This is a genomic window from Methylobacterium sp. J-026, assembly GCF_022829585.1.
GTDB lineage: Bacteria > Pseudomonadota > Alphaproteobacteria > Rhizobiales > Beijerinckiaceae > Methylobacterium.
The window spans coordinates 1-55,169 of record NZ_JAKSYC010000065.1 but is presented as its reverse complement, the minus strand read 5'-3'; the positions used below and the strand labels follow the sequence as shown (position 1 = coordinate 55,169).

The 55,169-nt window shown below is 69.3% G+C and carries 56 protein-coding genes (1 of these 56 running past the window's edge); 35 read left to right on the top strand and 21 right to left on the bottom strand.

Annotated features, from left to right (window positions below; genetic code table 11):
• On the bottom strand, positions 1-165 hold the 5' portion of the coding sequence (locus MKK69_RS05570) for a hypothetical protein (RefSeq protein WP_243966716.1). 78 nt of this gene lie to the left of the window's left edge; only the first 165 of its 243 coding nucleotides appear in the window; it begins with the start codon at positions 163-165; its stop codon lies off the left edge, out of view.
• 185 nt (positions 166-350) lie between these two features.
• Here MKK69_RS05570 and MKK69_RS05565 point away from each other — a divergent pair, with 185 nt between their 5' ends.
• Both MKK69_RS05565 and gph read left to right on the top strand, forming a co-directional pair.
• A complete protein-coding gene (locus MKK69_RS05565; RefSeq protein WP_243966715.1) occupies positions 351-545 on the top strand; it encodes a hypothetical protein in 195 nt (64 codons plus the stop codon).
• A 230-nt stretch (positions 546-775) separates the two neighbouring features.
• The gene (gene gph / locus MKK69_RS05560; RefSeq protein WP_243966714.1) at positions 776-1,474 is read left to right on the top strand and encodes a phosphoglycolate phosphatase; all 699 of its coding nucleotides are present in this window, start codon (positions 776-778) and stop codon (positions 1,472-1,474) included.
• A 4-nt stretch (positions 1,475-1,478) separates the two neighbouring features.
• On the opposite strand, the gene MKK69_RS05555 is transcribed toward gph, so the two are convergent.
• A complete protein-coding gene (locus tag MKK69_RS05555; protein WP_243966713.1) occupies positions 1,479-2,633 on the bottom strand; it encodes a pyridoxal phosphate-dependent aminotransferase in 1,155 nt (384 codons plus the stop codon).
• A 210-nt stretch (positions 2,634-2,843) separates the two neighbouring features.
• On the opposite strand from MKK69_RS05555, the gene MKK69_RS05550 reads away from it, so the two are divergent.
• The 4 genes from MKK69_RS05550 (at position 2,844) to aat (ending at position 6,439) form a co-directional block, all read left to right on the top strand.
• On the top strand, positions 2,844-3,617 hold the full coding sequence (locus MKK69_RS05550) for a DsbA family protein (RefSeq protein WP_243966712.1): 774 nt from the start codon (positions 2,844-2,846) through the stop codon (positions 3,615-3,617).
• 139 nt (positions 3,618-3,756) lie between these two features.
• On the top strand, positions 3,757-4,221 hold the full coding sequence (gene accB / locus MKK69_RS05545) for an acetyl-CoA carboxylase biotin carboxyl carrier protein (RefSeq protein WP_243966711.1): 465 nt from the start codon (positions 3,757-3,759) through the stop codon (positions 4,219-4,221).
• Positions 4,222-4,323: 102 nt separating this feature from the next.
• Positions 4,324-5,676, top strand: a complete 1,353-nt coding sequence (gene accC, locus MKK69_RS05540; RefSeq protein ID WP_243966710.1) for an acetyl-CoA carboxylase biotin carboxylase subunit — start codon at positions 4,324-4,326, stop codon at positions 5,674-5,676.
• A 79-nt stretch (positions 5,677-5,755) separates the two neighbouring features.
• Positions 5,756-6,439, top strand: coding sequence for a leucyl/phenylalanyl-tRNA--protein transferase (aat, locus tag MKK69_RS05535; RefSeq protein WP_243966708.1), 684 nt, complete (start codon positions 5,756-5,758; stop codon positions 6,437-6,439).
• A gap of 4 nt (positions 6,440-6,443) precedes the next feature.
• Here aat and MKK69_RS05530 read toward each other — a convergent pair whose 3' ends face one another.
• Together MKK69_RS05530 and MKK69_RS05525 are read right to left on the bottom strand one after the other, a co-directional pair.
• Positions 6,444-7,100: a DUF2155 domain-containing protein gene (locus tag MKK69_RS05530; protein WP_243966707.1), complete on the bottom strand. Its 657-nt coding sequence runs from the start codon at positions 7,098-7,100 to the stop codon at positions 6,444-6,446.
• 128 nt (positions 7,101-7,228) lie between these two features.
• Positions 7,229-7,645 carry an NADH:ubiquinone oxidoreductase subunit NDUFA12 gene (locus MKK69_RS05525; protein WP_243966706.1) on the bottom strand — a complete coding sequence of 139 codons (417 nt, stop codon included), beginning with the start codon at positions 7,643-7,645 and terminating at the stop codon, positions 7,229-7,231.
• 515 nt (positions 7,646-8,160) lie between these two features.
• Between MKK69_RS05525 and MKK69_RS05520 the strand changes: the two genes are divergently transcribed.
• Both MKK69_RS05520 and MKK69_RS05515 read left to right on the top strand, forming a co-directional pair.
• A complete protein-coding gene (locus tag MKK69_RS05520; protein ID WP_243966705.1) occupies positions 8,161-11,892 on the top strand; it encodes a vitamin B12-dependent ribonucleotide reductase in 3,732 nt (1,243 codons plus the stop codon).
• 252 nt (positions 11,893-12,144) lie between these two features.
• Entirely contained in the window at positions 12,145-13,368 is a 1,224-nt protein-coding gene (locus MKK69_RS05515) for a major royal jelly family protein (protein ID WP_243966704.1), read from the top strand.
• A gap of 15 nt (positions 13,369-13,383) precedes the next feature.
• Here MKK69_RS05515 and MKK69_RS05510 read toward each other — a convergent pair whose 3' ends face one another.
• Positions 13,384-14,079: a VIT family protein gene (locus MKK69_RS05510; protein WP_243966703.1), complete on the bottom strand. Its 696-nt coding sequence runs from the start codon at positions 14,077-14,079 to the stop codon at positions 13,384-13,386.
• Between the two features lie 82 nt (positions 14,080-14,161).
• On the opposite strand from MKK69_RS05510, the gene MKK69_RS05505 reads away from it, so the two are divergent.
• From MKK69_RS05505 to MKK69_RS05475, 7 genes are read left to right on the top strand one after another with little or no spacing between them, the layout of a single operon-like run.
• Entirely contained in the window at positions 14,162-14,362 is a 201-nt protein-coding gene (locus MKK69_RS05505; RefSeq protein WP_243966702.1) for a hypothetical protein, read from the top strand.
• A 10-nt stretch (positions 14,363-14,372) separates the two neighbouring features.
• Positions 14,373-14,462 carry a K(+)-transporting ATPase subunit F gene (locus MKK69_RS05500; RefSeq protein WP_238229089.1) on the top strand — a complete coding sequence of 30 codons (90 nt, stop codon included), beginning with the start codon at positions 14,373-14,375 and terminating at the stop codon, positions 14,460-14,462.
• A 23-nt stretch (positions 14,463-14,485) separates the two neighbouring features.
• On the top strand, positions 14,486-16,201 hold the full coding sequence (kdpA, locus tag MKK69_RS05495; protein ID WP_243966701.1) for a potassium-transporting ATPase subunit KdpA: 1,716 nt from the start codon (positions 14,486-14,488) through the stop codon (positions 16,199-16,201).
• Position 16,202: 1 nt separating this feature from the next.
• Positions 16,203-16,394, top strand: a complete 192-nt coding sequence (locus tag MKK69_RS05490; RefSeq protein WP_243966700.1) for a hypothetical protein — start codon at positions 16,203-16,205, stop codon at positions 16,392-16,394.
• A 56-nt stretch (positions 16,395-16,450) separates the two neighbouring features.
• Positions 16,451-18,541 (top strand): potassium-transporting ATPase subunit KdpB, encoded by a 2,091-nt coding sequence (kdpB, locus tag MKK69_RS05485; RefSeq protein ID WP_243966699.1) that lies wholly within the window; start codon positions 16,451-16,453, stop codon positions 18,539-18,541.
• A gap of 22 nt (positions 18,542-18,563) precedes the next feature.
• Positions 18,564-19,169, top strand: a complete 606-nt coding sequence (locus MKK69_RS05480; RefSeq protein WP_243966698.1) for a K(+)-transporting ATPase subunit C — start codon at positions 18,564-18,566, stop codon at positions 19,167-19,169.
• Between the two features lie 18 nt (positions 19,170-19,187).
• The gene (locus MKK69_RS05475) at positions 19,188-21,905 is read left to right on the top strand and encodes a sensor histidine kinase (protein ID WP_243966697.1); all 2,718 of its coding nucleotides are present in this window, start codon (positions 19,188-19,190) and stop codon (positions 21,903-21,905) included.
• A gap of 84 nt (positions 21,906-21,989) precedes the next feature.
• On the opposite strand, the gene MKK69_RS05470 is transcribed toward MKK69_RS05475, so the two are convergent.
• A complete protein-coding gene (locus tag MKK69_RS05470; RefSeq protein WP_243966696.1) occupies positions 21,990-24,728 on the bottom strand; it encodes a molybdopterin-dependent oxidoreductase in 2,739 nt (912 codons plus the stop codon).
• The gene (locus MKK69_RS05465) at positions 24,719-25,552 is read right to left on the bottom strand and encodes an FAD binding domain-containing protein (protein ID WP_243966694.1); all 834 of its coding nucleotides are present in this window, start codon (positions 25,550-25,552) and stop codon (positions 24,719-24,721) included. The genes MKK69_RS05470 and MKK69_RS05465 overlap by 10 nt, the downstream gene beginning before the upstream one ends.
• Positions 25,553-26,150: 598 nt before the next feature.
• Between MKK69_RS05465 and MKK69_RS05460 the strand changes: the two genes are divergently transcribed.
• A complete protein-coding gene (locus MKK69_RS05460; protein WP_243966693.1) occupies positions 26,151-27,635 on the top strand; it encodes a PAS domain S-box protein in 1,485 nt (494 codons plus the stop codon).
• Between the two features lie 770 nt (positions 27,636-28,405).
• Positions 28,406-29,566 (top strand): glycosyltransferase family 2 protein, encoded by a 1,161-nt coding sequence (locus tag MKK69_RS05455; protein WP_243966692.1) that lies wholly within the window; start codon positions 28,406-28,408, stop codon positions 29,564-29,566.
• A gap of 165 nt (positions 29,567-29,731) precedes the next feature.
• Here the strand turns inward: MKK69_RS05455 and MKK69_RS05450 are convergent, their stop codons facing one another.
• From MKK69_RS05450 to madL, 3 genes are all read right to left on the bottom strand, one after another.
• A complete protein-coding gene (locus MKK69_RS05450; RefSeq protein WP_243966691.1) occupies positions 29,732-30,400 on the bottom strand; it encodes a GntR family transcriptional regulator in 669 nt (222 codons plus the stop codon).
• Positions 30,401-30,513: 113 nt separating this feature from the next.
• A complete protein-coding gene (gene madM / locus MKK69_RS05445; RefSeq protein ID WP_243966831.1) occupies positions 30,514-31,278 on the bottom strand; it encodes a malonate transporter subunit MadM in 765 nt (254 codons plus the stop codon).
• A 29-nt stretch (positions 31,279-31,307) separates the two neighbouring features.
• The gene (gene madL / locus MKK69_RS05440) at positions 31,308-31,760 is read right to left on the bottom strand and encodes a malonate transporter subunit MadL (RefSeq protein ID WP_243966690.1); all 453 of its coding nucleotides are present in this window, start codon (positions 31,758-31,760) and stop codon (positions 31,308-31,310) included.
• 226 nt (positions 31,761-31,986) lie between these two features.
• On the opposite strand from madL, the gene mdcA reads away from it, so the two are divergent.
• The 6 genes from mdcA to MKK69_RS05410 all read left to right on the top strand — a co-directional run bounded on the left by mdcA (position 31,987) and on the right by MKK69_RS05410 (position 37,308).
• On the top strand, positions 31,987-33,633 hold the full coding sequence (gene mdcA / locus MKK69_RS05435) for a malonate decarboxylase subunit alpha (RefSeq protein ID WP_243966689.1): 1,647 nt from the start codon (positions 31,987-31,989) through the stop codon (positions 33,631-33,633).
• Between the two features lie 141 nt (positions 33,634-33,774).
• Positions 33,775-34,083, top strand: a complete 309-nt coding sequence (mdcC, locus tag MKK69_RS05430; RefSeq protein ID WP_243966688.1) for a malonate decarboxylase acyl carrier protein — start codon at positions 33,775-33,777, stop codon at positions 34,081-34,083.
• Between the two features lie 2 nt (positions 34,084-34,085).
• On the top strand, positions 34,086-35,015 hold the full coding sequence (locus MKK69_RS05425; protein ID WP_243966687.1) for a biotin-independent malonate decarboxylase subunit beta: 930 nt from the start codon (positions 34,086-34,088) through the stop codon (positions 35,013-35,015).
• On the top strand, positions 35,002-35,718 hold the full coding sequence (mdcE, locus tag MKK69_RS05420) for a biotin-independent malonate decarboxylase subunit gamma (protein WP_243966686.1): 717 nt from the start codon (positions 35,002-35,004) through the stop codon (positions 35,716-35,718). The genes MKK69_RS05425 and mdcE overlap by 14 nt, the downstream gene beginning before the upstream one ends.
• Positions 35,711-36,385: a malonate decarboxylase holo-[acyl-carrier-protein] synthase gene (gene mdcG, locus MKK69_RS05415; RefSeq protein WP_243966685.1), complete on the top strand. Its 675-nt coding sequence runs from the start codon at positions 35,711-35,713 to the stop codon at positions 36,383-36,385. Before mdcE ends, mdcG begins: the two co-directional genes overlap by 8 nt.
• Positions 36,382-37,308: an acyltransferase domain-containing protein gene (locus MKK69_RS05410; protein WP_243966684.1), complete on the top strand. Its 927-nt coding sequence runs from the start codon at positions 36,382-36,384 to the stop codon at positions 37,306-37,308. The genes mdcG and MKK69_RS05410 overlap by 4 nt, the downstream gene beginning before the upstream one ends.
• Positions 37,309-37,337: 29 nt before the next feature.
• Here the strand turns inward: MKK69_RS05410 and mutY are convergent, their stop codons facing one another.
• On the bottom strand, positions 37,338-38,666 hold the full coding sequence (gene mutY / locus MKK69_RS05405; RefSeq protein WP_243966683.1) for an A/G-specific adenine glycosylase: 1,329 nt from the start codon (positions 38,664-38,666) through the stop codon (positions 37,338-37,340).
• Positions 38,667-38,805: 139 nt separating this feature from the next.
• On the opposite strand from mutY, the gene MKK69_RS05400 reads away from it, so the two are divergent.
• The 8 genes from MKK69_RS05400 to MKK69_RS05365 all read left to right on the top strand — a co-directional run bounded on the left by MKK69_RS05400 (position 38,806) and on the right by MKK69_RS05365 (position 44,443).
• Entirely contained in the window at positions 38,806-39,288 is a 483-nt protein-coding gene (locus tag MKK69_RS05400) for a DUF721 domain-containing protein (protein WP_243966682.1), read from the top strand.
• Positions 39,289-39,378: 90 nt separating this feature from the next.
• A complete protein-coding gene (locus tag MKK69_RS05395) occupies positions 39,379-40,023 on the top strand; it encodes a DsbA family protein (RefSeq protein WP_243966681.1) in 645 nt (214 codons plus the stop codon).
• 189 nt (positions 40,024-40,212) lie between these two features.
• Positions 40,213-40,587: an AtpZ/AtpI family protein gene (locus MKK69_RS05390; protein ID WP_243966680.1), complete on the top strand. Its 375-nt coding sequence runs from the start codon at positions 40,213-40,215 to the stop codon at positions 40,585-40,587.
• 72 nt (positions 40,588-40,659) lie between these two features.
• Positions 40,660-41,415, top strand: a complete 756-nt coding sequence (locus MKK69_RS05385) for a F0F1 ATP synthase subunit A (RefSeq protein ID WP_243966679.1) — start codon at positions 40,660-40,662, stop codon at positions 41,413-41,415.
• 74 nt (positions 41,416-41,489) lie between these two features.
• Positions 41,490-41,717 (top strand): F0F1 ATP synthase subunit C, encoded by a 228-nt coding sequence (locus tag MKK69_RS05380; RefSeq protein WP_007566773.1) that lies wholly within the window; start codon positions 41,490-41,492, stop codon positions 41,715-41,717.
• Positions 41,718-41,849: 132 nt separating this feature from the next.
• Positions 41,850-42,428, top strand: coding sequence for a F0F1 ATP synthase subunit B' (locus MKK69_RS05375; RefSeq protein ID WP_243966677.1), 579 nt, complete (start codon positions 41,850-41,852; stop codon positions 42,426-42,428).
• Positions 42,429-42,444: 16 nt separating this feature from the next.
• A complete protein-coding gene (locus tag MKK69_RS05370; RefSeq protein ID WP_243966830.1) occupies positions 42,445-42,930 on the top strand; it encodes an ATP F0F1 synthase subunit B in 486 nt (161 codons plus the stop codon).
• A 232-nt stretch (positions 42,931-43,162) separates the two neighbouring features.
• On the top strand, positions 43,163-44,443 hold the full coding sequence (locus MKK69_RS05365) for an NAD(P)/FAD-dependent oxidoreductase (RefSeq protein WP_243966676.1): 1,281 nt from the start codon (positions 43,163-43,165) through the stop codon (positions 44,441-44,443).
• Between the two features lie 22 nt (positions 44,444-44,465).
• Here the strand turns inward: MKK69_RS05365 and MKK69_RS05360 are convergent, their stop codons facing one another.
• Together MKK69_RS05360 and MKK69_RS05355 are read right to left on the bottom strand one after the other, a co-directional pair.
• A complete protein-coding gene (locus MKK69_RS05360; RefSeq protein ID WP_243966675.1) occupies positions 44,466-45,335 on the bottom strand; it encodes a formate/nitrite transporter family protein in 870 nt (289 codons plus the stop codon).
• Positions 45,336-45,385: 50 nt separating this feature from the next.
• Entirely contained in the window at positions 45,386-46,126 is a 741-nt protein-coding gene (locus tag MKK69_RS05355) for a competence/damage-inducible protein A (protein ID WP_243966674.1), read from the bottom strand.
• Between the two features lie 77 nt (positions 46,127-46,203).
• On the opposite strand from MKK69_RS05355, the gene sfsA reads away from it, so the two are divergent.
• Both sfsA and MKK69_RS05345 read left to right on the top strand, forming a co-directional pair.
• The gene (gene sfsA / locus MKK69_RS05350) at positions 46,204-46,917 is read left to right on the top strand and encodes a DNA/RNA nuclease SfsA (protein WP_243966673.1); all 714 of its coding nucleotides are present in this window, start codon (positions 46,204-46,206) and stop codon (positions 46,915-46,917) included.
• 72 nt (positions 46,918-46,989) lie between these two features.
• Positions 46,990-47,589, top strand: a complete 600-nt coding sequence (locus MKK69_RS05345) for a Uma2 family endonuclease (protein ID WP_243966672.1) — start codon at positions 46,990-46,992, stop codon at positions 47,587-47,589.
• Between the two features lie 39 nt (positions 47,590-47,628).
• On the opposite strand, the gene MKK69_RS05340 is transcribed toward MKK69_RS05345, so the two are convergent.
• Positions 47,629-48,471 (bottom strand): FkbM family methyltransferase, encoded by an 843-nt coding sequence (locus tag MKK69_RS05340; protein ID WP_243966671.1) that lies wholly within the window; start codon positions 48,469-48,471, stop codon positions 47,629-47,631.
• A gap of 116 nt (positions 48,472-48,587) precedes the next feature.
• Here MKK69_RS05340 and MKK69_RS05335 point away from each other — a divergent pair, with 116 nt between their 5' ends.
• Positions 48,588-49,352, top strand: coding sequence for an alpha/beta fold hydrolase (locus MKK69_RS05335; protein ID WP_243966829.1), 765 nt, complete (start codon positions 48,588-48,590; stop codon positions 49,350-49,352).
• Between the two features lie 4 nt (positions 49,353-49,356).
• Here the strand turns inward: MKK69_RS05335 and MKK69_RS05330 are convergent, their stop codons facing one another.
• The 5 genes from MKK69_RS05330 to MKK69_RS05310 all read right to left on the bottom strand — a co-directional run bounded on the left by MKK69_RS05330 (position 49,357) and on the right by MKK69_RS05310 (position 52,660).
• Complete coding sequence (locus MKK69_RS05330) at positions 49,357-50,118, bottom strand: ABC transporter permease (protein ID WP_243966827.1); 762 nt, start codon at positions 50,116-50,118, stop codon at positions 49,357-49,359.
• 14 nt (positions 50,119-50,132) lie between these two features.
• Complete coding sequence (locus tag MKK69_RS05325) at positions 50,133-51,068, bottom strand: ABC transporter ATP-binding protein (protein ID WP_243966826.1); 936 nt, start codon at positions 51,066-51,068, stop codon at positions 50,133-50,135.
• Between the two features lie 145 nt (positions 51,069-51,213).
• Positions 51,214-51,525 (bottom strand): hypothetical protein, encoded by a 312-nt coding sequence (locus MKK69_RS05320; RefSeq protein ID WP_243966670.1) that lies wholly within the window; start codon positions 51,523-51,525, stop codon positions 51,214-51,216.
• A gap of 184 nt (positions 51,526-51,709) precedes the next feature.
• On the bottom strand, positions 51,710-52,021 hold the full coding sequence (locus MKK69_RS05315; RefSeq protein ID WP_243966668.1) for a hypothetical protein: 312 nt from the start codon (positions 52,019-52,021) through the stop codon (positions 51,710-51,712).
• A 312-nt stretch (positions 52,022-52,333) separates the two neighbouring features.
• A complete protein-coding gene (locus MKK69_RS05310) occupies positions 52,334-52,660 on the bottom strand; it encodes a hypothetical protein (protein ID WP_243966667.1) in 327 nt (108 codons plus the stop codon).
• A 271-nt stretch (positions 52,661-52,931) separates the two neighbouring features.
• Between MKK69_RS05310 and MKK69_RS05305 the strand changes: the two genes are divergently transcribed.
• The gene (locus MKK69_RS05305) at positions 52,932-53,153 is read left to right on the top strand and encodes a hypothetical protein (protein ID WP_243966666.1); all 222 of its coding nucleotides are present in this window, start codon (positions 52,932-52,934) and stop codon (positions 53,151-53,153) included.
• A gap of 59 nt (positions 53,154-53,212) precedes the next feature.
• Here MKK69_RS05305 and MKK69_RS05300 read toward each other — a convergent pair whose 3' ends face one another.
• Complete coding sequence (locus tag MKK69_RS05300) at positions 53,213-53,596, bottom strand: SUF system Fe-S cluster assembly protein (RefSeq protein ID WP_243966665.1); 384 nt, start codon at positions 53,594-53,596, stop codon at positions 53,213-53,215.
• A gap of 52 nt (positions 53,597-53,648) precedes the next feature.
• Positions 53,649-54,893, bottom strand: coding sequence for a cysteine desulfurase (locus tag MKK69_RS05295; RefSeq protein WP_243966664.1), 1,245 nt, complete (start codon positions 54,891-54,893; stop codon positions 53,649-53,651).
• Between the last annotated feature and the right edge of the window lie 276 nt (positions 54,894-55,169).

Genomic DNA, 55,169 nt, shown 5'->3' with positions numbered 1-55,169 from the left:
GTCCGTGTGCATCATCGCGACGGGATGCGCGAGATAGGCGCGGGCCAGATCCAAGGGGATTTTCCCGGATTGAAGGGCGTTCAGCACCTCGTCGATGAAGGCGTCGTTGGCTTCGTTGAAGTCGTTCGACAGCTTCTTCCGGTCGTTCAGGGCCTTGATCGCCATACTGCGTCCTTGCTCTCCATCTCGGCGCCGGCCGATAGTCCCACCGCCCGAACGGATTACGGCATCGCGCGTTCCGGCGACAGGGCGTTGGGCCGCGCACAGGCGGCGGGACGCGGGTCTCGGTAACCGTGCGCGCAGGGACGTTGAGGCGGAAGCGCTCGCCCGCGCGTTAACGGGCCATGTCGATGCCTTCCGTACGTACCCATCTGGTCGAGATCGTCCCCTGCGCGGACGAGTCCCGCTGCTACCGTTGGATCATCCGCGCCCGCGGCGGAGCCGTGCTGGAAGCCTCACCCTACGCCTTCGCGACGTCCAACGGCGCGCGCATCTCGGGCGAGTGCTGGAAACGCGAGCATTTCAGCGCCGCCGCGGGTGTTTAGGGCCACGCCTGTTCCCGCACGCTTGCGTGACCGTCCAAGGCGCCCTCCCCGCGACCCGGGACCAGGGCCTAGCCGGGGCCGTTCGGGCGATCGTATGGTCGCGGCACCACGCCAGGACGGCGTAGCCTCGAAGCTGCCCCCGGACCGACACCGGCGTCGTGCCCCGCGGGTTCCGGTTTTCACACCGATCCGCTAGCGAGGCCGGAAGCCAGCAGGAGCCTTCTGAAACAATGTCCGCCGCCCCGACGACCCGACCGCCCATCGCCGTGTTCGACCTCGACGGAACCCTCGCGGAGACCGCTGGAGACCTCATCGCCACGCTCAATGTGCTGATGGCGCGCGAGGGCCTGCCGGAACTGCCCCTGTCGCAGGCCCGCGGGTTGATCGGCGCCGGTGCCAAGGCGCTGATCCGGCGGGGCTTCGAGGCGGAGGGACGCGCGCTCGCGCCGGAGGACCACGACCGGCTGTTCGACGCCTTCATCGCCCATTACGGCGCGCATCTCGCCGACACGTCGCACCTGTTCCCGGGGGTGTCCGAAGCGCTCGACACGCTTGAGGCGGAAGGGTTCCGCCTCGCGGTCTGTACGAACAAGTACGAGGACCAGTCCGTCGAGTTGCTGCGGCTGCTCGGGATCGGCCACCGCTTCGCGGCGATCTGCGGCCGCGACACCTTCCCGCAATCCAAGCCGGATCCGCGCCACCTCACCGGTACGATCGAACGGGCCGGCGGCGATCCGGCGCGCGCGGTGATGGTCGGCGATTCCCGGACCGACATCGACACCGCCAAGGCCGCCGGCATCCCGGTGGTCGCCGTGACCTTCGGCTACACCGACCGGCCGGTGACCGAGCTGGGGCCCGACCGGGTGATCGGGCATTTCGCGGAGCTGCCCGCGGCCGTCCGCGCCCTGGTCCCGGCGGGCACCGCCTGAGCGCTCAGCCGAGCCAGCGGCGCAGCCGGGATACCGCCGCATGGCACTCCGCCTCGGCGCCCGCGAAGGAGAACCGGACGTGGTGGCCGCCCTGGTCGGGGTCGAAATCCAGGCCCGGGGTCGCCGCCACATGCGCCTCGTCGAGCATCCGCCGGCAGAAATCCGCGGCGTTGTCGGTGAGGTTGCCGACATCGGCGTAGAGGTAGAAGGCCCCGTCGGCCGGATGGATGTGCCCGAGGCCGAGGCCGGGGAACGCATCGAGCAGGATAGCGCGGTTGCGGGCGTAGCCGTCGCGCACGGCGTCGAGTTCTTCCGCCGCGTCGAGGGCGGCCAGCGCCCCGACCTGCGACAGGTACGGGGCCGAGATGTAGAGGTTCTGCGCCAGACGCTCGATCGGGCGGACCAGCGCCTCCGGCACCACCATCCAGCCCACGCGCCAGCCGGTCATGCAATGGTATTTGGAGAACGAGTTGATCACCACTGCGTCGGGGTCGAAGCGCAGGGCCGTGACGGTGGCCGGCCCGTAGCTGAGCCCGTGATAGATCTCGTCCGAGATCAGCGGCAGACCGAGGCTCCGCGCCGCGGCGCAGACATCCTGCAGGGCGGCCTCCGTGATCACGGTGCCCGAAGGGTTGGCCGGGCTCATCACCAGGGCGCCGGCCACGGGGTCCCGGGCGTGGGTCTCGCGCAAGAGCGCCGCGGTCGGAGCAAAGCGGTCCTCGGCGCGCAGGACCATCGGAGCGGGCACGAGGTCGAGGGCGGCGAGGATGCTGCGATAGGCCGGGTAGCCGGGCTGCGGCACCGCGACCCGGGCTCCGGCATCGAACAGGCTCATGAACGCCAGGACGAAGCCCGCCGAGGATCCGGTGGTGATCACCACCCGCTCCGGGCCGACCGGGACACCGTGTCGCTCCCGGTAGTCCCGGGCGATGCGCGCGCGCAGCGCGGGCAGGCCCAGGGCCTCCGTATAGGGCACGCGCCCGGTCGCGAGCGCCTCCTGCGCGGCCGCGATCGCCGCGCGGGGGGCCGGCGCCGAGGGCTGGCCGACCTCCATCCGGACCACGTCGGCGCCGTCGCGGGCCTTGGCGGCGGCGGCGGCCATCACATCCATGGCGAGGAACGGCCGCACGGCGGCGGCCCGTCGGGAGATCGGGGTCATGCGGTCCTTCTCGGAACCGGAAGCGGCCGGCCGGGACCGGCAGGGTAGAGCGCCGCCGCCACCGCCTCAACCGCCCGAGCCCGATCGCTTATCGGCCTGGGGCCGATTCGCCGGACGGCGGCGCGATTGACCCGGTGCCGCGAAAACGCCAAACCCGTCCCCTACCGCTCGCGCCCAGCGCGGGCCGGCTTGCCCCGCAAGCGAGGATCCATGCCGTTCATCCGCCCCCTGCCCGCGCTGATCCTGGCGCTTGGCCTCGTCGCCGCTCCGGCGCTCGCCCAGACACCCGCCGCGCCCTTCACGGATGCGCAGCGCGCCGGCATCGAGGTCATCGTCAAGGATTACCTGATCAAGCACCCCGAGGTGCTCCAGGAGGCCCTGGCGGAGGCCGAGAAGCAGCAGGCGGAGACGCAACGTCTCGCCCAGGCCTCCGCCCTGAAGGATGCCCGCGAAGCGCTGAACAACGGCCCGCACGACGTGGTCGCCGGCAACCCCTCGGGCGACGTCACGATGGTCGAGTTCTTCGATTACAATTGCGGCTACTGCCGCAAGGCGCTGGGCGACGTCCAGGCGCTGATCAAGTCCGATCCGAAGCTCCGGGTGGTGATCAAGGACTTCCCGGTCCTCGGCCCGGAATCCCTGGAGGCCAGCCAGGTCGCCATCGCGGTGCGCCAGCAGCTCAAGGGCGACAAGCTGTTCGAGTTCCACCAGAAGCTCTTGGAGACCAAGGGCCGGGTGAACGGCGCCCGGGCGATCCAGGTCGCCAAGGATCTCGGCGTTGATACGACCAAGCTTCAAAAGGACATGGCCTCCCCCGAGGTGAAGGCGGCGCTCAGCGAGAACCGCGGCCTCGGCGACCGGCTCGGCCTGTCGGGCACGCCGGCCTTCATCATCGGCGACGAGGTCATCCCCGGCGCGGTCGGCGTCGATCCGATGCGCAAGACCATTGCCGACGTGCGTCAATGCGGTCACGCCGCCTGCTGAGCCGCCGGGCGGAGGAGGCGTGACCCGCGCGGCCTTGTCGCGCCGGGGCGCCTTCGTCTAAGAGCCGCCAGCCGCAGGGCCGTGGTCCGGCGCCGACTCGCACGGCCGGACCGACGCGCCGCGATACGAAGTAGGCCGGATGTCAAAGAACGATGCCATCGATCCCGAGCTCGTCCGCGAGCTCGCCAACCTCGTAACCGAGACCGGCCTGTCCGAGATCGAGGTCGAGAAGGGCGACCTGCGCATCCGCGTGGTACGCCGGCTCGAACCCGCGAGCGTCCAGGTCGCGGCACCGGCGCCCGTGGCGGCCCTCGCGCCGCCGGCCGCGGCGGCTCCGGCCGCCGCCCCGGCCGAGCCGCCGCGGACGCAGCCGGGCACCGTCCCCTCCCCCATGGTCGGGACCGCGTATCTCCGGCCCTCGCCGGACGCCAAGTCCTTCGTGGATGTCGGCGCGCGGGTCGAGGTCGGCGACAAGCTGCTGCTCATCGAGGCGATGAAGACCTTCAACGAGATCGTGGCGCCCCGCGCCGGTACGGTGAGTGCCATATTCGTGGAGGACGGGCAGCCGGTGGAGTTCGGCGAGGCCCTGCTCGTCATCAGCTAGGATGTCCGCCCGGGCGGTCGCGCCGCGCCTGGACGCCGCCGCATAACAAGAGGATAGAGCCTCCTGCGCGCTCCTGACCGCGCGGACGCCCTAACGGATCCGATGTTCGACAAGATCCTGATCGCGAACCGCGGCGAGATCGCCCTGCGCATCCTGCGGGCGGCGAAGGAGCTCGGGATCGCCACCGTGGCGGTCCACTCCACCGCCGACGCCGATGCGATGCACGTGCGGCTCGCCGACGAGAGCGTCTGCATCGGACCGCCGGCGGCGCGCGACAGCTACCTGAACATCCCCTCCATCATCGCGGCCTGCGAGATCACCGGGGCGGATGCGGTCCATCCGGGCTACGGCTTCCTGTCGGAGAATGCCCGCTTCGCCGAGGTGCTGGCCCACCACCAGATCGGTTTCATCGGCCCCAAGGCGCAGCACATCCGCACCATGGGCGACAAGATCGAGGCGAAGCGCACGGCGCTCAAGCTCGGGATCCCCTGCGTGCCGGGCTCGGACGGCGGCGTCGACGACCCGACTGACGCCAAGCGCGTGGCCGCCGAGATCGGCTACCCGGTCCTGGTCAAGGCTGCGGCGGGCGGCGGCGGCCGCGGCATGAAGGTCGCGCGCACCGAGGCCGAGCTGGAGCAGGCAATCGGCATGGCCAAGTCCGAGGCCAAGGCCGCCTTCGGCGACGACGCGGTCTATCTCGAGAAGTATCTGGAGAAGCCCCGCCACATCGAGGTGCAGGTTCTGGGCGACGGGCGCGGCGGCGCGGTGCACCTGGCCGAGCGCGATTGCTCGCTCCAGCGCCGCCACCAGAAGGTCTGGGAGGAAGGCGGCTCGCCCGCGCTCAACGAATCGATGCGCGCCGAGATCGGCGGCATCTGCGCCAACGCCATGAAGGAACTCGGCTATCTCGGCGCCGGCACCGTCGAGTTCCTGTACGAGGACGGGCGGTTCTACTTCATCGAGATGAACACCCGGATCCAGGTCGAGCACCCGGTCACCGAGATGATCACCGGCATCGACCTCGTGATCGAGCAGATCCAGGTGGCCTCGGGCGGTGCCCTCTCGGTGTCGCAGTCGGACATCAAGGTCGAGGGCCATGCCATCGAGTGCCGGATCAACGCCGAGCACCCGGAGACCTTCCGCCCCTCCCCGGGCGAGATCACCCACTACCACACGCCCGGCGGCCTCGGTGTCCGCGTCGATTCGGCTGCCTTCCAGGGCTACCGGATCCCGCCGCACTACGATTCCCTGATCGGCAAGCTGATCGTCCACGGCCGCACCCGCAACGAGTGCTTGATGCGATTGCGCCGGGCACTGGACGAGTTCGTGATCGACGGCATCGACACGACGCTGCCGCTGTTCCGCACCCTCGTCCGCAATGCGGACGTGCAGAACGGCCTCTACGACATCCATTGGCTGGAGCATTTCCTCGCCGATGGCGGCATGAAGGCCTGACCCCGAGCGGCCTCCCCCGCGGCGTGAAGGCCGCGTGAGCCCTCTGGTCTTCGGGCCGGCTCCGCGCGACACTCACCCCATGCACGACCCCACCCGCGTGGACATCACCCCCGAGATCCTGCTGAAGGCCTACGCGGCGGGCATCTTCCCGATGGCCGAGGACGCGCAGGACCCGACCCTCTACTGGGTCGAGCCCAAGGCGCGCGGCGTCCTGCCCCTCGACGCGTTCCGCGTGCCCCGGCGCCTCGCCCGGACGGTGCGGTCCGACCAGTTCGAGGTCCGGTGCGATACGGATTTCGACGGCGTGATCGACGGCTGCGCCGCGCCCCGCCGGGACAGCGAGCGCACCTGGATCAACGGCCGCATCCGCGAACTCTACGGCGCGCTCTACGACCTCGGGCACGTCCACACGGTGGAGGTCTATGCGGGCGACGACCGGCGGCTCGTGGGCGGCCTCTACGGCGTCTCCCTCGGGGCGGCGTTCTTCGGCGAGAGCATGTTCCACGAGGTCCGCGACGCCTCGAAGGTCGCCCTGGTCCACCTGATGGGACGCCTGCGCGCCGGGCGGTACCGGTTGGCCGACACGCAGTTCGTGACGGAGCACCTCACGCAGTTCGGCGCGGAGGAACTGCCGCGCCACGTCTACAAGCGGCGCCTTGCCGATGCCCTCGACCACGTGGCCGACTGGCATGTCTGGCCCGGCGACGGCTCGGTGCCGGGCGCCCGGGTGCTGGAAGCCTTAGGCGCCGACGACGGGGCTTAGCGCCTCAGCGGAACAGCGCGTCGAACAGGTTCTGCGGCTGCGGCGGGGGCGCAGGGGCCGGTGCCGGGCCCTCGTTCGACGGGAAGAACTTGCGCGAGGGCTTCTGGCGCGGCTGGACCGGCACGCCGCGCGGCGCCTCGACATCCACCTGGCCGGCGGCGTTGATCTGCTGCGCGGTCTTGGTCGCGTCCTTGTTGGCACGCCTGGTCTTCTCGGGCTTGGCCGCGACGGCGGGGATGTCCTCCTGCTCCTTCGCTTCGGCGATCACGTCGCTGCCGCCTTTGCAGTCGACCAACCAGACGTCGTAGATCGGATGCTCGATCGCGTGCAGGCCGGGGCTCGACGCGAACATCCACCCGGTGAAGATCCGGCGATACTTGTTGTCGAGGGTGACTTCGTCGACTTCCAGGAAGGCCGTTGTCTTGGCGCTCTCGGTCGGGGGCCGCGTGTAGCAGACCCGCGGGGTGAGCTGCAGCGCGCCGAACTGGACGGTCTCATCCACCGCGACCTCGAAGGACACGATCCGGCCGGTAATCTTGTCGAGGCCGGAGAAGACGGCGGTCGGGTTCTTGATCTTGTCGGCTGCGGCCGGACCGGCCCAGAGGGCGAGCGCCAAGCTCGGGATGAGCGCGCGGCGTACGAGGGCTGTGATGCGGCTCAAGGCTCGAACCCCGGAACGAGGGTGGCCGTCCGCGCCGTCGGACTGCGCGGCGGGCGGTCGGGATGGGTTCGCCTTGAACACCGGAACGGTGGCGGCAAAAGGGCGCCCCGAAGCCGGGGTCGGCCGCGCTACTCGCCCGGCGTCCAGGACACGTAATCGCCGGTCGCGGCGGGCCGCTGCCCCCAGGACAGCTGCGAGCCCTGCGGCCGGTAGGCGTTCGGCGTCCCGGTCTGGTTCTCCAGATGCGGCTTCTGCCAGGCGTGGGGCGTGTAGTTTTCCTCGCTCGGCGCGAGGTCGACGTTGTGGCACAGCCAGCCGCGCCAGCCGGGCGGCACCTTCGAAGCGTCGGCGTAGCCGTTGTAGACCACCCAGCGCCGCTCGGAGCCGACCGATCGGTCGATCAGCGCCCCTTCCGCCTTGTAGTACTTGTTCCCGAAATCGTCCTCGCCGACGAAGATGCCGGTCCGTGCGGTCTGGAGCGCCAGGGAGACGGTCTGGCCGTTCCACCACGTGAAGACGCGCAGCAAAGTGTCCTTCAGCGCCATCGTCGGTCCCGGAATCGTGCCGCGCCGCCAGGACGCTTTCCGGGGTCGTTATGGTGGTCGTGCGCGCACGAGTCCAGCCACGTGGTCCAACTGTCGCCCCGCGGCCACGCCCGTCCCCGGCGATACCCGGGTGCTTCGCCAACTGCGATAAACTGTCTCCACTTCTGGGTGTGGAGCAAAAATTTTCCCGACCCGATTCTGGAATACCGGAAGGACACTTATCGAGTCCCGCCCGGATATCCACAGGTTTTTGGGAGCCGGCACAACATCTAGCGGGGAACCGAGGCCTCACACACCACTTGTTGACGTGAGAACGCGGACGGCGGTAAGGTTCCTCCATCGGTCGCGCCGCCCCTGTGGTGTTATTCGGCAGGTTCGACCAACCTTAATTCACGTTTGCGAATCCGACTGCCGCCCCTTCCAGGGATACGGCCGGATTCACCCCCATCATCGGGCCAACATCCCCGCCTCCAGCGGGGCCGGGACCGTCGTGTCCCGTCGGAGAGGTGTGTTTCATGCGGTTCGAGCGTCGCTACACCACGGCCGGGCAATCGCCCTATGCCGGTATCCCGTTCCGGAAGGCGCTGAGCGAGATCCGCAATCCGGATGGATCGGTGGTGTTCCGTCTGGACGGCATCGACGTGCCCGAGAGCTGGAGCCAGGTGGCGAGCGACGTGCTCGCGCAGAAATACTTCCGCAAGGCCGGTATCCCAGCCCGGCTCCGCCGCATCGAGGAGAACGCGGTCCCGTCCTTCCTCTGGCGGTCGGTGCCGGACGAGGCGGCGCTCGCCGCGCTCCCCGAGGAGGAGCGTTTCGTCTCCGAATCCTCCGCCACCCAGGTGTTCGACCGGCTCGCCGGCTGCTGGACCTACTGGGGCTGGAAGGGTGGCTACTTCTCGTCCGAACAGGACGCCTCGGCCTTCCTGGACGAGCTGCGCTTCATGCTCGCCCGGCAGATGGTAGCGCCGAACTCGCCGCAATGGTTCAACACCGGCCTGCACTGGGCCTACGGTATCGATGGCCCGAGCCAGGGTCACTATTACTGCGATCCGCACACGGGCGCGCTGACCAAGTCGGCCTCGGCCTACGAGCACCCGCAGCCGCACGCCTGTTTCATCCAGTCGGTCCAGGACGACCTCGTCAACGAGGGCGGCATCATGGACCTGTGGGTGCGGGAGGCGCGCCTGTTTAAGTACGGCTCCGGCACCGGCTCGAACTTCTCGCATCTCCGGGCCGAGAACGAGAAACTCGGCGGCGGCGGCAAGTCGTCGGGCCTGATGAGCTTCCTGAAGATTGGCGACCGGGCGGCCGGCGCGATCAAGTCCGGCGGCACCACCCGGCGCGCCGCCAAGATGGTGATCGTCGACATCGACCACCCGGACATCGAGGCCTTCATCGATTGGAAGGTCAAGGAAGAGCAGAAGGTCGCCGCCCTGGTGACCGGCTCGAAGGTCGTCTCCAAGCACTTGAGCTTGGTGATGAAGGCCTGCACCCAGTGCGAAGCCGAGGGCGATGCCTGTTTCGACGCGGAGCGTAACCCGGCCCTCAAGCGCGAGATCAAGGCTGCGCGCCGCGCCTCCGTTCCGGACGCCTACATCAAGCGCGTGGTGCAGTTCGCCCGGCAGGGCTTCACCAAGATCGACTTCCCCGTCTACGACACCGACTGGGATTCAGAGGCCTATCTCACCGTCGCCGGCCAGAACTCCAACAACTCGGTCTCGCTGACCGACGACTTCCTGCGCGCGGTCGAGGCGGATGCGGACTGGCGGCTGACGGCGCGCACCACCGGCAAGGTCACCAAGACCCTGAAGGCCAGGGAGCTGTGGGAGCGGATCAGCGAGGCCGCCTGGGCCTCGGCGGATCCGGGCCTGCACTTCAACACCACGATGAACGACTGGCACACCTGCCCGGCGGGCGGGCGGATCCGGGCCTCGAACCCGTGCTCCGAGTACATGTTCCTCGACGACACCGCCTGCAATCTCGCCTCGGCGAACCTTCTGACGATGTACGATCGGGAGACCAAGCGCTTCGACGTGGACGCCTTCGAGCACTTGAACCGCCTCTGGACGGTGGTGCTTGAGATCTCCGTGATGATGGCGCAGTTCCCCTCGAAGGAGATCGCGGAGCTGTCCTACCGCTACCGGACCCTCGGCCTCGGCTACGCCAATATCGGCGGCCTGCTGATGACCATGGGCCTGCCCTACGATTCCGACGCGGGCCGGGCGCTGGCCGGCGCGCTCACCGCGATCATGACCGGAATCGCCTATGCCACCTCGGCCGAGATGGCCGCGGAACTCGGCACCTTCCCGGGCTATGACGAGAACGCCGATGCGATGCTGCGGGTCATCCGCAACCACCGCCGGGCCGCCCACGGCGAGACCGCGGGCTACGAGTTCCTCAACGTCGCCCCGGTCGCCCTCGACCATGCCAACATCCCGCAGGCGGATCTCGGCGACCATGCCCGGGCGGCCTGGGACAAGGCGCTGAGGCTCGGCGAGGCGCACGGTTACCGCAACGCCCAAGCCACCGTGATCGCGCCGACCGGCACGATCGGGCTGGTGATGGATTGCGACACGACCGGAATCGAGCCAGACTTCGCCCTGGTGAAGTTCAAGAAGCTCGCCGGCGGCGGCTACTTCAAGATCATCAACCAGGCGGCGCCCGACGCCCTGCGGGCACTCGGCTACCGGGAATCCGAGATCGCGGAGATCGAAGCCTACGCGGTCGGCCACGGCTCGATGGGCCAGGCACCGGCGATCAACCCGACGACCCTGCGCGCCAAAGGGTTCCCCGACGACAAGATCGCCGCGGTGGAGAAGGGGCTGAAGTCGGCTTTCGACATCAAGTTCGTGTTCAACCGCTGGACGCTCGGCGACGACTTCCTCACCCAGACCCTCAACGTGCCGGCGGAGAAGCTCGCGGACCCGACCTTCGAGCTGCTGCCGTTTCTCGGCTTCACGAAAAAGGACATCGAAGTCGCCAACACCCATATCTGCGGGGCGATGACGCTGGAGGGCGCGCCCTTCCTCAAGCTCGAGCATTACGCGGTGTTCGACTGCGCCAACCCGTGCGGCCGGATCGGCAAGCGCTACCTCTCGGTGGAGAGCCACATCCACATGATGGCGGCGGCGCAGCCCTTCATCTCGGGGGCGATCTCCAAGACCATCAACATGCCCAACGACGCCACGGTGGAGGATTGCAAGGCGGCCTACCTGCTGTCCTGGCGCCTCGCCCTCAAGGCGAACGCCCTCTACCGCGACGGCTCGAAGCTGTCGCAGCCGCTGAACTCGGCCCTGATCGTCGACGAGGATGACGAGGCCGACGACGCCCTGGAGGCCGTGCTGCAGGCGCCGGCCGCGGCCCGGGCCGCCCAGGTCGCGGAGAAGATCGTCGAGCGGGTGATCGAGCGGGTGGAACGGATCCGTTCCCGTGAGAAGCTCCCGACCCGGCGCAAGGGCTACACCCAGAAGGCGGTGGTCGGCGGGCACAAGGTCTACCTGCGGACCGGCGAGTACGACGACGGACGCCTCGGCGAGATCTTCATCGACATGCACAAGGAGGGCGCGACCTTCCGGAGCCTGATGAACAACTTCGCCATCGCGATCTCGCTCGGGCTCCAGTACGGCGTGCCGCTGGAGGAGTACGTGGAGGCCTTCACCTTCACGCGGTTCGAGCCGGCGGGCTTCGTGCAGGGCAACGACGCGATCAAGAACGCCACCTCGCTCCTCGACTACGTGTTCCGGGAGCTGGCGGTGTCGTATCTCGGCCGCGCCGATCTCGCCCATGTCAGCCCCTCCGAGATCGGCGGGACGGTGATCGGCGGCGGCGAGAGCGGCGACACGACCCGCGAGGGTCCCAAGCCCGCCCCGGCGTCCTCGGTCGTCTCCCGGGGCCTGCTCCGGGGCTCCGCCGACCGGCTCACCCTGATCCAGGGCGGCCCGGCCGGGGCGAGCCTCGGCATCGGGGCGGCGAGCGCCGGTCAGACGACGCCGGCCGGCGGCACGGTCCACGCGATCCGCGGCAGCACGGCGCTGAAGGCGGAGCCCGTTACCGCGGGCCTGGCCGAGACGATCGCCGACAGCCTGCCCTTCGCCAAGGGGGAACGGAGCGTCGCCGACCGCCGTGCCGAGGCGAAGATGAAAGGCTATGTCGGCGAGGCCTGTCCGGAATGCGCGAACTTCACACTGGTCCGGAACGGCACCTGCCTGAAATGCGACACCTGCGGGTCCACGACCGGTTGCTCGTAGCCCCTTTGGAGGGATGATAGCGGCCCGCAGTGACGGGCCGCTATCTCGACGCGTCACTTGGTTCGATCGGACGGCAAGCGGGCGGCTCGTGAGAGCCGCCCGTTTGATTCAACGTCCCTGGTGGAATGGCGGCAGGTCCGATCGGGAGTGGCGACCCGATGCTCGGGGCGGCCGCGGACGGCACAGCCGATCGCTCCCGGGACCCCCGCGCCCGCTGACGCGTTGCCCCGCCGAATCCCAGGAGTGTGCACAATGACGTCTTCCGCCGGCATCCGTTTCGGACTCGCCCTCTCGCTGATGTCCGGCGTGGCCAGTCTGCCGACGCTCGCTTCCGCCCAGGATCGGACCCCCGGGCAAGGGTCTGCCGCCGGGCAAGCACCGCTCACCAAGATCGCGAGCTTCGAGCATCAGGTCACCGGCATCACCGTGAGCCGCGACGGGCGCATGTTCGTCAACTTTCCCCGCTGGAGCGAGGACGCCCCCGTTTCCGTGGCCGAGTTAAAGGACGGCAAGCCGGTGCCCTTCCCGGATCTCGGGTGGAACAGCTGGCGCAACGCGAAGGCGGACACGGTCGATCCGAAGACTCATTTCGTCTGCGTGCAGAGCGTCGTGGCCGACCAGCAGGACCGCCTCTGGGTGGTCGATGCCGCGGCCCCCGCGATGGCCCACGTGATCAAGGATGGGCCGAAGCTCGTCGGGATCGACCTGAAGACCAACCAGGTCGTGAAAACCATCCCGTTCGACAGCAGCACCGTGCTGCAGGCGTCCTACATCAACGACGTGCGCATCGCGCCGGACGGGAAGACCGCCTACCTCACCGATTCCGGCGCCGAGGGCGCGCTGATCGTGGTTGATCTCGACAGTGGATCGGCCAAGCGCCTGCTCTCGGGCCACGCCTCGACGATGCCGGACACGAGCGTGACCGTGCAGTACGACGGCAAGCCCCTGCGCCGCCCGGACGGGCGCGGCGTCGACTTCGCGGCGGACGGCATTGCCCTCTCGCCGGACGGCAAGACGCTGTACTGGCAGGCGATCAAGGGCAAGACGCTCTACAGCCTGCCGACCGATGCGCTCACCGGCTGGGCGACCGCGTCCTTCGTGCCCGAGTCGCTCAGCGACCGGACGCTGAGCGGCAAGATCGTCACCGTCGGTGAGAACGGCCCCGCCGACGGCCTGATGATCTCCCGCGAGGACGGCCGGATGTACGTGACGTCGCCGCAGGACAACGCCGTGAAGGTCCGCGATCTCTCCCGTACCGGAGCGGGCCTGACGACGCTGGTCCAGGATCCGCAGTTGCGGTGGCCGGACACGTTCAGCGAGGGGCCGGACGGCACGGTCTACGTGACGACGTCGCACATCCAAGATTCCGCGGACTACAAGCCCGGCGCACCGATCAGCCTTCCGACGGAACTCTGGGCGATCAAGCCAAGCCAGGGCGATGTCACCGGATCGACCGGGGCCGGCACCGCACGCTGACGCGGCCTGTGCGCGTCAGACGGCCTTGCCGACGAGGCTGCCGATCCCCGCGGTGACCGCCATGGCGAGCGCCCCCCAGAAGGTCACGCGGGCCGTGGCCCGGACCAGGGGGGCGCCGCCCGCCTTGGCGCCCAGGGCGCCGAGGACAGCCAGGAACACCAGCGAGGCGGCCGACACCCTGTAGGCCGCTGACGCTCCGGGGGCGAGCGCCGCCACCAGCAGCGGCAGGGCCGCGCCGGCTGAGAAAGTCGCCGCCGAGGTCAGCGCCGCCTGAACTGGGCGCGCCGTCGTGACTTCCGAGATGCCGAGCTCGTCACGGGCATGGGCGCCGAGCGCGTCCTTGGCCATGAGCTGATCGGCGACCTGCCGGGCCAGCGTCGGGTCGAGGCCCCGATCGATGTAGATCCGGGCGAGTTCCTCCCGCTCCGCCGCCGGATCGGCCGCCAGCTCGCCGCGCTCCCGGTCGAGGTCGGCCCGTTCGGTATCGGCCTGCGAACTTACCGAGACGTACTCGCCGGCGGCCATGGACATCGCGCCGGCCACGAGCCCGGCGGATCCCGCGACCAGGATCTCGTTGGGATTGGCGGCGGAGGCGGCGACCCCGACGATCAGGCTTGCGGTGGAGACGAGGCCGTCATTGGCCCCGAGGACGGCGGCGCGCAGCCAGCCGATCCGGTCGATGAGATGACGCTCGGTATGGACGGGGCGCATAATCGTCGAGGTCCTTGCAGGAGCGGAATGCGGGCCGGGATCGCGCGGACCGCCACAGGCAGCCGATCCTAACACGGCCCTTATGCGGAGGGCCCTCGCTCGCGCTCGAACCCTAACGCGGTTTCCGGCCACAATCCCGCCTGGCCAAGGCCGGGCGCGGCGCTTCCGCGGCCGGTCCGCCGAACCGGAGCGGATCGCCATGCTCGACATCGTCTTCATCGCCGGGGCGCTCGCCTTCTTCGGCCTCGCCGAGGGCTACGCCGTCCTCTGCGAACGCCTCTGAGGGGCCCGCCATGACCTTCGACCTCGCCCTCGGCGCCCTCGTGACGGCCGGGCTCCTCGTCTACCTCACCTACGCCCTCGTCCGCCCCGAGCGGTTCTGAGCGGCCCTCGTGGACCTCCTCCCATGACCCTCAACGGCTGGATCCAGATCGCGCTCTACTGCGCGGTCGTGCTGGCGCTCGTGAAGCCCCTCGGGTCGTACATGACCCGCGTCTTCACCGGAGAGCGCGCCCTCCTCTCGCCCGTGCTCGGCCCCGTCGAGCGCGGGCTCTACCGTGTGTCGGGCATCGACGCCCGGCAGGAGCAGCACTGGCTCGCCTATACGGGCGCGGTCATCCTGTTCCACGTGCTGGGCTTTGCCGTCCTCTACGCGATCCTGCGCCTGCAGGCGGTCCTGCCGCTCAACCCGGCCGATCAGGCCGCGGTGGCGCCGGACCTCGCGTTCAACACCGCGACCAGCTTCATCACCAACACCAACTGGCAGTCCTACGGCGGCGAGACCACGCTCTCGTACCTGTCCCAGATGCTCGGGCTGACGCACCAGAACTTCCTGTCGGCGGCCACCGGCATCGCGGTGGCGGTGGCGCTGATCCGGGGCTTCGCCCGGGCCTCCACCGGCACGATCGGCTCGTTCTGGGTCGATGTCACCCGGGCGACCCTCTACGTGCTGCTGCCGATCTGCGTGCCCTACACGCTGTTCCTGGTCTGGCAGGGCATGCCGCAGACGTTCAGCGCCTACGTTGATGCGACGACGCTGGAGGGTGCGCACCAGACCATCGCGCTGGGGCCGGTGGCCAGCCAGGTGGCGATCAAGATGCTCGGCACCAACGGCGGCGGGTTCTTCAACGCCAACGCCGCGCACCCGTTCGAGAACCCCACCGCCCTGTCGAACTTCGTCCAGATGGTCTCGATCTTCGTGATCGGCGCCGCGCTCACCAACGTCTTCGGCCGGATGGTCCGCGACGAGCGCCAGGGCTGGGCGATCCTGGGCGCCATGGGCGTGCTGTTCCTGGCTGGCGTATGGGTCACCTACTGGGCCGAAGCCAACGGCAGCTCGGTCCTCAACGGCCTGGGTCTCACCGGCGGCAACATGGAGGGCAAGGAGACGCGCTTCGGCATCGCGGCCTCGGCGCTGTTCGCGGTGATCACAACCGCGGCCTCCTGCGGCGCCGTCAACGCCATGCACGATTCGTTCACGGCGCTGGGCGGCCTGATCCCGCTTATCAACATGCAGCTCGGCGAGATCATCATCGGCGGCGTCGGCGCCGGCCTCTACGGCATGCTGATCTTCGTGATCGTGGCGATCTTCGTGGCCGGGCTCATGGTCGGGCGCACCCCGGAATACCTCGGCAAGAAGATCGAGGCCAAGGAGGTGAAGATGGCCATGCTCGGCATCCTGTGCCTGCCCCTGATGATGCTGGGCTTCACCGCGCTGGCGACCGTGCTGCCGGCCGGGCTCGCCGGCCCGGCCAATGCCGGCCCGCACGGCTTCTCGGAGATCCTCTACGCCTACACGTCGGCGGCGGCCAATAACGGCTCGGCCTTCGGCGGTCTCTCTGCCAACACGCTGTTCTACAACAGCACCTTGGCCATCGGGATGCTGGTGGGTCGGTTCTTCGTGAAGATCCCGGTTCTGGCCATCGCGGGCTCGCTCGCCGCCAAGAAGACGGTCCCGGCCTCGGCGGGCACGTTCCCGACCCATGGCGGCCTGTTCGTCGGTCTCCTCGTCGGCGTGATCCTGATCATCGGCGGCCTGACCTTCTTCCCGTCCCTGGCGCTCGGCCCCGTGGTCGAGCACCTCGCGGGCGCGGCCGGCCAGACCTTCGCGACGGGGGGCTGAGATGCCGCGCGCCCTCCCGTCCCGGCGCATGCCGCGCCACCACCTCGTGCTGCACCGGCAACCGCAGCGGCCCGGGCGCGCACCGCCGGTGCGGACTTCGGACCTGGTGCTGGCGCTCCTCGGCGTCGTGCTGCTCGGCGGCTTCGCCCTCCTGGCCGCGATCGCGCTGACCACCGGCACCCTCGTTCCCTGACCAAGACAGCGCCCGGCGCGCCGCGCCGGGCTCCCTCACCGCTTCGGACATCATCCATGTCTCGTCAGACGTCATCCCTGTTCAGCGCCGCCCTGGTCGGGCCGGCCCTCCTCGGCTCGGTCAGGAAGCTCGATCCCCGCGCCATGATCCGCAACCCGGTCATGTTCGTGGTCGAGGTCGTGGCGGCGCTGACCACCGTGCTGTTCGCCCGCGACCTCGTCACCGGGGGCAACGACCTCGCCTTCTCCGGCCAGATCATCCTCTGGCTGTGGTTTACCCTGATCTTCGCCAACTTTGCCGAGGCGCTCGCCGAGGGCCGCGGCAAGGCCCAGGCCGACAGCCTGCGGCGCACCCGCACCGAGATGACCGCCAAGCGCCTCAAGGGGCCGGGCGGGGGCTACGAGACGGTGCCTGGCACGACCCTCAAGGTCGGCGACGTCGTCCTGGTCGAGGCCGGCGATCTGATCCCCTCCGACGGCGAGGTGATCGAGGGCGTCGCCTCGGTGAACGAGGCCGCCATCACCGGCGAATCGGCCCCGGTGATCCGCGAATCCGGCGGCGACCGCTCGGCTGTCACCGGGGGCACGCAGGTGCTCTCCGACCAGATCAAGGTCCGCATCACCGCGGCCGCGGGCTCGACCTTCGTCGATCGGATGATCGCCCTGGTCGAGGGTGCCTCCCGGCAGAAGACCCCGAACGAGATCGCCCTCAATATCCTGCTCGCCGGGCTGACCCTCGTGTTCGTCTTCGCGGTGGCCTCGATCCCGAGCTTTGCCAGCTATGCGGGCGGCGCGATTCCGGTGATCGTGCTGGTCGCCTTGTTCGTCACCCTGATCCCGACCACCATCGGTGCCCTGCTCTCGGCCATCGGCATCGCCGGCATGGACCGGCTGGTGCGCTTCAACGTGCTCGCCATGTCGGGCCGGGCCGTCGAGGCGGCGGGCGACGTGGACACGCTGCTCCTCGACAAGACCGGCACGATCACCCTGGGCAACCGGCAGGCGACCGAGTTCCGCCCGGTCTCCGGGGTCTCGGAGCAGGAACTGGCCGACGCGGCGCAACTCGCCTCCCTGGCGGACGAGACCCCCGAGGGCCGCTCCATCGTGGTCCTCGCCAAGGAGACCTATGGCATCCGCGCCCGCGACATGGCGGGGCTCAACGCCACCTTCGTGCCGTTCACCGCGCAGTCGCGGATGTCCGGCGTGGATCTCAACGGGGCCTCGATCCGCAAGGGCGCCGTGGAGGCCGTGATCGCCTCGCTCGCCGCGCAGCCCATGGCGAGCCGGGGCTCGAACGCCGCCCTCGCCTTCCAGCCCGATCCGGAATCACGCGTGGTCGGCGAGATCCGCGCCATCGCGGAGACGATCGCCAAGGCCGGCGGCACGCCCCTGGCCGTCGCCCGCGACGGCCGGTTGCTCGGAATCGTCTACCTGAAGGACATCGTGAAGGGTGGCATCCGCGAGCGCTTCGCGGAGCTGCGGCGGATGGGCATCCGCACGGTGATGATCACCGGCGACAACCCGATGACCGCGGCGGCCATCGCGGCGGAAGCCGGCGTCGACGATTTCCTCGCCCAGGCCACACCCGAGGACAAGCTGGCGCTGATCCGCAAGGAGCAGGCCGAGGGCAAGCTCGTCGCCATGTGCGGCGACGGCACCAACGACGCCCCGGCGCTGGCCCAGGCCGATGTCGGCGTCGCCATGAACACCGGCACGGTGGCGGCCCGCGAGGCGGGCAACATGGTCGACCTCGACAGCGATCCGACCAAGCTCATCGAGATCGTCGGCATCGGCAAGCAGTTGCTGATGACCCGCGGCGCGCTGACGACCTTCTCGATCGCCAACGACGTGGCCAAGTACTTCGCCATCATCCCGGCGATGTTCCTGACGCTCTACCCGCAGCTGCAGGCGCTGAACGTCATGCATCTCGCCTCGCCGCAGAGCGCGATCCTGTCGGCGATCATCTTCAACGCGCTGATCATCGTGGCCCTGATCCCGCTGGCGCTCCGCGGCGTGACCTACCGGGCCGTGGGCGCGGCCGCGCTCCTGCGCCGCAACCTCCTGATCTACGGGCTCGGCGGCGTGATCGTGCCCTTCATCGGCATCAAGGCCATCGACCTCGCCGTCACCGCCCTGCGCCTCGCCTGAACCGGTCCCTGGGAGACCCGCCATGCTCAAACAGATCCGCCCCGCCCTGGTCCTCCTCACCGCGCTCACGGTGGTCACCGGGCTCGCCTACCCCCTCGCCATGACCGGCCTCGCCGGGGTCATCTTCCCGGCCAAAGCCGCGGGCAGCCTGATCGAGCGCGACGGTACGATCGTCGGCTCCCGCCTGATCGGGCAGACCTTCGCGGGCGCCGGATATTTCCACGGGCGGCCCTCGGCTACGACAGCACCCGACCCGGCCGACGCCTCGAAGACGGTGCCGGCGCCCTACAACGCGGCGAACTCCTCGGGTTCGAACCTCGGCCCGACCAGTGCCGCGCTGGCCGAGCGGGTCAAGGGCGACCGCGACACCCTGAAGGCGGAGAACGCGGCCGCCCCGGTGCCGGTCGATCTGGTCACCACCAGCGGGTCCGGCCTCGATCCGGAGATCTCGCCGCAGGCCGCCGACTTCCAGATTCCCCGCATCGCCAAGGCCCGGAACCTGCCGCAGGACAGGCTGCGCGAACTCGTCGCGTCCCACGTCGAGGGCCGCACCCTCGGGCTCCTCGGCGAGCCGCGCGTCAACGTCCTGGCGCTGAACCTCGCCCTCGAGGATCTCGTCCGCCGCTGAGCGGCGTATAGGGGGATCATGCCCGAGACCGGCCGCGACCCGAACCGCCCCTCCCCCGACGCCCTGCTCGAAGCGGCGCGCCGGGAAGAACGGACGCTCGGCCGGCTCAAGGTGTTCCTCGGGGCCGCCCCCGGCGTCGGCAAGACCTACGAGATGCTGACCATCGGGCGGGCCCGGCTGAAGGCCGGGACCGACGTGGTCATCGGGGTCGTCGAGACCCATGGCCGGGCCGAGACCGAGGCCCTGCTCGACGGGTTCGCGGTGATCCCCCGCCGGGCGGTGCCCTATCACGGCGCCGTGCTGGAGGAGATGGACCTCGACGCCCTGCTCGCCCGCCGGCCGGCCCTGGCGCTGGTGGACGAACTCGCCCACACCAACGCACCGGGCTCGCGCCACCCGAAGCGTTATCAGGATGTCGAGGAACTGCTCGACGCCGGCATCGACGTCTACACCACGCTCAACATCCAGCACGTCGACAGCCTCAACGACGTCGTGGCGCAGATCACCCGCATCCGCGTGCGCGAGACCGTCCCGGACGGCATCCTCGACCGGGCGGACGATATCGAGGTGGTCGACCTCAACCCGGACGACCTGATCCAGCGCCTGAAGGACGGCAAGGTCTACGTCCCGACGAATGCCGAGCGCGCCCTGAAGCATTACTTCTCGCGCGGCAACCTGACCGCCCTGCGGGAACTGGCGCTGCGTCGCACGGCGGACCGGGTCGACGACGAACTCCTCGGCCACATGCGGGCCAACGCCATCGCCGGGCCCTGGGCGGCGGGCGAGCGGGTGCTGGTCTGCGTGAACGAGGACCCCCGCTCGGCCGGCCTCGTGCGCTACGCCAAGCGCCTTGCCGACCGCCTGCACGCCCCGTGGACGGCGCTGTCGATCGAGGGCGCCCGCGCGGCGTCCCTGCGGGAGGCGGAGCGTGACCGGATCGCCGAGGCCCTGCGCTTGGCCGACCGGCTCGGGGGGGACGCCGTGACCCTGCCCGGCGGCCGGCGCCTGGCCGACGACGTGATCGACTACGCCCGCTCGGCGAACGTGAACCACATCGTCGTGGGCAAGGCGAACCGGTCGTGGCTGTTCGAGCTCGTCAACGGCTCGGTGGTGCACGACCTCGTGCGCCGCAGCGGCAATATCAGCGTGCATGTGGTGCCCGGGGAGGCCGTTCCGGATGAGAGACAGCCCCGCCGCACCGTCACGGCGGCGGCGCCGCGGACCGGCTTCGCCGTCCGGCCCTACGGCATCGCGATCGTCGCCATCGCGGTCGGACTCGGCGCCGCGCTCCTGGCACAGCCCTATGCGGGCGTGGAGAATGCCGACCTGTTCCTGTTGACCGCCGTCGTGGCGGTGGCGGTGCGGTCGGGCCTCGGGCCGGCCCTGGCGGCCGTCCTGGCGGCCTCGCTGGCCTACAACTTCTTCTTCCTTCCGCCGGTCTACACGTTCACGATCGCCGACCCGACCAACGTCGCGGCCTTCCTGCTCTTCACCCTGGTGGCGGTCCTAGTCTCGAATCTCGCCGCCCGGACCCGGCGGATCGCGATGGTCAGCCAGGGCCGCGCCCGGGCGACGGAGCGCCTGTTCGGCTTCTCCCGGAAGCTCGCCGCCTGCGGGACGCTCGACGACGTGCTCTGGGCCACCTGCGCCCAGGTGGCGGCGATGCTGAGAGTCCGCGTCGTCCTCCTCCTGCCCGACGGCAAGGCCGTCACGGTCCATGCCGGCTACCCGCCGGAGGACCGGCTCGACGCGGCCGACGTCGCGGCGGCCCAGTGGGCCTTCGACAACGACCGGCCCGCCGGCCGCGGTGCCGACACCCTGCCGGGGGCCAAGCGCCTGTTCCTGCCGATGCGCACCGGGCGCGGCACGATCGGGGTGATCGGCCTCGATGCGGACGGGACCGGGCCGATCCTGACGCCCGAGGCCCGGCGCCTCCTCGATGCCCTGGCTGACATGGGTGCGCTCGCCATCGAGCGGGTGCGGCTCGTGGAGGATCTCGACCGCGCCGAGCGGGCCGCCGAGACCGACCGGCTGCGCCAGGCGCTGCTCACCTCCATCAGCCACGACCTGCGCACACCGCTGGCCTCGGTCCTGGGGGCGGCGAGCACGCTGCGCGACCTCGACGCCGCCCTGCCGCCCGAGGCGAAGGCGGAGCTGCTCGGCACGATCATCGAGGAGGCGGAGCGGCTCAACCGCTTCATCGCCAACCTGCTCGACATGACCCGCCTCGAGGCCGGGGCGGTGGCGCCGAATCTGTCGGCGCAGGACATCGGCGAGACGGTCGATACCGCCCTGCGGCGGACGCAGACGATCCTGGCCGGCCATCGCGTCACCGTGGACATCGCCCCCGACCTGCCGGCCCTGGCGCTCGATCCGGTGCTGTTCGAGCAGGTCCTGGTCAACCTCCTCGACAACGCGGCCAAGTATGCCCCGGAGGGCTCGACCGTGACGATCCGGGCGCTGCGCGCGGGGGCCGAGCTGCGCATCGCGGTTCTGGACGAGGGCGACGGCCTACCGGATGCCGACCTCGAGCGGGTGTTCGACAAGTTCTACCGGGCCCGCAAGGGCGACCGGGTCCGGGCCGGGACCGGCCTGGGTCTGGCGATCTCCCGCGGCTTCGTCGAAGCGATGGGTGGCACGGTCACGGCCGCGAACCGGCGCGACCGCAGCGGCGCCTGCTTCACCATCACCCTCCCGGTCCCGGCCCGGAGCGCACCGAAGGACGTCGCCGCCTGACGCGCACGGTGGTGCGGGGCGCGGCGAACTGGACGGTACGCTCCGGCCGGCGGCGCTACCCGCCCGCCGGGGGCGCGCCGCGCTTCAGGGCGCTGCCGCGTCCCCGCCCCGCCCGGCCGCCACGGCCCGGTAGATCCTGTCGGCCGCGAAGGGCGTCGCGGTCAGGCGCGCCCCGGTGGCGTCGCGGATGGCGTTGCCCAGGGCGGCCGCGACCGGATTGTAGGGCGATTCGCTCATCGATTTGGCCCCGAGCGGACCGACGCTGTCATGGCTGTCGGCGAACAGGACCTGCGTGTCCGGGACGCCGGCGCAGGCGGGGATGTGGTAGTCGCGGAACGCCTGCGTGATCACGCGGCCCGCGCCGTCGATCCGAAAATCCTCGTAGAGCGCGGCGCCGATCGCCTGCGCGACGCCGCCCTCGACCTGGCCGCGGCACTGCATTGGGTTGATCACCCGCCCGGCATCGGCGGCGTGGACGCTTCGGAGGATGCGGAGCTCGCCGGTCACCGGGTGGACCGCCACCCGGAAGGCCTGGACGTTGAACGACACCGAGCGCGGGCTGCCGTCGGCGCGGCCCTCAGCGGCCAGCGGCCCGAGGGCGGTGAGCGCGCGCGGGCCCCTGGGCGTCTCCACCGCATCGCCGGCGAGGCGGCAGGATTCTGGTTCCGCGCCGGACAGCGCCGCAGCCCGGGCGCGGATTCGCTCGGCGAGGGCCTCGGCGGCGCGCAGCGTCGCCAGGCCCGCCACCACGGTGCCGGTGCTGCCGTAGGCGCCGGTATCGTGGCCGACCGCGTCGGTATCCGCGCCGAGGATGCGCACCTGCGCGGGATCGGCGCCCAGCGCGGACGCCGCGATCTGACGATGCACCGTGCTGGTGCCATTGCCGAACTCGGCGGTGCCGACCCGGACGGTGTAGCACCCGTCCGCCTCCAGGCTCACCCGCGCCTCGGCGTGATGGCCCCGGGGCGGGATCGTGTCGATCATCGCCATCGCCATCCCGGTGCCGCTCCGCCAACCGGGCTCCGGGTCCGGCCCCGGATCGGCCTGCAGCGCCTCCTCCACCAGGGTCAGGCACTGGTCGAGGCCGTAGCTGCCGAACACCACGTCGTGGGGCTCAAGGCTGTTCGATACCAGGGCATCGCCCGGCCTCACGGCGTTGCGGCGGCGCAGGGCGAACGGATCGAGCCCGAGGCGCCGGGCGACCTCGTCCAGGGCGGATTCGACGGCGAAGATGGTCTGGCTCAGGCCGTAGCCCCGGAAGGCCCCGGCCGGGACCGTGTTGGTGTAGACCGCCCGGCCGGCTACCCGCTTGTTCGGGCAGGCATAGGCGGCGAGCACCTCGTTGCAGCCGTGGTGGATCACGCCGCCCGCATGATTGCCGTAGGCCCCGGTGTCGGACAGGACGTCGAGGCTGATCGCCGTGAGCGTCCCGTCCCGGCGGGCGCCGACCGTGACGGCGACCCGCATCGGGTGACGCGTCGTGGTCGCGGCGAACTGCTCCTGGCGGGTCAGTTCCCAGCGCACCGGCCGGCCGGTGCGCAGCACCGCCAGGGTGACGAGATCCTCCGTGAGCATCTCCTGCTTGCCGCCGAAGCCGCCGCCGACCCGGCCGCAGACGACGCGCACGGCCGCCCGCTCCAGGCCGAACAGGTCGCAGAGCGCGTCCCGGGTCAGGAACGGCACCTGGCTGCTCGTGCGCAGCGTCAGCCGGCCGTCCGGCCCGCGCCAGCCGATGCAGCCATGGGTCTCGAGGGCCGCGTGCTGGACCCGCTGCGATCGGAACGTCTCCGCGTAGACGATATCGGCCGCCGCGAAACCCGCCGCCACGTCGCCGACCTCGCCGCGGACCTCGGCGGCGAGATTCGGGTGGCACGCGAGCGGCGGCGCGTCCGCGCCGGGGCGGTCGCCCGGGTCGTGGACAGGCGGGGCGCCGGGTTCGAGGGCGCGGTCCGGATCGAGCAAAGCCTGGCGGATCTCGTAGGTGACCCGCAAGGCCCGGCACCCGGCCTCGGCGGCCGCTTCCGTCTCCGCGATCACGGCGGCGACCCGCTGGCCGACGAAACGCAGGATCGGGTCAAGCACCCGTGTGTCGGCGGCGTCGTCCCGGGGATCCTGATGGCGCCCGGTGGAGAAGCGGCCCGGCGGCGCGTCCGCGTGGGTGAGGATCGCCACGACGCCGGGGATCGCCTCCGCGGCCGCGGTGTCGATCGCCGCGATGCGGGCATGGGCGTGCGGCGAGCGCAGGACCTTCAGGTGGAGCGCGTCGGAGGCCGCCCTGTCGAGGGTGAAGCGCGCCCGTCCGGACACCACCAGGGGCGCCTCCGGAGCGGGCAGGTTCCGGCCCACCGGGTCGCCGGCTCCACCCTCCGTATGGGCGATCCCCGCGATGGCGTCGCGGATGGCCCGGTAGCCGGTGCAGCGGCAGAGATTGCCCTTCAGGGCTGCACCGAGATCACGCCGCTGGCCCTGATCGAGGGCGGCGGCCGTCATGATCATGCCCGGCGTGCAGAAGCCGCACTGGAAGCCCTGCGCAGCCAGGAAGGCGGCCTGCATCGGATGGAAATCGCGGGGTTCCGGGTCGTCCGTGCGGCAGGGGCCGGCAAGCCCCTCGATGGTGGTCACGCAACGCCCCTCGGCGCGGAAGGCCGGGATCAGGCAGCTGTGCACCGGCTCGCCGTCGAGATGGATCGTGCAGGCGCCGCAATCCCCCGCGTCGCAGCCCTTCTTGACGCCGAACCAGCCGGCCTCGCGCAGGAACGTGCGCAGGCACTGGCCCGGCCGCGCCTCACCCTCGTGCGGGGCGCCATTGACCGTCAGCTGCATCGGCCGGCCTCTCCCGACAGGGCCTCGCGGATCTCCTCGGCGAGGTGCCGGGTGACGTGTCGGCGCCAGTCGGGTCGGCCGTGTACGTCGTCGTGGTAGAGGGTCTCGGGGATCGCCTCGTCGAGGACCTGCATCAGAGCCGCCCTGTCGGGCAGGGCGTCGAAGATGAGGCGCAGGGGGCGCCGCACCGAGGCCGTGACGGTGAGCGCGAAGCCGCCCCACGCGTCCCGGGTCCCGATCAGCAACGCGCCGGACCGGCCGTTGGGGCTGAGGCTGATGCGCCGGAACGCCGTCCGCCGGGTCAGCGCGGCCGCCGGGATCGACAGGCTGCGCAGGATCTCGCCCGGGCGCAGGGCGTTGCGCCCGGGATCGAGGACGAAATCGGTGGCGGATAGAGACCGCTCCGCACCGTCGGCGGACCAGATCGCGCAACTGGCCTCCAGCGCCGTTGCCAGGGCGATCATCGGGCCGGCCGGAAGGGCCAGGCAGAGATTGCCGCCGACCGTGGCGGTGTTCCAGATCTTGAACGAGCCGAGCAGGGCGCGGCAGCATTGCCGGACCAGCGGCGCCGCGACCCATGAAGGCGGCAGATCGAGGCGATCGAGCTGCGCGATGGTACAGGTCGCCGCGAGCATCAGACCCTCCGGGCCGAGCGCGGATGGCGGCCATCCGAGGCCGGCGAGGTCGACGAGGCGCCGCGTGCCGGGCTGCGGCTCGGAGAACAGCCAGGTTCCCCCCGCCAGACAGGCGTCGCCAGCCTGCCAGGCCGGTAATTCGGAACGGCTGCGGGGCCGAAGGACGGTCTCGACGGCGATGAGGTCCATGCGCGCTCGTCATCTGGGCACCGGGGGACCCGGCCACGCACTATGCGTGCCGGCCCGCGGGCCCGGTCAGGAGTCCGTGTGCGCGCCCGGTAGAAGCGAGGGTATCGAGAGGCGAGCCCCGAGCCGCTGCCGGCGGCCCTGTGATCGGCGACGGCTCACTGGGGGTGGTCGACGCCCGGATCGTCGCGATCCTGCCCCAGTCTTCGCAATGGCGAACGCGGGAACCGTCCGCCCGCTCGCGGATCGAGGCGACGATCGGCCTATGTGCGTGAGCCAACGGGCGTCGAGTCCGCGCGGGATCCGCCCACCGTCAATGACAGACGGTCAGTGGGATGACGGAGGGGCTAGATCGATACAATCTCCAGGTGAATTCATGTGAGCTCAACTCGCGCACAGGACAGATCAATATTTGTTGAGCAAAGTGCTATCTTAACCCCTAAGAAATAAGAAGCACATCATACAGGAATGCGAAATAAGGGCCGCAAACGCAATCAATAAAGTATCTTAGGTTGCGTTTTAACGGTCACCGAAAGCCCTGCCCCCCTCGGACGAACGCGCCTGTCCGGCGCGCGCATCCGCCCGACATGTGGAGACATCGATGTTCGCGCGCCTGCACGGCCGGCGGGATCAGCACGCCAAACTTGCAGCCTTGAGCCGCTCGCTGGCGACGATCGAATTCGCGCTGGATGGCACCATCCTGGATGCCAACCCGAACTTCCTGGCGGCCATGGGCTACACCCTCGAGGAGATTCGCGGCCGCCATCACAGCCTGTTCGTGGAGCCGGCTGCGCGGGACAGTCAGGCCTATCGTCAGTTCTGGGAGAAGCTGCGGCGGGCCGAGTTCCAGACGGCCGAGTACAAGCGCATCGCCAAAGGGGGGCGCGAGGTCTGGATCCAGGCGACCTACAATCCCGTGCTCGACCCGGCCGGCAAGCCGACGAAGATCGTCAAGTTCGCCACCGACGTCACCGCCGACAAGCTGCGGACCCTGGATCTCGAAGGGCAGATCACGGCGCTGCACCGCTCGCAGGCGGTGATCGCCTTCGCCCTCGATGGCACGATCCTCAGCGCCAACCAGAACTTCCTGGACGCGGTGGGGTATCGGCTCGACGAGATCGTCGGCCGCCACCACAGCCTGTTCGTCGGCGAGGCCGAGCGTTCGGGAGAGGCCTATCGCGCGTTCTGGGCGGCGCTCGCCCGCGGCGAATACCAGTCCGGTGCGTTCAAGCGGATGGGTAAGGGTGGCCGGGCCGTCTGGATCCAGGCGACCTACAATCCGATCACCGACGCGGATGGCCGACCCGTTCGCGTCGTCAAGTTCGCCACCGACATCACCGCGCAGGTGGACGAGCGCGAGCGAAGGGCGCAGGCGCAGAAGGCGGTGGGCGACGAGATCGACGCGATCGGCGACGCCGTGGCGGATGTGAGCCGCCAGACCGGCGAGGCGGCCGACACGGTCGGCCGGGTCTCACACGATATCAGGTCGATGGCCACGGGGGCGGAGCAGCTGTCGCTCTCCGTGAACGAGATCAGCGAGCAGGTGAGCCATGCCGCCGGGATCGCCGGTCAGGCCGTGGACCAGGCCCAGCGCACCGGTCAGATCGTCGCCGGCCTGAGCGCGCAGGCGACGCAGATCGGCGACGTCGTCGGCCTGATCTCCGGTATCGCCGCCCAGACCAACCTGCTCGCGCTCAACGCCACGATCGAGGCGGCCCGCGCGGGCGACGCCGGCCGCGGTTTCGCGGTGGTCGCCAGCGAGGTGAAGACCCTGGCCCTGCAGACCGGGCGCGCGACCGACCAGATCCGCGGTCAGATCGCCGCCACCCAATCGACGACCCGCGAGGCGGTGGATGCCATCGGCGCCATCCGGGCCACGATCGGCACGCTGAATGCGGTCTCGTCCGCCATTGCGTCGGCGGTGGAAGAGCAATCGGTGGTGACGCGCGAGATGTCGGGCAGCCTGCAGACCGCCTCCGGGGGGGTCTCGGCCATCGCGGCCGGCATGGACACGATCGCCCAGGCGAGCACGCGGCTCGACCAGGCGACGCGCCACGTACGGGACGCCACGCGGTCCATGGGCTGACCCGGACCCGGCGCGGGCAACCGGCCCCTCCGGCGCCGCCCATCGTCCCAAGGGTCGCGTCGCCCTCGACGCGCCCTGCGGTGTCGGCTGAGCGGCGCTGGACCCTGCGGAACGTGGCCATGGGGTCGCGCAGGCGTTGGCGCAGCCAACCTCTGCGCCCGCTACCCGAGGAACCACCGCAGCTGCGCATCGTCGGTCTCGATGGCGGTCAGACACGCGTCGGTATCGTGACCCTGTGCCATGCAGGGCTTTGTCGCGCGAACAGACATGACGGGGTGTTTGGCTCGGAAGAATGATGCGATCCCGGGCCGCGCATCACGCCCCCGAACATAGCGGCCTATCCCGCGCGCCGAACCGACCGACTGCGGTTCGACTGATGCGTCTCAATTTTAGACCCTCCGATCGGTTTCGCAGCGACCTGCGATGTCGCCGATCCGTCGCGCAGTGCCCCTGACATTTCCAGCACGCGCCGGCGGCGTTGATCGACGCCGCCCATCTGGACCCGGATCGTTATCGATCCCCGGGATGCCGAGATGCCGGTTAGTCACGTTTAAAATTCAGTTTTCACTGCCAAACCTCGCCAAGGATACAAATTTATTGCTTTCAACGACTTGTATTAATTAAATTGGAAACAGTACTTTTGCTCTCAATGCCGCATACGATGCATAAATGATCGAAGATTGAACTTTGCAAATTTGTCAGCGCTACGTTATGGGGCGAAAGGCTAAAATGTGAAACCGCGCGGTTTCGCAGCAGAGAGTCTTCGCGGCATGAAATCGTCTACACAGACAATCTGTCTATCGATAATTGTCAAGAACGAGGCACATGTCATCCGTCGATGTCTTGATTCCGTCAGGCCGATCATCGATCACTGGATCATCGTCGACACCGGATCGACCGACGGAACTCAGGATGTGATCCGTGCCGCGATGGCGGATATCCCGGGCAGGCTCGTGGAACGGCCATGGGTCGACTTCGCCTATAACCGGAGCGAAGCGCTGCGCCTGGCGCGTCCCCATGGACACTATTCGCTGATCATCGACGCCGACGACGAGTTGGTCATTCCAGCGGGCTTCACGATGCCGAAGCTTGAAGCTTCGGCCTACCACCTCACCATCGTGGACAGCTTCACCCGCTACCAGCGCCTACAGATCGTCAGCAACGCCTTGCCGTGGCATTATCGCGGTGTCCTTCACGAGTTCCTCGACTGTAAGGTCAAGGCCAGCCGCGGCTCGCTGCCGCTGGCCATGCGCCGCGGGGAAGACGGTGCACGGCATCGCGATCCGGACACGTACAAGCGCGACGCTGTCATCCTCGAGACGGCGCTGAAGACCGAGAAGGATCCGTTCCTGATCGCGCGCTATACATTTTATCTTGCTCAAAGCTACCGAGATTCTAATGACTTTGAGAATTCGCTAAAATATTATTTGCAGCGTACGGAGTATCGCTTCTGGCATGAAGAGGTCTACATCAGCCTACTCAGCGCCGCCTACATCATGGAAGCCATCCGAGAGCCCGAGGACAAGATCAAAGCCCTATACGACCGCGCGATCGCGATCTGCCCGGAACGAGCGGAGGCGCGCCACGGCGCCAGCCGGTATTACAGACACTTACGCAAGTTCGTGGAAGGCTTTCACTACGCCGAGGCCGGGCTGCCTCCAAACATGCCCAGCGAGGGCCTGTTCCTCCAACCGTGGATCTACCAATACGGATTACAGGATGAGTACGCGGTCAACGCGTACTGCACGGGCCAATACCGCGCCTGTCTGGCGAACTGCCTCGACATCCTCGGGCATCCGGACCTGCCGGTCGACGTTCGCGAGAGGATCGCGAAGCTGTCCCGCGAGGCACTCGGCAAGATGCTCGATCCGGTCTGGGGATTCGCCCCTTCGGCGTACCGCACGGAATTCATGCCGCAGTGGCAGGTCTGAGGACACGTCGGGCACACGATCCGGGGCCCGGATCCGCGGCCTGCTTCAATCGGGTCGGCCCATCCAAATGCCCACTGAGCCACCCCGATCCTGGGGCGCCGTGGCCGCAATCTCGGCACCGCAATCCAGATCCCCGAGCAGTGGGACGCCCACCCGGCGCCGCCCTCACCCAATCTCCGCGATGTAGCGCCCCAGCGCGGCTGCCGCCCGGAGCATATGCGCCCGCATCCGCCGGGCGGCCATCTCGCCATCGCCCTCCGCGATCGCCGTCAGGATCTCGCCGTGCTCCTCGTGGGAGCGGCGGATCCGATCGGCGTGGCGCAGCTGCGTCCGGCGGAAGGCGGCGAGACGCTCCCGGATCGCCAGCGCCTGCTCGGCCATGAATCCGTTGTGGGTCGCCGTGTAGAGCGCCTCGTGGAAGGTGCGGTTGAAGCGGTCGTAGGCATCGACGTCGCCCTCCGACACGGCGCGGGCGGAGTCCGCGTGGAGCTCCATCAGCTCGCCGCGTTCGAGGGGTGTCATCCGGTAGGTCGCGAGCCGCGCGCACATCGCCTCGATCTCCGCAGTCGTCTCGAACATGTCGGCGATGCGCTGCGGCGTCAGGCGCGCGACGACGACGCCCCGGCGCGGCCGGATCTCCACGAGCCCCGACGAGGCGAGCTGCCGCAGGGCCTCGCGGACGGGCGTGCGCGACGCGCCGTAGCGCTGTGCGAGGTTCTGCTCATCGAGGGCGGTGCCGGCCGCCATCGTCCCCGACGCGATTTCATCGGTGAGCGCGTCGCGGATCCGGTCCGAGAGCAATCCCGTGTCGATCTTCTGGAAATCGCCGTGCATCGACCGATCCTAGACCCTTCCGCAGGCTGCGGCTTCCGGTTCTCAAGGCAAACGATGCTGTCGGCCATCCTCATCCGTCGCGGCGGATGCTGTCGGCCGCAGCGGACAGACGCTCAGCCGACGAGGGCCCGCACTGCCAGGAACAGGATCGACGGGCCGACTAGGCAGCCGAGTCCGGTATGGAACGTCGCCGTCAGCGCCCCGTAGGGCACCAACTTCGGATCGGTCGCCGCGAGGCCGCCGGCCACGCCGCTCACCGTGCCCATCAGCCCGCCATAGGCCATGGCCGAGCGCGGATTGTCGAGCCCGATCAGCCGCGCCACGAGCGGCGTCCCAACCATCACCATGACGGCCTTGGTCACCCCCGTCGCGATGGACAGCGCCATCACGGTGGAATCGGCGCCGATGGCCGCTCCGGTGACGGGACCGACGATGTAGGTGATCGCGCCCGCCCCGATCGTCGTGATCGAGACCGCATCGTGATACCCGAAAGCCACGGCCGTCAGGGTGCCGACGATGAAGGGCAGGATCGTACCCAGCGCGAGGGCGAGGACGCCCAGTAGGCCGGCGCGCCGGGCCTCGACCACGTCGACCTCGAAAGCCGTGGCGACGATGGCGAAGTCCCGCAGCATCGCCCCGCCCATGAGCCCGATGCCGGCGAGCGCCGGGATGTCGGCCAGCCCTTTCTTACCGCCGGTATAGACCCCGCCGACATAGGCCAGCACCAAGCCCAGCACGATGGCGATGGCCGAGCCGTGGACGCGCCCGTTGGTCAGGCGCTTGGCGGCGAAATTCGAGACGAGGATCAGCGCCCCCACCACCGCGAAGGCGGCCACGAGGCTCTGCTCGACGAAGACGTGCTCGATCCCGTGCCAGATCGCGTGTCCCGTTGCCTGGTCCATGGCGTTCACCCCTTCCCGACACTGGATGCAGCGGGCCCGCTGGCCGGTTCGGTCTCGCCGCCGATCACCGATCCGCCATGCTCGACCGCGCCGCTGCCCGGATCGCGGCGACCGATCCGGCTGAGGAGCGCCACCGCGCCGAAACACAGCACCAGGGAGCCCGTGGCGGCGATCAGCACGATCGGGCCGCCGCTCATCGCGGCGACGACGTTCTGCTGCGCCGCCATGGCGACGACGATCGGGATGTACATGCCGGCCCAGAATTCGACCCCGAACTGGACGCCCTTGGTCAAGCGGCCCCGGCGGGACAGCCACAGGCGGGCCGCGATGAGCAGGATCATGGCGATCCCGACGCCGCCGACATTGGCCTTCACGCCGAGCGCGACGCCGAGCAGATCGCCGAGATACACGCCGATCAACGTGCAGGCGGCGAGCAGGGCGACACCGAGCACGATCATCGGCGTTGTTCCTTCTGCCGCACCGGATTCCCGGCGCATCGCGGCGGCCGTCTCGACGCGCTCGGCATGACCCGTCTCCCTCCCGGACCGGCTCGTCGGCCGTTTCCACCAGTATGCAGGATATTGACACTTCGGCAATCCCGTATACGAAACCGTGATCGAAACCGGTTTGAAAATACCGCCTGCCGGTCTAGATGGGGTTGGAGAACGTCTTGAGGGCGCACGGATGACCGAGTGGCGCGGTGAGAGGGAGGCCCGGGACGCCCGCCTTCAGGCGGGTCGTGCCCATGCCGACGGCAAGGTCGTGCCGGCCGCCGCCGTCGTCCAACTCCTGGAAGCGATCCTGCGGCCGGGGGACCGGGTCTGCCTCGAGGGCGATAATCAGAAGCAGGCCGATTGTCTCGCCCGGGGGCTGAGTGCCTGCGACCCGGACAGGATTCACGATCTGCACATGGTGCAGTCGGGCATCGTGCTTCCGGAGCATCTCGACGTGTTCGAGACTGGGATCGCCAAGCGGCTCGACTACTCGTATTCCGGCCCGCAGGGTGGGCGCATCGCCAAGATGCTCTACGGCGGGCAGATCGAGCTCGGGGCGGTCCACACCTATCTCGAACTGTTCGCCCGCTACTTCATCGACCTCACGCCCAACGTGGCGCTGATCGCCGGCGTCTCGGCCGACCGGGACGGCAATCTCTATACGGGCCCGAACACCGAGGACACGCCCACCGTCGTCGAGGCGACCGCCTTCAAGAACGGCGTCGTGGTCGCGCAGGTGAACGAGATCGTGGAGAAGGTCCCGCGGGTCGACATCCCGGGCGACCGGATCGACTTCGTTGTCGAGGCCGACACACCGTTCTACGTCGAGCCGCTGTTCACCCGCGACCCGGCCGCCATGACGGAGACGCAGATCCTGATCGCCATGATGGCGATCAAGGGAATCTATGCGGAATACGGCATCCGCCGGCTCAACCATGGGATCGGGTTCGGGACGGCGGCCATCGAGCTGCTGTTGCCGACCTACGGCGAGAAGCTCGGCCTCAAGGGCAAGATCGCCACCCACTGGGCGCTCAATCCGCACCCGACCCTGATCCCGGCGATCGAGTCGGGCTGGGTCAGCCAAGTCCACTGCTTCGGCTCGGAAGTCGGTATGGACCGCTACATCCGCGCGCGGCCGGACATCTTCTTCACCGGCCCCGACGGCTCCCTGCGATCGAACCGGGCCTTCTGCCAGACGGCCGGGCTCTACGCCTGCGACATGTTCATCGGCGCGACCCTCCAGATCGACCTGATGGGCCATTCCTCCACGGTGACCCAGTCGCGGGTCGCCGGATTCGGCGGCGCGCCCAACATGGGGTCCGACCCGCACGGACGCCGCCATCCCTCCGATCCTTGGATGAAGGCGGGGCGCGAGGGCCAGATCGTGGGCGATCCGGCCCTGATGCGCGGGCGCAAGCTGGTGGTCCAGCTGGTCGAGACGTTTGGGGAGAAGCTGGTTCCGACCTTCGTAGAGAAGCTCGACGCCCTGGAACTCGCCAGGAAGATCGGTCTCGAACTCGCGCCGGTGATGATCTACGGCGACGACGTCACCCACATCGTCACGGAAGAGGGCATCGCCAACCTCCTGCTCTGCCGGGACGCCGACGAGCGCGAGCAGGCGATCCGCGGGGTCGCGGGCTACACGGAGGTCGGCCGCGGCCGCGATCGAACAAAGGTCGAGGCTTTGCGTGCCCGGGGCATCATCCGCCGCCCCGAGGATCTCGGCATCGAACCCCTCGACGCCGACCGGGCGCTGCTCGCCGCGAAGTCAATCAAGGACTTGGTGCATTGGTCGGGCGGGCTCTACGAGCCTCCGGCGAAGTTCCGGAACTGGTAGATTGCATTGCGAAATTTCCCCTCCCCCTTGTGGGGAGGGGCCAGGGATGGGGGGTGCAGAAGGCACCGCAGCAACTCATCTCGCACCACCCCCACCTCCTCCCCACGGGGTGGGGAGAGGCGCCTTTCAAGGAACCGTCGGATGGAATCCCTGACCTTCCGCCACAGCACGAAGAGACCGCTGCCCGGCGCGGTGCCGAGCGCGATCACCGGCGTGGTTGCCTCCGGCAACCTGGAGATCCTGCTGGAGCGCGTGCTGCCGCCGGATGCCTGCGAGATCGCCATCGCGACGCCCATCGCCGGCTACGGCGACGTCTGGGAGGCGGTGGTGGCGGATTTCGTCGCGCGGGCCCAGCCCGGCGGGATCCGCATCAGCATCAACGATGGCGGCGCCCGCCCCGACACCGTGTTCCTGCGCCTGCTCCAGGGCGCCCGGCTGATGGAGGCCTGACCATGGCTGTCGACCGCGCGGCGAGCACCGATCCGGACGCCCTGAGCTGGTACGAGGCCACCGCCCGCCAGCGCGTGGTCGCGCTCGCCGATCCGGGAAGCGTCCGCGAGTTCCTGCCGCCCACCGAGCGGCGGATGAGCCCGCACCTGCCGCTGTTCGACCTGCCCCGCGCCTTCGACGACGGCATCGTGGTCGCCCGCGCCACCCTCGACGGCGACCCGGTCCTGATCGCCGCCCAGGAGGGCCGGTTCATGGGCGGCGCCTTCGGCGAGGTCCACGGCGCCAAGCTGGTCGGCCTGCTGCGCGCAGCCCTCGACCTGAAGCCCCGGGCGGTGCTGATCCTGTTCGACACCGGCGGCGTGCGGCTTCAGGAGGCCAATGCCGGCGAGACCGCCATCGCCGAGACGATGCGGGCGATCATCGAGGTCCGCGCGGCGGGCATCCCAGTGATCGGGCTGATCGGCGGCCGGGCCGGCTGCTACGGCGGCGGTGGCCTCATCGCCGGCACCTGTTCACGGCTCGCGGTCTCCGAGGGCGGTCGCATCTCGGTGTCAGGTCCGGAGGTGATCGAGACCAACAAGGGCGCCGAGGAGTTCGATTCCCGCGACCGGGCGCTCGTCTGGCGCACCATGGGCGGCAAGCACCGCCGGCTGACCGGAGGCGCCGACGCCTTCTGCGCCGACACCGTCGCGGCCTTCCGGCGGGCGGCGCTGGACCTGATCGGCCGGGCGCCGGCCTTCGACCTCGCGACCCTGGAGGCCGAGCAGGCCCGGCTCCAGGACCGGATCGCGCGCTTCGGCGATTGCCGCGATGCGACGGAGATCTGGAGCCGGCTCGGCGTCAACGACCCGGAGGCGGTGCCGGCGATGGATACGGACGCCTTCGACCAGATCGTGACCCGGATCAGGGAGGCCGACCATGACGCTCGCTGAGATCCTCGGCTCCCTGTTCCCGGATGGGCATTCCGTCACGGTCGAGGACGGGCTGGTGCGTGGAACCGGGCCCTTCGCCGGGGGGCAGGCCACGGTCGTCGGCATCGACGGCGATACCCCGCTGGGCGTCGACGGGGCGCTCACCCTGTCGCGGGCCGTGCTCGATGCCGTCCGGGCCGGCGACAAGGCGCCGATCCTGGTGGCGGTCGATTCAGACAGCCAGCGCATGAGCCGCCGGGACGAACTTCTTGGGCTGAACGAATGCCTCGCCCACCTCGCCAAAGCGCTGCTGCTGGCGGACCTTTCGGGCCACCCGACCGTCGGGCTGATCTACGGGCACTCGGCGGCGGGCGCCTTCATCGCCACCGCCCTGGCGACGCGGGTGCTGGCCGCGCTGCCCGGGGCGAACCCGAGCGTGATGGACCTGCCGTCGGTGGCCCGGGTGACCAAGCTGCCCCTGGACCGGCTCGAGGAGATGGCGAAATCGACCCCCGTCTTCGCGCCCGGGCTCGACAACATGGTGGCCACCGGCGCCGTCCACGTCGTCCTCGATCCGGACAGGCCCCTGGACGGGCAGATCCGCGACCTCGTCGCCGGGATCCAGCCGGGCGACCTCCGCGACCGCCTCGGCGCGGAGCGCGGCGGCCGTCCGGTGGCGCGCGACGTCGCACGGGCGGTGGTCGATCAGGCCCGCCTTGACTGAGACCGTCTCGGCTAAGGGCCTCCGCCGCCACGACCTCGTCCGGGCCGATCCGGCGGCCTGGGCAGCGTGGCTCGGGACCCGATCCGACCTCGCCGGCCATCCGCATCTCGGCCGCTGGGCCGAGGCGAGCCGCCCGCTGATCGTGCGGCGGCGCCTACCGGGGGAGACGGGCGACGCCGTCCCCCTGGGCGTGCCGATGCCGCCATCCGATGGCAAGCGCCGGATCGGTCTCGCACTGCCCATGGACGCGCTGACGCCGATGACGGCCCCCGGCCTGGCGGACGTTGCCGAGCACGCGCCTGCGGCCTGGGGCCAGACCGTCACCGCGCTGGTCGCGCTTGGGCACCGCCACGGTATCGCTCCGCGCCCGTTCGGTGCGCTGCTCTGGCAGGCCGTCACCGGCCTGACCTACCTGAGCGCGACGTCCGACCTCGATCTGCTCTGGTCCTGTCCGGTGCCGGTGCCGACCGGTCTGCTCGCCGGACTCGACGCCATCGCAAGGGCGGCGCCGATGCGCATCGACGGCGAGATCCTGCTGCCCGACGGAGCCGGCCTGCACTGGCGCGAGTTGCACGATGCCCCCGAAGGCGGGTCGGTGCTGGCCAAGAGCCGCGATCGGGTTTGCCTCAGACCCGTCGGCCCAATGCGCGAACCGCCGACCGCATGACCCTCGCCATCCTCCTGTCCGGCCAGGGCGGCCAGCACCCGGGCATGTTCGACCTGACGGCCGACCACCCTGCGGCGCAGGAAATCTTCGCCGCCGCTACGCCCCTCCTCGGGGGCATCGACCCGCGCGACCTCGTCCGGACCGGCGGCGACGCCCTGCACGGAAACCGGACCGGTCAGATCCTGTGCTGCGTGTCCGCGCTCACCGGCTGGCGGACGCTGGGCACCGCCGCGGCGGGCCGTACCGTCGTGGCGGGCTACAGCATCGGCGATCTCGCGGCCTGGGGCGTCGCCGGGCGGCTCGATGCGGCCGACGTGCTGAGACTCGCGGCCGAGCGGGCGGAGGCCATGGACGCCGTCACGGGAGCCGGTTTCGGGCTGGCGGGGATCCGGGGCCTGGGGCTCGACACGCTGGCCGCCCTCGCGGCCGGGCACGGTTGCCATCTCGCCATCCGCAACGCCGCGGATAGCGGGGTGGTCGGCGGAGCGCGGGACGCCCTCGAAGCGCTCTGCCGGGACGCCAGCCAGCATGGGGCGCAGCGGGCGGTGGTCCTGCCGGTCCATACGCCCTCGCATACGCCCCTGCTGGCGGGGGCGACGGATGCATTCCGGGGCGCTCTCGCCGGGACCACCCCGCACCGCCCGCCCCCCGGCGCGCCGCGGCTCCTGAGCGGGCTCGACGGCGCGGCCGTCTTCCGGGCCGCGGACGGGTTGGACAAGCTGGCGGCGCAGATCTCGCGGACCATCGACTGGGCCGCCTGCCTGGAGGCCTGCCGCGAATACGGCGCCGACCGGGTTCTGGAACTCGGTCCCGGGCACGCCCTCGCCACGATGGCCCGGTCCGCGCTCCCGGCCGCCCGGGTCCACGCGCTGGAGGAATTTCGTTCGCTGACGGGCGTCGGCGATTGGCTGGCGCGTCCCTGACGCCAGCTCGCGGCTTCCCGAACGCGGCGTCAGCGCTTCCACGCCGATCGGGTCCGATGCGCCGGCGGCTTCGGCCGCACCGTCGCCGGCGGCTCATCCGCGTCCTCCGGGAGATCGTCCGCATCCGGGGGCGGCGCGGGCGCCGGTTTCGGCTGCGGCTTGGGGACCGCCCGCACGAGCGGGCGTGGCGGGGGATCCGGCATCGAGATCGGCGGCTCGATCGCCGCGAGCAGCGGCATCGGCGGCGGCTCCTTCTTCGGGCGCCCCCGCGGCTTCTTCTCGGGCTCCGGCTTCGGGTCGAAGGCGTGGGCCAGGACCTTCCGCATCAACCCCGGCAGCGGCTCATCGTCGAGGGCGGCGCGCGGCGTGAACCGCATCCCGGCCGGAATCGGTGTCGAGAGTGCCACCCGGGCCGAGAACACGGTCAGTTCCAGGGGGAAATGCGTGAAGCCGTGGCGCACGAGGCCCGGCAGGCGCCGCCAGCGGGCGTCGAGGGGGGCGTCCAGCAGGGCGGCGGCCACGTCGTAATCCGGATCCCAGGCGCTGCCCGGCGGTTCGGCCATGTTGCCGAGCAGACCCTCCGGCGCCCGCGTCCGCAGCAGAACCGCCTCGTCGCCGCTGCGGATCGCCACGAAGGCGGCACCGCGGCGCAACGCCCCCTTGGCGACCCGGATCTTGTGCGGGAACGTCTCCTGGGTGCCCTGGGCCCGGGCGTGGCAGGGCCGCATCCAGGGGCAGAGGGCGCAGGCGGGGCGCTTGGGTGTGCAGATCGTCGCCCCGAGATCCATGAGCGCCTGGGCGAAGTCGCCGGGCCTGTCCGGCGGGACCAGGGCCTGCGTCAGCCGGCGGATCTCCGGTCGGCTCCCCGGCAGCGGCGCCTCGATCGCGTAGGCCCGGCTCAGCACCCGCTCGACATTGCCGTCGACGGCGGCCTCGGGACGCCCGAAGGCGATCGCGGCGATCGCCCCGGCGGTGTAGGCGCCGATCCCCGGAAGCCGGCGCAGGCCCTCGGCGGTATCGGGAAAGCGCCCCTCGGCGGCCGCCACCGCCTTCGCACAGGCGTGGAGATTGCGGGCGCGGGAATAGTAGCCGAGCCCGGCCCAGGCTGACATGACCGCCTCCTCGGGGGCGGCCGCGAGGGCGAAGACGTCGGGGAAGCGCGTGAGGAAGCGCTCGAAATACGGCCGCACGGCCGCGATCGTGGTCTGCTGCAGCATCACTTCGGACAGCCAGACCCGATAGGGGTCGGGCATTGTGCCCGCCAGCGCGCGCCAGGGCAGGACCCGGCGGTGCCGGTCATACCAGGCGAGCAGGTCGGCGGCGCTGGGTCCGGGTTCCGTTTCTGTGCGGGCTGGCATGGGCAGGTCGAGAGGGACCGCGCTGCATAGCCGGAGGGGCGCGGCGATCATAGGGCGGCGACGGCGCGGCCGCATGCTCCCTTCGTCAACCATCCTGCTGTACTGTTTCCGGATCCACAGGGGCGGAGCCGAAACCACCATGGCGCGCGTCAAACCGCTGGCCGAGCTGATCGAGGGTTGCATCGGCCCGGCCTTCGCCGCGCAGGGCTTCGCGTCGACCGACATCCTGGCCGCCTGGCCGGAGATCGTCGGCGAGCGGCTCGCCCGCTACTGCCGGCCGTCCAAGCTCGAATGGCCCAAGCGCCGCCGCACGGGCTCCGAGGCGCCGGATTCCGGCACGTTGGTGGTACGCGTCGAGGGTGTCTTCGCCATCGAACTCCAGCACCTGGCCCCGGTGGTGATCCAGCGCATCAACGCGCATTACGGCTGGGCCTGCGTGTCGCGGATCGTGCTGCAGCAGGACCGGGTCGGCCGCGGCGGCCGGACGGCGCCGCGTGCCCACGTCGATCCGGCCCGGGCCGTCGAGGTGCAGAAGGCGGTGGCGGGCATCGCCGACGACAAGCTGCGCGCCGCCCTCGACCGCCTCGGCACCGCGGCCGTGGCCACGCGTCCGGAGCGGTGATCGGAGCGAATCGGTCACCTTGCCAGGACGGTCGCGCCCGGTTACCCGCATCGGGACGCCAAGATTGATCATTCCGGCGGAGCCAGCCCGATGACGACGCGACGCGACGCTCTGAAGTTCTCCGGCCTCGCCCTCGGCGCCGGCCTCGCCCTGCCCTCTCTCTCCCGCGGCGCCCTGGCACAGAATGCCGAGACGGCCGCGCTGCTTCAGCCGGGTCCCCTCGGCGATGTCTGGCTCGGCCCGCCGGACGCCAAATGTACGATCATCGAATACGCCTCGATGACCTGCTCGCACTGCGCCGCCTTCCACCGCACCACCTGGCCGGTGCTGAAGGAACGCTACATCGACACCGGCAAGGTGCGCTTCACGCTCCGCGAGTTCCCCCTCGATCCGCTCGCCACCGCGGCCTTCATGCTGGCGCGGTGCGAGGGTGAGGCGAAGTACTACCCGATCACCGATCTGCTGTTCGATCAGCAGGCGGGCTGGGCCTTCACGCCGAAGCCGGTGGATGCGCTGGAGCAGATGCTCCGCCAGGCCGGCTACAGCAAGCAGACCTTCGAGGCCTGCCTGAAGGACCAGAAGGTCTACGCCGCGGTCAATGCCGTGAAGCAGCGCGGGCTCGACGTGTTCAAGGTCGACTCGACACCGACCTTCTTCATCAACGGCGAGCGCTACACCGGCGAGATGACGGTCGAGGGCATGGAGAAGGTGATCAAGCCGATCCTGGGGGCCTGATCGTTCGGTCGACCTCGCCGGAAGCGCTGTACCGACGGGATCGCCGGGACTGGAATACCAGTTAAAATTCAATGGCTTATGGTGAATGGGCTTCGCCTTGACACCCAAGGTAGGCGAAACTATGGTGCGGCCCGCTTGCTGGGGGCGTCCAGCCGGCCCCGGATCCTCCCGCCCTGTGAGTTTTAAGCCGTGAACGGCGACGACGCACGGGATGGGAACGGGACCGAGGGGACGCCGACGGACAGCGACCTCTCCGCGAGGCTCAGACGTCTCGAGACGCAGATCGAACGGAAGCGGCCGCAGGCCACTGCCGATCCTTCCACGCGACCTCGGAACGGCGGATCGTCCTCGCTGGGCCAGGCCATGACGCTCTCGACCGAGTTCGTCGCCGGCGTGATCGCGGGGGGCATACTCGGCTGGATCGTCGATCATGTCTTCGGGACCAAACCCTGGGGCATGATCGTCCTTCTGATGCTTGGGTTCGTCGCGGGGGTCTACAACGTGATGCGGGTGTCGGGTTTCGCCGGCGCGCGTCCTGGGCGACGCGACCGGCAGGAGCCATAAGGCGCGCCGGTCTGAGGAAATGTGAGGCGGCCGACTGCGTCGGCGCGCCGGACAAGAGGGGTGGGAGCGGGAATGGCGGTCACGATCGACCCGATCGAGCAGTTCGAGCTGAAGCCACTCGTGTCGCTCGGCCATATCGGCCATCAGCAGCTCGCGTTCACGCAATCCGCCCTGTACATGTTCGCCGCCGTCGGCGTCATCGCGCTGATCACGATCGTGGCGACCGCCTCGCGCTCGATCGTTCCGGGCCGGATGCAGTCGCTGGCCGAGGTATTCTACGAATTCATCGCCGACACGCTCCACCAGGCGACCGGCGACGGCGGCAAGCGCTTCATGCCGCTCGTATTCTCGCTGTTCATGTTCGTTCTCATCCTGAACCTGTTCGGGATGATCCCCTACGCCTTCGCGGTCACAAGCCACCTGATCATCACCTTCGGCCTCGCCGCCCTGGTGATTAGCACCGTGGTGATCTTCGGCGTGATGAAGCACGGCACCCACTTCTTCGGCCTGTTCGTGCCGTCGGGCGTGCCGAAGCCGCTGTTGGCGATCCTGGTGCCGATCGAAATCATCTCGTTCATCTCGCGTCCGATCAGCCTGTCGGTGCGTCTGTTCGCCAACATGCTGGCCGGCCACATCGCGATGAAGATCTTCGCGTTCTTCGTGGTCCAGCTTCTTCTCGCGGGCGCCTGGAGCGTGCTATCGCCGCTTCCGCTGTTCCTGACGATCGCGCTGACCGCTCTCGAGTTCCTCGTTGCGGCGCTTCAGGCCTACGTCTTCGCGACGCTGACGGCGATCTACCTCAACGATGCCCTTCACCCCGGCCACTAGACCCTAGACCCGGCCGCTCCACCCGCCGCGAACGTCACCGCACGTTTCGATCTGAAGAGACCTCAGGAGTTACCATGGATCCCGTCGCTGCGAAGTACATCGGCGCCGGCCTCGCCTGCCTTGGCATGGCGGGTGCGGGCATCGGCCTCGGCAACCTGTTCGGTCAGTTCCTCGCCGGCGCCCTTCGCAACCCGTCCGCGGCCGACGGCCAGCGCGCCACCCTGCTCCTGGGCTTCGCCCTCACCGAGGCGCTCGGCATCTTCTCGCTGCTGATCGCGCTGCTGCTGCTCTTCGCCGTCTGATCGGCGCGCCGGAGGCCGCGGTTGACCGCGACCTCCGGCCGGTGAACGGGTGGACGCTCTCAATGGGTGTCCGCCCTGGTCCGTCACCGCCCCGGCGGTGGCCTCAGCGAACGGTGTCAGTGTAGCGGTCTCATGGCGCAGCCCAATCCCCTCACCACGCCGCCTCCGGGCAACGACACGCAGATCGTGCCGGGCCACGTCGAGCACACGGAGGCGCATACCGGCGCCTTTCCGCCCTTCGAGACCTCCGGCTATCTGGCGCAGCTGATCTGGCTCGCCCTGGCCTTCGGCCTCCTCTACTACCTGATGGACAAGGTCGCGCTGCCGCGGATCCAGTCGATCCTGCACGCCCGTGCCCAGCGCCTGCGTGCCGATCTGGATCAGGCCCAGGCGATGAAGACCGAGGCGGATGCCGCCGGCGTGGCCTTCGAGACGGCTCTCCGGGATGCCCAGGGCAAGGCCCGTGACATCGCGCAGACCACCCGCAACACGCTGGCTGCCGAGGCCGAGACCAAGCGCAAGGCGTTGGAGCAGGAGCTCAACGGGAAGATCGCCGCCGCCGAGACGACGATCCGCGCCCGGACCGAGTCCGCGATGGGCAACGTCCGTTCCATCGCGGGGGAGGCCGCGACGGCGATCGTCGAGCGCCTGACGGGTCAGGCCCCGGACCGGGCCAGCCTCGACCGCGCCCTCGACGCCACCGCACACTAGACGGAACCCCCCGATGCTGCTCGAAGCCGAATTCTGGGTCGCCGTCGCATTCGTGATCTTCGTGGGCATCGCCTGGAAGGTCGGCGGCTTCACCGCGATGACCAAGGGCCTGGACGGCCGCGCCAACCGCGTCCGTCACGAGCTCGACGAGGCCAAGCGCCTGCGCGAGGAGGCGGCCGCCGTGTTGGCCGACTACATGCGCCGCCGCGCCGAGGCCGAGAAGGAGGCCGAGTCGATCGTCGCCAGCGCCCGCGAGGAGGCCGAGCGCGCCGCCGAGGAGGGTCACCGCAAGCTCGACGACTTCCTGGCCCGGCGCACGAAGGCCGCCGAGACCAAGATCGCCCAAGCCGAGGCGCAGGCCGAGGCCCAGGTTCGCGCCGCTGCGGCGGAAGCCGCCGTGAAGGTATCGGAGACGATCCTGCGGGAGCGGATGCAGGGCGAGGCCGCGCAGGGCTTGATCCGCGCGAGCCTCGGCGAGGTCCGGACTCGTCTGCGGTCCTGATCCAGTCCCGGCAACGCGTTTTCGAGAAGCCGCCTCCGGGCGGCTTTTTCATTTTACGACCACCGATCTCTTTGCGATCGTGAGCGAACCAATCCCCGGGGCGCCGCGTGTACCGGGACGTGGAGCGCTTCGTCGGGTCGCCCCGCTGCGCGCACGATGAGGAACGACGCCGCTTGGCGCGAACATCGGCGACGGTGACCGCGTTCCCGACCCGTGTGAACGCGGAGACATCATGACGGATCGGGCGCGGATCGTGATCATCGGTGGCGGCGTCGCCGGCATCGAGGTTGCCACCAGCCTCGGGCGGGGCGGCCACGCAGACGTGACCTTGGCCGACCGCAGCCTGTCCCACGTTTGGAAGCCGATGCTGCACACCTTCGCGGCCGGGACGGCCCGGGTCGACCGGCAGAAGGTGGATTTCTTCGCCCAGGCCCGCCGCAACGGCTTCCGCTTTCAGCCCGGGGCCCTGGTCGGCATCGACCTGCGGTCGCGGCGCGCACGCTTGGCCGTCGAGGCTGCGGACGGGCACCCGCAGGTCGATCTTGCCTACGACCTGCTCGTCCTTGCCATCGGCAGCCGTGCCAACGATTTCGGTACGCCGGGGGTGGCCGAGCACTGCCTGACCATCGACGATCTGACCGAGGCCGAGCAGTTCCACACCCAACTGCGGCGTCATTTGCTGGCGCGGCTCGATCGCGGCGGGATGCTGGGGATCGCCATCGTGGGCGGGGGCGCCACCGGGGTCGAGCTGGCCGCCGAGCTGAAGCACGCCATCAACCTGCTCTCGGCCTACGGCTCGCCGGATCTTCCGGAGCGCCTGCGCCTGACACTGATCGAGAGTGGCCCGCGCCTGCTGCCCGCGTTTCCCGAGGCGGTCTCGCGGGCGGCCGCCCGCACCCTTTCGGATCTCGGCGTCGCGGTGCAGACGAACGCGATGGTCACGGGGGCGGATGCCGCCGGCTTCTCGTTGAAGGACGGGTCCCACATCCCGGCGGGGCTGAAAGTCTGGGCGGCGGGTGTGAAGGCGCCGGACGTGCTCGCCAGCCTCGATGGTCTGGACCGCTCGCGGACCGGGCAACTCATCGTCGGCCCCGACCTGCGTACGACCCGCGATCCAGCCATCATCGCGCTGGGTGACTGCGCGAGCCTCAGCGACCCGCGCTCCGGCAAGCCTGTCCCGGCGACCGCTCAGGCTGCGCGGCAGATGGCCCAGCATCTCGCCCGCCATCTCGGCCGCGCGCTGGCCCGCAGTGACGCGGTCGCGGCGGAGCTTCCGCCGTTCCACTACGTCGAGAAGGGCGCCATCGTCTCGCTGGCCGATTTCAACGGGTGGGGTACGCTGGGCCGCTACACGTTCGGCGGCGGTCGCCTGAACGGGCTCTCCGCGCGGCTGACCCACGACCTGCTGTATCGCCAGCACCAGATCGGCCTCTACGGGCCGCTGCGCGGGACCCTGACATGGCTCCTCGATGATCTCGACCGCCTGATCAGCCCAACCGTCCGCCTCGACTGAGCCGGGCCGCCCACGTCAAGCGTCAGTCAGGACGCTCGCCCTCGACCGCCTTCGTCTCCTCGACCTCCGGCGCCACCTGCCCGTAATTGAGCACCGCCACCAGGGTCGCCCCTCCGAAGGCGTTGCCCAACAGGGTCGGCAGGAAGAATTTCATCCCGTAATCGCCCATGGAGGCCGCACCGGTGACGACGAGATAGAAGGCCTCCACGGAGCCGGCGACGATGTGCGCCAGGCTGCAGAGCGCCACGAGCCAGGTCATCAGCAGGATCACGAAGGGCGCCGCGCTGCCGGTGGCCGGGAGGAACCAGACCATCAGGGCAACCATCCAGCCGGCGAAGATCGCCTTCACGAAGGTCGCCCAGAAGTCGTGCGCGATGGCGTCGTGGCTGATCTCGGCGAAGGCCTTGAGCACCGGCGGCTCGAACGCGCCGGAATGGGCGATGACTGTTGCGATAGCCAGCGTGCCGAGGATATTGCCGGATAGGACGATCAGCCAGAGCCGCACCACCCGTTGGGCCGTCTTCACCGATCGGTCGTGCAGCAGCGGAAGAATCGGCGTGATGGTGTTCTCGGTGAAGAGCTGCTGCCGGCCCAGGACGACGACAAGGAATCCGACCGCGTAGCCCATCGAGCTGACGATCTTCGCCCAGTCGGTGTCCGGCAGGTGGCTGCGCAGCACGCCCGGCACGATCAGCGACAGGGCGATGCTGAGGCCGGCTGAGAAGGCGGACAGGAACAGCGCGAGACCCTGCCGCCGCAATTCCTCGTCGCCTTCGAGGCGGATCACCTCGTGCAAGACGTAGGCATCCGGCCGTCCGATCTCGGAGACTTCCTTGAGCAATTCGTCCCGGCGGGCCGCCTGATCGGCCCGCTTGTTCTTGTCCCGCACCATCCGCTCAGCCTCGCTACGCTACTCGATCCGATCGGAGGCCCGACTTTCGTTCAGGCCGACAGCCGCGCCAGCAGGGCCTCAACCGCGCCCCGCGCCTCGGCGAGCGCGTCCGGATCCCGGCTGCGCACCACGATCCGGTTGCGGAACCCCTCCGGCGTCATGGCCGGATACGACCCGATGGCGACCGTGGGGCGCGCCTTGGCGATGGCACCGAGTTCGCCCGCGTAGCTGCCCTCGGGCAGGCCGGCCGCCTCGATCGTCTCGGAGATCATCGCGGTCCCGCCCGTCAGGGTCGGGGCGACCGCGTCGAGCATGGCCTGCATGATGCCCGGCACGCCCGCCATCACGTGGACATTGCCGATGCGGAAGCCCGGCGCCTTGGAAACCGGGTTGGCGATCAGATCGGCGCCGAACGGGATCCGCGCCATGCGCAGGCGCGCTTCGTTCAGATCCTCCAGTTTGTGCCGCTCCAGCAGCATGGCCCGGGCACGTTCGTCGATGTCGATCCCGACGCCGAAGGCCTCGGCCACGCAATTGGCGGTGATGTCGTCATGGGTCGGCCCGATCCCGCCGGTGGTGAACAGGTAGGTGTAACGGCTTCGGAGCGCGTTCACCGCCTCGACGATCATGGCGGCCTCGTCGGGCACGATCCGCACCTCGCGCAGGTCGATGCCGGCGGCGGTGAGGAAATCGGCGATGGTGCCGATATTTTTGTCCTTGGTGCGACCCGAGAGAATCTCGTCGCCGATGACGAGGATCGCGGCGGTGACGGAATCGGAAGGCTGGGTCATGGAACTCTGGTGTCGGGCGGGTCTCGCAGGCAGATAGCGCAACGGCCGCCTGAGACTACGCAAACCCCGAGGATCCGATGCAGTTCGCCGCGCCGCTCCTGCCGGGACGGCTCGTCCAGCGCTACAAACGCTTCCTGGCCGATATCGAGACCGACGAGGGGCTCGTCACCGCGCATTGCCCGAACCCGGGCGCGATGCTCGGTCTCAACACGCCCGGCGCGCGCGTGCTGCTCTCTCGCTCGGGCAATCCGGCGCGGAAGCTGCCGCTGACCTGGGAACTCGTGGAGGCCGACCTGCCGGGCGGGCGGCAATGGGTCGGCCTCAACACGTTGCGCCCGAACGCCCTCGTCGCCGAGGCCTTCCGGTCGGGCGCCATCGCGGCCCTCGAAGGTCACGACACGCTCAGGCCGGAGGTTCGCTACGCCCAGGCGAGCCGGGTCGACTTCCTGGCGAGCGGCGCGGCGGGCGGTCCGTGCCACGTGGAGGTGAAGAACTGCCACCTGATGCGCCGAGCGGGGCTCGCGGAGTTCCCCGACTGTAAGGCCGCCCGCAGCGCACGGCACATGCGGGACCTCGCCCAGGTGGTGACGGAGGGGGGCCGAGCCCTCGTCGTGATCGTGGTCCAGATGCAGGCGGAGGCGTTCGACGTCGCCCGCGACATCGATCCGGTGTTCGATCGCGCTTTCCGCGATGCGCGGGCGGCTGGCGTGGCTGTCCGCGCCTATCGCTGCGCCGTCGGGCCGAAGGGCGTGACGATCGCCGACGAGATCCCGGTCATCACGCCGCCCTGACGCCGTTCGTCGCTCGCGCGGCGGGAATGTGCTAGCGTCTATGTCTGACCGCCGTGGATCCGACGCAGCCCGATGGCAGACTCTGCGCAGTTGGCATACCGTTTCCTGGACGTGGCCGCTTTCCGCGCCTTCCTCGAGACGCGCCCGCTTCACGAGCGCTGGGAGCTTATCGACGGTGATCCGGTGCAATCACCCGCCCCGAGGATTGCGCACCAGCGGATCGCAAGCAATTTCGAGCGGCATCTGAATGCCGTGCTCCGGCACATTCGGCCCGAATGGCGGGCCGACCGCGAGATCGGCATTGAGGTGTCGGACACAGCGACTTACCGGCCTGAACCCGAGGTCACGGTCATCGACGCCCGCACCGACACGGAGCGCAGCTTCGCGGATCGCTTCTACCTCGTGATGGAGGTGCCCTCGGGCAGTGATCGTGGCAGGATCCTGGCGAATAAGATTACCTTCTATCGGGCTCATCCGCACAACCGTTTCATCGTGGTTGCGGATCAGGACAAGATGGCCGTGACGGTTCACGAGCGAGTCGATGCGTCGGCGTGGGCGGTCCGCACCCTCTCGACCGCCGACGAGACCATCCTGCTTGGGGATCTCGGCCCGATCTGCCGCGTGGTCGAAATCTACGCCGATACGCATCTAGACCCGCAGCGATGGCCTTAACGCCAGGATCGCAGCTCTTCGGACCGCGTGAGCGGGATCTTATAGTGTCCTACCGCCCGCGCGTTCGAACATCAGGTTCAGCCGCGACCGCGCGATCTCGCGGTAGCCGTAGCCCTTCAGGTGCTGCGGCAGGTCGAGCTGCCACTGCCCGGTGCCGTTCTCGATCAGCAGGATGCGCGGCAGCAGCGGCTCCGGGGCCTCGCGCAGGAATGGCTCCAGGATCAGATCCTCGGCACCCTCCACGTCGAGCTTGACGGCGTCCACCCGCGACAGCCCCTCTCTGCGCAGGAGGTCGAGGAGCGTCACCGCCGGCACGGTGATCCGGGCGCCCTCGTTCGTGCCGACGATGCGCAGGCTCGACTCACCGCGGTTCCTCGGATCGATGAACAGGGTCAACTCGCCGGCCTTGTCGGCGACCGCGCACGCGACCGCCTTGACGGTGTGGAACGGATTCTGGGCGATGTTGTAGGTCAGGCGGTCGAACACGTCGGGCTGCGGCTCGACGGCGACGATCCGCGCGGCCGGCCCGGAGAACGCGGCCACGCACAGGGCATAGGCGCCGATATTGGCGCCGATATCGAGGAACACGCAATCCTTCGGTAGACGCTCCTGCAGGAGCGCACGCTCCTCGGGATCGAAGAATTGCGGCGTGAACAGCACCTTCTTCTCGCAATTGTTGTTGTACGGGTGCAGCCGCATCCGTGCGCCGTAGCGGGTCACATCGAGGGGTTTGCCGCCGAGGCGCGCGATCGCGATGCGGCGGAGGAACAGCGCGAGGCGCCGCCCATACCAGGATTGGGCCGGGATCCGGTTCGTCCGGCGGGTGATCGCCGCTACGAGGCCGGCCGGTTCGTAGGTGCCGTAAGGCTGCGTGTCCATCATGACCGGGGCGGTTTGCCAGCCGGCGTCCTGCCCGGCAAGCGGCGCGATCCGCGTTGCCCCGGCGTGGCCGCGTGGTCTAAGCCGTGGCCGAGCTTGAGGAGCACGGGTTGCGCGGCATGGAATCCTTCAATTCCGACGGCGTGCGGATCGCCTATATCGACGTTCCGCCGACTCAGGGGGCCGGGCAGCCGATCCTTCTGATCCACGGCTTCGCATCGAACCACGCGGTCAACTGGGTCAACACGCAGTGGGTGAAGTCCCTGACCCAGGCCGGCTACCGGGCGATCGCCCTGGACAATCGCGGTCACGGCGAGAGCGAGAAGCTCTACGACTCGGCCGCCTACAGCTCGGAGGCGATGGCGGGCGACGCGGTGCGGCTGCTCGACCATCTCGGCATCGCACGCGCCCACGTGATGGGCTACTCGATGGGTGGCCGGATCACCGCCCATATCGCCCTGGACCACGCGGACCGGGTCCGCTCGGCGCTGATCGGCGGGCTCGGGATGCACCTCGTCGAGGGCAAGGGGCTGCCCTCCGGCATCGCCGAGGCGCTCGAGGCCCCCGCCGGGACGCCGGCTCCGAACCCGACAGCCGCGGCCTTCCGCATCTTCGCCGAACAGACCCGGAGCGACCTGCGGGCCTTGGCCGCCTGCATGCGCGGCTCGCGCCAGACGCTCAGCCGGGCGGAACTCGCGCAGATCGAGGTACCGGTGCTGGTCTCGGTCGGGACCCTCGATACCGTTGCGGGCTCCGGCCCGGCTCTGGCTGCGCTGATGCCGGACGCGCGGGCGCTCGAGATCGAGGGCAAGGACCACTCCGCCGCGGTCGGCGCCAAGCCGCACCGGGACGGTGTGCTGGCTTTCCTGGCGGCGCAGCCCTAACGGTTCAGCTCTTCAGCCGGTAGCCGGTGCGGAAGATGTAGGCGACGAGCCCGAGGCAGATGACCAGGAACAACGCGGTCATGCCCAGGCTGATCGCGATGCTGACATCCCCCTTGCCGAAGAAGGCCCAGCGGAAGCCGCTGATCAGGTAGACCACCGGATTGAGCAGGCTCACCGCGTGCCAGAACGGCGGCAGCATGCCGATGGCGTAGAAGCTCCCGCCCAGGAAGGTCAGCGGCGTCACCACGAGGAGCGGAACCAGCTGCAGCTTCTCGAACCCATCCGCCCAGAGGCCGATCACGAAGCCGAACAGGCTGAACGTCACCGCGGTGAGCAGCAGGAAGCCGATCATCCAGAGGGGATGGTCGATCCGCAGCGGCACGAACAAGGCCGAAGTCGCCAGGATGATCAGACCGATCAGGATCGACTTGGACGCCGCCGCGCCGACGAAGCCGAGCACCACCTCCAGCGGCGAGATCGGCGCCGACAGGATCTCGTAGATCGTCCCGGCGAAGCGCGGAAAGTAGATGCCGAACGAGGCGTTCGCGATGCTCTGGGTCAGCAGCGAGAGCATGATCAGCCCGGGCACGATGAACAGCCCGTAGGGAACGCCGTCGACCGCCGAGACCCGGGAGCCAATCGCGGCGCCGAAGACAACGAAATACAGGGTGGTGGAGATGACCGGAGCGAGGATGCTCTGCCCGGCGGTGCGCCAGAACCGGCCCATCTCGAACCGGTAGATGGCACGGACCGCCGGCCAATTCATGCTGTGCGATCCGTTCATGCCGGGGCTCCTTCCTCGCGCACGAGGCCGACGAAGATATCCTCCAGCGAACTCTGCTCGGTATGCAGGTCGTTGAAGCGGATGCCCGCTGCGGCGAGCCCGGTGAGCAGACCGGTGATCCCCGTCCGCCCAGCCCGGGTGTCGTAGGTGTAGACCAGTTCGCGGCCATCGCCGGACAGCGCCAGCCCGTGATCGGCGAGTTCCGGTGGGACCGTCTCGATCGGCTGCTGGAGGTGCAGGGTGAGGCGCTTGCGCCCGAGCTTCTGCATCAGCGCGGCCTTCTCCTCCACCAGGATGATCTCACCCCGGCGGATCACCCCGATACGGTCGGCCATCTCCTCGGCTTCCTCGATGTAGTGGGTGGTGAGGATGACGGTGACGCCCTGCTGGCGCAGGTCGCGCACGAGGCCCCACATGTCCTGGCGTAGCTCGACATCGACGCCCGCCGTAGGCTCGTCGAGGAACAGGATCCGGGGCTCGTGCGACAGGGCCTTGGCGATCAGCACCCGGCGCTTCATCCCGCCGGACAAGGTCATCAGGCGGCTGTCGCGCTTGTCCCACAGGGACAAGGCCCGCAGGATCCGCTCGATATGGCCCGGGTCGGGTCGCATCCCGAACAGGCCGCGGGAGAAGCTCACCGTGTTCAGCACCGTCTCGAACGCGTCGGTGGTCAATTCCTGCGGCACGAGCCCGATCGCCCGGCGCGCGGCGCGGTAGTCACCCGCGATGTCGTGACCATCGATCAGCACCGTGCCGGAACTCGGCGTGACGATGCCGCAGACGATATTGATCAGGGTCGATTTGCCGGCGCCGTTCGGGCCGAGGAGCGCGAAGATCTCCCCCCGCTCGATGGCGAGGTCGATGTCGCGCAGAGCCTTGAACCCCGACGTGTAGGTCTTTGACAGCTTCGAAATGGAGATGATTGGCATCAGGGCCTGAGCGGAACGGGGGGCAGTCCAGCGCCGGCGGCCTTGCCGCGGCTTCGAGCCGGCTCTGAGAGGTCGGCGCTATAGCACGCCGCGTCCCCGTCCCGGACCGTTCCTGTGTGCGCCGGCGCACGGCCGAGCGCGCGGGGCGTCAGCGCTCGCTGAAACCCTCGACCATCAAAAGGCACTTCGCGCGCCGATCCGGATCGTCGATTCGGGAGAAGGCGGCCAACAGCGCTGCGCATTCCGTCGCGGCCGGTCCGTTGCGCAGCGCATCGCCGGCGTTCCTGAGGCGAAAGGTCGAGACGGGGATCTGCAAGGCCTCAGCGATCTGGGCCAGCAGCCGCGCCCGCTCGTCAGTGGACGAAGCGGCGCCCATCTGATCGCATCCCCCTGCTTCCGTCATGATGGCTTCAACACCGACCCTCGACCGGGCGCTCGCGCCGACGCCCGGCGCGACCATTCACAAAATTCCCGCCGGTGCAACCTACCGTTATGTTTCTGCCGGGTCGCAAACTGCGCATCGCGCTCGGAATGTCATGTCTAGGCGATCCGGTTCGTTCCGTCGGTGACCGTCGAACAAGTATTACAACATGACGAATGCGTATTCACCGATTTGTTCTGCAATCGAGCGGATCGTGCTGTATCTAAGCTGATCGCCGAAGCGTGATGAGCGCGACGAGGCCGACGAGGGTGGCGGCTCCGAGGAATCTACGCCACGGATTGACGCCGCGCAGGAGTTCGTCGAGCGCCCACCACGCCAGGGCGAGGTCCGCGCCGAACGAGAGCCACGGCGCCAGGGACGGATTCGCCTGCGCCCACCACGCCGCCAGGGAGAACCCGCCGAACAGCCAGAGCGGCAGGTTCGGCCATTGCGCGACCGTGATCGCCCCGGTGCTTCGGTTCCTGAACACCCAGTCGACCGTCCTCGCGAGGGCGCCGCTCCGTCGCTCGTCCATGATCGAGGCCTTTCTGAGCGCATGCGCCGGTGCTCTGCCACACCGGCAAGCCGTCCCTCCGGCCTTAAGCCGGTTGAGCCGAAGCGCCGCGCTTCTTAACCAAGAACTAACCTTACCGAATGGAAAGCGTCCGTAAATCCCTAACAGAAGCTGAAAGGACTCGCGGAAATTCCGTTAATGAGTTGGTAATGCGATGGCCGGGCGGCGATGCAGCCGCCGATCGGAGAGGATCGACCATGAGCGCCCGTCTCGAAGATCTGAAATTCATGCTGACGCTCAGCGTCGTCGTGCTGTTCGGCAGCGGCCTCGACATCATCCTGCGCTGACCGGCACGGGGATGTCGGTGCGGAATTGCTGGATCGCCCGCCCAAGGGCCGAGCGGGCCGCCGTCTCGGGGGCGGGAACGCCGTCACGGCGTTTCGACGTGTAGGGAATGGCAATGACGCGCGTACCGGAGTCGGTCTGGCGGTACGAGCCGGCCGTGTCGAAGGCCGATGACGCGCTCTGACCCGACCGCAGGAAGCTTCGCAATTCGGCGGCCTTGGCCCGCCGTTCCGCCCGCATCGTGACGAGGGCGATCGCGAGCCCGATCAAGCCCGCCGCCTCCAACACGGCCGCGATCACGTAGCCCGAAGCCATTCGATTTCACCGAGCGCGTGGGGAAGAGACCGCTCCCGTGGCGGCACGTTCCGGTCTGCGCCGCTATGGTTAGTGGGGGCTTAACGGCTACGTAGATCGCCGCAGTTTGCGGCCGGCTCGTACCCGCGGCGTGGCACGGCTTCGCGTTGTGTTCCGTCGCGCGGTCACGGTATCGTCCGCGCGCTCAGGCTTCACGAACGCGGATGTCCGTCGGAAGCATGAGACCCGCGCCCCCGCCTCATCGTAGAGATTCTGTCGCCCTCGACCGGCAGTGTCGACCGGATCCGCCAGCGCGACGAGTACAAACGGCATCCGCCTGGTCGAGGCGCGGTTCGCAAGCGTATTGCTGTACCGGCGGATCGAAGCCGATCCGGCAGCAGAACCCTACGAATCGACCAGAGACATCATCGACCTCCCCGAGATCAGCGCCCGGCTGGCCCTTGCCGATATCTACGACGCTATCGCCTTCGAGCCGGCACGCGCGATCCCCTGATGCATCGTCCCGAACGTTTGCTGCAGGCGTTCGGAATAATGCGATGCGCTCGGGTGGGCCTACCACATGTCGAGGGCGACGCGGGCCTCGTCCGACATGCGGCTCTGATCCCACGGCGGGTCGAACACCATGGTGACCGCGCAGGACTGGACACCCGGCACGGCGCTCACGGCGTTCTCAACCCATCCGGGCATCTCGCCCGCCACCGGGCAGCCGGGTGCGGTCAGCGTCATATCGATGGCGACCTTCCGGTCGTCGCCGATATCGACCTTGTAGATCAGACCGAGTTCGTAGATGTCCGCCGGGATTTCGGGATCGTAGACGCTCTTCAGCGCGGCCACGATGTCATCGGTCAGGCGGTCCATCTCCGCCGGCGGGATCGCGGAAGCGCCCGCGACGTCCGGGGCGTTCATGCCGCCCGTGATGGTGGCGTCGGTGCTCATCGTTTCACTCTCCCCGGGCCCACACGGTCGCAACCCGCCTTATCGCAGATCGTCATCTGAACAACATCTCTGCTTTGCCGAGCGCCTCGACAAGTGTGTCGATCTCGGCGGTGGTGTTGTAGAGGCCGAACGAGGCGCGGCAGGTCGAGGTGACGCCGAAGCGCGTCAGCAACGGCATCGCGCAATGCGTTCCGGCCCTCACCGCGACGCCCTGCCGGTCGATCACCGTGGCGATATCGTGGGCATGCGCGCCCTTCATCTCGAAGGCGATCACACCGCCCTTGCCGGCGGCGGTACCGATCAGGCGCACAGAATTCATCGCCCCGAGCCGCTCCTGTGCGTAGGCGGTGAGCTTGGCCTCGTGCGCCGCGATGGCGTCACGCCCGATGGTCATCATGTATTCCAGCGCCGCCCCGAGGCCGACCGCCTCGATGATCGCCGGCGTCCCGGCCTCGAACTTGTGCGGCGGGTCGTTGTAGGTGACCGAATCCGCGCTCACCGTCCGGATCATCTCGCCGCCGCCCTGGTAGGGCGGCAGGCGCTCCAGCCACTCTTTCTTGCCGTAGAGCACGCCGATCCCGGTCGGACCGTAGACCTTGTGGCCGGTGAACACGAAGAAGTCGCAGTCGAGCGCCTGCACATCGACGGGCTGGTGCACCGCGCTCTGCGCCCCGTCCAGGAGGACCGGTACGCCGTGGGCATGGGCGATGCGCACGATCTCGGCGGCCGGCGTCACGGTGCCGAGCACGTTCGACATGTGGGTGATCGCCACCATCTTGGTGCGGGGTGAGAACAGCTTCTCGTATTCCTCGACCAGGAAGTTGCCCTCATCGTCCACCGGCGCCCACTTGATCACGGCGCCGCGGCGTTCGCGCAGGAAGTGCCAGGGCACGATGTTGGAGTGGTGCTCCATGATCGAGAGGATGATCTCGTCCCCCTCCCCGATCAGGCCGCCCCAGCCCATGGACGAGGCCACGAGGTTGTAGGCCTCTGTGGCGTTGCGGGTGAAGATGATCTCGTCCGTGGACGCCGCGTTGAGGAATTGCCGCGTGGTCTCGCGGGCGCCCTCGAACCCTTCGGTGGCGGCGTTGGCCATGTAGTGCAGGCCGCGATGGACGTTGGCGTAGCCGGTCTCCATGCAGGAAACCATCGCATCGATCACGGCCTTCGGCTTCTGCGCCGAGGCGGCGTTATCGAGATACACGAGCGGTTTGCCGTAGACCTGCTGCGCCAGGATCGGGAAATCCTTCCGGACCGCCGCGACATCGTAGGTGGGGGTGAGGACGTGTGCGTTCATCGGGTCACGCTCGCGGATCTCCCTCCCCCTCTGTGGGGGAGGGTGGCCCTCGCGTCAGCGAGGGTCGGGAGAGGGGAGCCCGGCCGCCGGAAAGATCTGCGCGTGCGAAGGGCATCGCCCCATCCTGCACCGTCGCTCACCTCTCCCGCCTCACTCCGTTCGGCACCCTCCCCCGCAAAGGGGGGAGGGTCGAGTGTAGTCAGCCCCGCGCTTTCAGCCAGGCCTCGATCTCGCCGATCAGCGCCGCGCGGGCGCCCTCGTGCGTGACCGCCTCCA

Bases quoted from the DNA above. Each gene is read 5' to 3' on its own strand.
- MKK69_RS05425 (WP_243966687.1), top strand. From the start codon at position 34,086: ATGGCTGTCGACCGCGCGGCGAGCACCGATCCGGACGCCCTGAGCTGG.
- MKK69_RS05490 (WP_243966700.1), top strand. From the start codon at position 16,203: ATGCCGCGCGCCCTCCCGTCCCGGCGCATGCCGCGCCACCACCTCGTG.
- aat (WP_243966708.1), top strand. From the start codon at position 5,756: ATGCACGACCCCACCCGCGTGGACATCACCCCCGAGATCCTGCTGAAG.
- MKK69_RS05515 (WP_243966704.1), top strand. From the start codon at position 12,145: ATGACGTCTTCCGCCGGCATCCGTTTCGGACTCGCCCTCTCGCTGATG.
- accB (WP_243966711.1), top strand. From the start codon at position 3,757: ATGTCAAAGAACGATGCCATCGATCCCGAGCTCGTCCGCGAGCTCGCC.
- MKK69_RS05395 (WP_243966681.1), top strand. From the start codon at position 39,379: ATGACGACGCGACGCGACGCTCTGAAGTTCTCCGGCCTCGCCCTCGGC.
- MKK69_RS05465 (WP_243966694.1), bottom strand. From the start codon at position 25,552: ATGGACCTCATCGCCGTCGAGACCGTCCTTCGGCCCCGCAGCCGTTCC.
- MKK69_RS05450 (WP_243966691.1), bottom strand. From the start codon at position 30,400: ATGCACGGCGATTTCCAGAAGATCGACACGGGATTGCTCTCGGACCGG.
- MKK69_RS05510 (WP_243966703.1), bottom strand. From the start codon at position 14,079: ATGCGCCCCGTCCATACCGAGCGTCATCTCATCGACCGGATCGGCTGG.
- MKK69_RS05385 (WP_243966679.1), top strand. From the start codon at position 40,660: ATGGCGGTCACGATCGACCCGATCGAGCAGTTCGAGCTGAAGCCACTC.
- accC (WP_243966710.1), top strand. From the start codon at position 4,324: ATGTTCGACAAGATCCTGATCGCGAACCGCGGCGAGATCGCCCTGCGC.
- MKK69_RS05340 (WP_243966671.1), bottom strand. From the start codon at position 48,471: ATGATGGACACGCAGCCTTACGGCACCTACGAACCGGCCGGCCTCGTA.
- MKK69_RS05380 (WP_007566773.1), top strand. From the start codon at position 41,490: ATGGATCCCGTCGCTGCGAAGTACATCGGCGCCGGCCTCGCCTGCCTT.
- MKK69_RS05460 (WP_243966693.1), top strand. From the start codon at position 26,151: ATGTTCGCGCGCCTGCACGGCCGGCGGGATCAGCACGCCAAACTTGCA.
- MKK69_RS05500 (WP_238229089.1), top strand. From the start codon at position 14,373: ATGACCTTCGACCTCGCCCTCGGCGCCCTCGTGACGGCCGGGCTCCTC.
- MKK69_RS05505 (WP_243966702.1), top strand. From the start codon at position 14,162: ATGCGGAGGGCCCTCGCTCGCGCTCGAACCCTAACGCGGTTTCCGGCC.
- MKK69_RS05455 (WP_243966692.1), top strand. From the start codon at position 28,406: ATGAAATCGTCTACACAGACAATCTGTCTATCGATAATTGTCAAGAAC.
- madL (WP_243966690.1), bottom strand. From the start codon at position 31,760: ATGATCGTGCTCGGTGTCGCCCTGCTCGCCGCCTGCACGTTGATCGGC.
- MKK69_RS05330 (WP_243966827.1), bottom strand. From the start codon at position 50,118: ATGAATTGGCCGGCGGTCCGTGCCATCTACCGGTTCGAGATGGGCCGG.
- gph (WP_243966714.1), top strand. From the start codon at position 776: ATGTCCGCCGCCCCGACGACCCGACCGCCCATCGCCGTGTTCGACCTC.
- MKK69_RS05480 (WP_243966698.1), top strand. From the start codon at position 18,564: ATGCTCAAACAGATCCGCCCCGCCCTGGTCCTCCTCACCGCGCTCACG.
- MKK69_RS05525 (WP_243966706.1), bottom strand. From the start codon at position 7,645: ATGGCGCTGAAGGACACTTTGCTGCGCGTCTTCACGTGGTGGAACGGC.
- MKK69_RS05345 (WP_243966672.1), top strand. From the start codon at position 46,990: ATGGCAGACTCTGCGCAGTTGGCATACCGTTTCCTGGACGTGGCCGCT.
- mdcE (WP_243966686.1), top strand. From the start codon at position 35,002: ATGACGCTCGCTGAGATCCTCGGCTCCCTGTTCCCGGATGGGCATTCC.
- MKK69_RS05520 (WP_243966705.1), top strand. From the start codon at position 8,161: ATGCGGTTCGAGCGTCGCTACACCACGGCCGGGCAATCGCCCTATGCC.
- MKK69_RS05335 (WP_243966829.1), top strand. From the start codon at position 48,588: ATGGAATCCTTCAATTCCGACGGCGTGCGGATCGCCTATATCGACGTT.
- kdpA (WP_243966701.1), top strand. From the start codon at position 14,486: ATGACCCTCAACGGCTGGATCCAGATCGCGCTCTACTGCGCGGTCGTG.
- MKK69_RS05355 (WP_243966674.1), bottom strand. From the start codon at position 46,126: ATGACCCAGCCTTCCGATTCCGTCACCGCCGCGATCCTCGTCATCGGC.
- MKK69_RS05470 (WP_243966696.1), bottom strand. From the start codon at position 24,728: ATGCAGCTGACGGTCAATGGCGCCCCGCACGAGGGTGAGGCGCGGCCG.
- mdcC (WP_243966688.1), top strand. From the start codon at position 33,775: ATGGAATCCCTGACCTTCCGCCACAGCACGAAGAGACCGCTGCCCGGC.
- MKK69_RS05475 (WP_243966697.1), top strand. From the start codon at position 19,188: ATGCCCGAGACCGGCCGCGACCCGAACCGCCCCTCCCCCGACGCCCTG.
- MKK69_RS05320 (WP_243966670.1), bottom strand. From the start codon at position 51,525: ATGGTCGCGCCGGGCGTCGGCGCGAGCGCCCGGTCGAGGGTCGGTGTT.
- MKK69_RS05555 (WP_243966713.1), bottom strand. From the start codon at position 2,633: ATGACCCCGATCTCCCGACGGGCCGCCGCCGTGCGGCCGTTCCTCGCC.
- mdcA (WP_243966689.1), top strand. From the start codon at position 31,987: ATGACCGAGTGGCGCGGTGAGAGGGAGGCCCGGGACGCCCGCCTTCAG.
- MKK69_RS05315 (WP_243966668.1), bottom strand. From the start codon at position 52,021: ATGGACGAGCGACGGAGCGGCGCCCTCGCGAGGACGGTCGACTGGGTG.
- MKK69_RS05365 (WP_243966676.1), top strand. From the start codon at position 43,163: ATGACGGATCGGGCGCGGATCGTGATCATCGGTGGCGGCGTCGCCGGC.
- MKK69_RS05360 (WP_243966675.1), bottom strand. From the start codon at position 45,335: ATGGTGCGGGACAAGAACAAGCGGGCCGATCAGGCGGCCCGCCGGGAC.
- MKK69_RS05300 (WP_243966665.1), bottom strand. From the start codon at position 53,596: ATGAGCACCGACGCCACCATCACGGGCGGCATGAACGCCCCGGACGTC.
- MKK69_RS05375 (WP_243966677.1), top strand. From the start codon at position 41,850: ATGGCGCAGCCCAATCCCCTCACCACGCCGCCTCCGGGCAACGACACG.
- kdpB (WP_243966699.1), top strand. From the start codon at position 16,451: ATGTCTCGTCAGACGTCATCCCTGTTCAGCGCCGCCCTGGTCGGGCCG.
- MKK69_RS05550 (WP_243966712.1), top strand. From the start codon at position 2,844: ATGCCGTTCATCCGCCCCCTGCCCGCGCTGATCCTGGCGCTTGGCCTC.
- sfsA (WP_243966673.1), top strand. From the start codon at position 46,204: ATGCAGTTCGCCGCGCCGCTCCTGCCGGGACGGCTCGTCCAGCGCTAC.
- MKK69_RS05565 (WP_243966715.1), top strand. From the start codon at position 351: ATGCCTTCCGTACGTACCCATCTGGTCGAGATCGTCCCCTGCGCGGAC.
- MKK69_RS05295 (WP_243966664.1), bottom strand. From the start codon at position 54,893: ATGAACGCACACGTCCTCACCCCCACCTACGATGTCGCGGCGGTCCGG.
- MKK69_RS05410 (WP_243966684.1), top strand. From the start codon at position 36,382: ATGACCCTCGCCATCCTCCTGTCCGGCCAGGGCGGCCAGCACCCGGGC.
- mutY (WP_243966683.1), bottom strand. From the start codon at position 38,666: ATGCCAGCCCGCACAGAAACGGAACCCGGACCCAGCGCCGCCGACCTG.
- MKK69_RS05400 (WP_243966682.1), top strand. From the start codon at position 38,806: ATGGCGCGCGTCAAACCGCTGGCCGAGCTGATCGAGGGTTGCATCGGC.
- MKK69_RS05310 (WP_243966667.1), bottom strand. From the start codon at position 52,660: ATGGCTTCGGGCTACGTGATCGCGGCCGTGTTGGAGGCGGCGGGCTTG.